Source organism: Bradyrhizobium sp. URHD0069 (genome assembly GCF_000701345.1).
Taxonomy (GTDB): domain Bacteria; phylum Pseudomonadota; class Alphaproteobacteria; order Rhizobiales; family Xanthobacteraceae; genus Bradyrhizobium.
Genome location: NZ_KL370777.1, coordinates 1 through 55317, shown reverse-complemented (window position 1 = coordinate 55317; position 55317 = coordinate 1). Strand labels below are relative to the sequence as shown.

The 55317-nt window shown below is 59.1% G+C and carries 60 protein-coding genes and 1 pseudogene (1 of these 61 only partly in view); 36 read left to right on the top strand and 25 right to left on the bottom strand.

Annotation, left to right across the window (positions count from 1 at the left end; genetic code table 11):
• Positions 1–895: the 5' portion of a hypothetical protein gene (locus N554_RS0134150; protein WP_029587550.1), read on the bottom strand. Its footprint begins 83 nt before the window's first position; the window shows 895 of its 978 coding nt (coding positions 1–895); the start codon lies at positions 893–895; the stop codon falls past the left edge of the window.
• A 298-nt stretch (positions 896–1193) separates the two neighbouring features.
• On the opposite strand from N554_RS0134150, the gene N554_RS0134145 reads away from it, so the two are divergent.
• Positions 1194–1604 carry a recombinase family protein gene (locus tag N554_RS0134145; protein WP_371259552.1) on the top strand — a complete coding sequence of 137 codons (411 nt, stop codon included), beginning with the start codon at positions 1194–1196 and terminating at the stop codon, positions 1602–1604.
• Positions 1601–2356 (top strand): tyrosine-type recombinase/integrase, encoded by a 756-nt coding sequence (locus tag N554_RS43290; protein ID WP_197033837.1) that lies wholly within the window; start codon positions 1601–1603, stop codon positions 2354–2356. The genes N554_RS0134145 and N554_RS43290 overlap by 4 nt, the downstream gene beginning before the upstream one ends.
• Positions 2357–2387: 31 nt before the next feature.
• On the opposite strand, the gene N554_RS0134140 is transcribed toward N554_RS43290, so the two are convergent.
• Entirely contained in the window at positions 2388–3554 is a 1167-nt protein-coding gene (locus N554_RS0134140; RefSeq protein ID WP_036055060.1) for an ERF family protein, read from the bottom strand.
• Positions 3538–4365: a YqaJ viral recombinase family protein gene (locus N554_RS0134135; RefSeq protein WP_029587547.1), complete on the bottom strand. Its 828-nt coding sequence runs from the start codon at positions 4363–4365 to the stop codon at positions 3538–3540. Before N554_RS0134135 ends, N554_RS0134140 begins: the two co-directional genes overlap by 17 nt.
• A gap of 59 nt (positions 4366–4424) precedes the next feature.
• Here N554_RS0134135 and N554_RS39375 point away from each other — a divergent pair, with 59 nt between their 5' ends.
• Positions 4425–4703 (top strand): helix-turn-helix domain-containing protein, encoded by a 279-nt coding sequence (locus tag N554_RS39375; protein ID WP_036055056.1) that lies wholly within the window; start codon positions 4425–4427, stop codon positions 4701–4703.
• Between the two features lie 237 nt (positions 4704–4940).
• Here the strand turns inward: N554_RS39375 and N554_RS0134130 are convergent, their stop codons facing one another.
• The 5 genes from N554_RS0134130 to N554_RS0134110 form a co-directional block, all read right to left on the bottom strand.
• Positions 4941–5354: a hypothetical protein gene (locus N554_RS0134130; protein WP_156042268.1), complete on the bottom strand. Its 414-nt coding sequence runs from the start codon at positions 5352–5354 to the stop codon at positions 4941–4943.
• A gap of 105 nt (positions 5355–5459) precedes the next feature.
• The gene (locus tag N554_RS0134125; protein ID WP_029587545.1) at positions 5460–5669 is read right to left on the bottom strand and encodes a hypothetical protein; all 210 of its coding nucleotides are present in this window, start codon (positions 5667–5669) and stop codon (positions 5460–5462) included.
• Positions 5670–5752: 83 nt separating this feature from the next.
• The gene (locus N554_RS43285; protein ID WP_036055053.1) at positions 5753–6019 is read right to left on the bottom strand and encodes an HNH endonuclease; all 267 of its coding nucleotides are present in this window, start codon (positions 6017–6019) and stop codon (positions 5753–5755) included.
• Positions 6020–6026: 7 nt separating this feature from the next.
• Positions 6027–6530 carry a hypothetical protein gene (locus tag N554_RS41420; RefSeq protein ID WP_029587544.1) on the bottom strand — a complete coding sequence of 168 codons (504 nt, stop codon included), beginning with the start codon at positions 6528–6530 and terminating at the stop codon, positions 6027–6029.
• 72 nt (positions 6531–6602) lie between these two features.
• On the bottom strand, positions 6603–6785 hold the full coding sequence (locus tag N554_RS0134110) for a hypothetical protein (protein ID WP_156042267.1): 183 nt from the start codon (positions 6783–6785) through the stop codon (positions 6603–6605).
• Positions 6786–6982: 197 nt separating this feature from the next.
• Here N554_RS0134110 and N554_RS0134105 point away from each other — a divergent pair, with 197 nt between their 5' ends.
• The 3 genes from N554_RS0134105 (at position 6983) to N554_RS0134095 (ending at position 8945) form a co-directional block, all read left to right on the top strand.
• Positions 6983–7273, top strand: a complete 291-nt coding sequence (locus tag N554_RS0134105; RefSeq protein ID WP_156042266.1) for a hypothetical protein — start codon at positions 6983–6985, stop codon at positions 7271–7273.
• Between the two features lie 592 nt (positions 7274–7865).
• Positions 7866–8201, top strand: a complete 336-nt coding sequence (locus N554_RS39365; protein ID WP_081851554.1) for an excalibur calcium-binding domain-containing protein — start codon at positions 7866–7868, stop codon at positions 8199–8201.
• 120 nt (positions 8202–8321) lie between these two features.
• On the top strand, positions 8322–8945 hold the full coding sequence (locus tag N554_RS0134095) for a hypothetical protein (protein WP_029587540.1): 624 nt from the start codon (positions 8322–8324) through the stop codon (positions 8943–8945).
• Positions 8946–9191: 246 nt separating this feature from the next.
• Here N554_RS0134095 and N554_RS0134090 read toward each other — a convergent pair whose 3' ends face one another.
• Together N554_RS0134090 and N554_RS0134085 are read right to left on the bottom strand one after the other, a co-directional pair.
• Complete coding sequence (locus tag N554_RS0134090; protein WP_029587539.1) at positions 9192–9827, bottom strand: hypothetical protein; 636 nt, start codon at positions 9825–9827, stop codon at positions 9192–9194.
• A gap of 162 nt (positions 9828–9989) precedes the next feature.
• Entirely contained in the window at positions 9990–10334 is a 345-nt protein-coding gene (locus N554_RS0134085; RefSeq protein WP_029587538.1) for a hypothetical protein, read from the bottom strand.
• Positions 10335–10596: 262 nt separating this feature from the next.
• Between N554_RS0134085 and N554_RS40720 the strand changes: the two genes are divergently transcribed.
• From N554_RS40720 to N554_RS42585, 3 genes and pseudogenes are all read left to right on the top strand, one after another.
• The gene (locus N554_RS40720; protein WP_156042265.1) at positions 10597–10995 is read left to right on the top strand and encodes a hypothetical protein; all 399 of its coding nucleotides are present in this window, start codon (positions 10597–10599) and stop codon (positions 10993–10995) included.
• A 1007-nt stretch (positions 10996–12002) separates the two neighbouring features.
• On the top strand, positions 12003–12218 hold the full coding sequence (locus tag N554_RS0134060; protein ID WP_029587535.1) for a hypothetical protein: 216 nt from the start codon (positions 12003–12005) through the stop codon (positions 12216–12218).
• 471 nt (positions 12219–12689) lie between these two features.
• Positions 12690–12918, top strand: a pseudogene (locus tag N554_RS42585) (PilZ domain-containing protein).
• Positions 12919–13657: 739 nt separating this feature from the next.
• Here the strand turns inward: N554_RS42585 and N554_RS0134055 are convergent.
• A complete protein-coding gene (locus N554_RS0134055) occupies positions 13658–14434 on the bottom strand; it encodes a hypothetical protein (protein ID WP_029587534.1) in 777 nt (258 codons plus the stop codon).
• Between the two features lie 197 nt (positions 14435–14631).
• Here N554_RS0134055 and N554_RS43280 point away from each other — a divergent pair, with 197 nt between their 5' ends.
• A complete protein-coding gene (locus tag N554_RS43280) occupies positions 14632–14793 on the top strand; it encodes a zinc finger domain-containing protein (RefSeq protein WP_371259551.1) in 162 nt (53 codons plus the stop codon).
• A 327-nt stretch (positions 14794–15120) separates the two neighbouring features.
• Positions 15121–15330: a hypothetical protein gene (locus tag N554_RS40715; protein WP_156042264.1), complete on the top strand. Its 210-nt coding sequence runs from the start codon at positions 15121–15123 to the stop codon at positions 15328–15330.
• On the opposite strand, the gene N554_RS0134040 is transcribed toward N554_RS40715, so the two are convergent.
• Positions 15313–16260, bottom strand: a complete 948-nt coding sequence (locus tag N554_RS0134040; protein WP_156042263.1) for a 3'-5' exonuclease — start codon at positions 16258–16260, stop codon at positions 15313–15315. The two genes, N554_RS40715 and N554_RS0134040, sit on opposite strands and share 18 nt — an antisense overlap.
• A gap of 91 nt (positions 16261–16351) precedes the next feature.
• Positions 16352–16777 (bottom strand): hypothetical protein, encoded by a 426-nt coding sequence (locus N554_RS0134035; protein WP_029587531.1) that lies wholly within the window; start codon positions 16775–16777, stop codon positions 16352–16354.
• 88 nt (positions 16778–16865) lie between these two features.
• Here N554_RS0134035 and N554_RS0134030 point away from each other — a divergent pair, with 88 nt between their 5' ends.
• On the top strand, positions 16866–17528 hold the full coding sequence (locus N554_RS0134030) for an SOS response-associated peptidase (RefSeq protein WP_029587530.1): 663 nt from the start codon (positions 16866–16868) through the stop codon (positions 17526–17528).
• The gene (locus N554_RS0134025; protein ID WP_029587529.1) at positions 17525–17788 is read left to right on the top strand and encodes a hypothetical protein; all 264 of its coding nucleotides are present in this window, start codon (positions 17525–17527) and stop codon (positions 17786–17788) included. Before N554_RS0134030 ends, N554_RS0134025 begins: the two co-directional genes overlap by 4 nt.
• Before the next feature lie 417 nt (positions 17789–18205).
• Here the strand turns inward: N554_RS0134025 and N554_RS0134020 are convergent, their stop codons facing one another.
• Entirely contained in the window at positions 18206–18442 is a 237-nt protein-coding gene (locus N554_RS0134020) for a hypothetical protein (RefSeq protein WP_029587528.1), read from the bottom strand.
• A gap of 1667 nt (positions 18443–20109) precedes the next feature.
• Between N554_RS0134020 and N554_RS36995 the strand changes: the two genes are divergently transcribed.
• Together N554_RS36995 and N554_RS0134000 are read left to right on the top strand one after the other, a co-directional pair.
• Positions 20110–20376: a hypothetical protein gene (locus N554_RS36995; protein WP_051677884.1), complete on the top strand. Its 267-nt coding sequence runs from the start codon at positions 20110–20112 to the stop codon at positions 20374–20376.
• 266 nt (positions 20377–20642) lie between these two features.
• Positions 20643–21059: a helix-turn-helix domain-containing protein gene (locus N554_RS0134000; RefSeq protein ID WP_051677862.1), complete on the top strand. Its 417-nt coding sequence runs from the start codon at positions 20643–20645 to the stop codon at positions 21057–21059.
• Positions 21060–21631: 572 nt separating this feature from the next.
• Here the strand turns inward: N554_RS0134000 and N554_RS0133990 are convergent.
• Positions 21632–22060, bottom strand: coding sequence for a DUF695 domain-containing protein (locus N554_RS0133990; protein ID WP_029587525.1), 429 nt, complete (start codon positions 22058–22060; stop codon positions 21632–21634).
• Positions 22061–22720: 660 nt separating this feature from the next.
• Positions 22721–23152: a hypothetical protein gene (locus N554_RS40710; RefSeq protein WP_029587524.1), complete on the bottom strand. Its 432-nt coding sequence runs from the start codon at positions 23150–23152 to the stop codon at positions 22721–22723.
• A gap of 436 nt (positions 23153–23588) precedes the next feature.
• On the opposite strand from N554_RS40710, the gene N554_RS0133970 reads away from it, so the two are divergent.
• The 5 genes from N554_RS0133970 (at position 23589) to N554_RS0133950 (ending at position 27822) form a co-directional block, all read left to right on the top strand.
• On the top strand, positions 23589–24059 hold the full coding sequence (locus N554_RS0133970; RefSeq protein ID WP_029587523.1) for a hypothetical protein: 471 nt from the start codon (positions 23589–23591) through the stop codon (positions 24057–24059).
• Positions 24060–24484: 425 nt separating this feature from the next.
• On the top strand, positions 24485–24832 hold the full coding sequence (locus N554_RS0133965; protein WP_029587522.1) for a hypothetical protein: 348 nt from the start codon (positions 24485–24487) through the stop codon (positions 24830–24832).
• A 1093-nt stretch (positions 24833–25925) separates the two neighbouring features.
• Positions 25926–26651 carry a hypothetical protein gene (locus N554_RS0133960; protein ID WP_029587521.1) on the top strand — a complete coding sequence of 242 codons (726 nt, stop codon included), beginning with the start codon at positions 25926–25928 and terminating at the stop codon, positions 26649–26651.
• Positions 26652–26762: 111 nt separating this feature from the next.
• Positions 26763–27398, top strand: coding sequence for a hypothetical protein (locus N554_RS0133955; protein WP_029587520.1), 636 nt, complete (start codon positions 26763–26765; stop codon positions 27396–27398).
• A 127-nt stretch (positions 27399–27525) separates the two neighbouring features.
• On the top strand, positions 27526–27822 hold the full coding sequence (locus tag N554_RS0133950) for a hypothetical protein (RefSeq protein ID WP_156042261.1): 297 nt from the start codon (positions 27526–27528) through the stop codon (positions 27820–27822).
• 232 nt (positions 27823–28054) lie between these two features.
• Here N554_RS0133950 and N554_RS0133945 read toward each other — a convergent pair whose 3' ends face one another.
• Positions 28055–29662, bottom strand: a complete 1608-nt coding sequence (locus N554_RS0133945; RefSeq protein ID WP_029587518.1) for an ABC transporter substrate-binding protein — start codon at positions 29660–29662, stop codon at positions 28055–28057.
• Positions 29663–29862: 200 nt separating this feature from the next.
• Between N554_RS0133945 and N554_RS0133940 the strand changes: the two genes are divergently transcribed.
• From N554_RS0133940 to N554_RS0133910, 7 genes are all read left to right on the top strand, one after another.
• A complete protein-coding gene (locus N554_RS0133940) occupies positions 29863–31527 on the top strand; it encodes an ABC transporter substrate-binding protein (RefSeq protein WP_029587517.1) in 1665 nt (554 codons plus the stop codon).
• Positions 31528–31716: 189 nt separating this feature from the next.
• Positions 31717–32670, top strand: coding sequence for an ABC transporter permease (locus N554_RS0133935; protein WP_029587516.1), 954 nt, complete (start codon positions 31717–31719; stop codon positions 32668–32670).
• Between the two features lie 4 nt (positions 32671–32674).
• Positions 32675–33577, top strand: coding sequence for an ABC transporter permease (locus tag N554_RS0133930; RefSeq protein ID WP_029587515.1), 903 nt, complete (start codon positions 32675–32677; stop codon positions 33575–33577).
• A 4-nt stretch (positions 33578–33581) separates the two neighbouring features.
• Complete coding sequence (locus N554_RS0133925; protein ID WP_029587514.1) at positions 33582–34649, top strand: ABC transporter ATP-binding protein; 1068 nt, start codon at positions 33582–33584, stop codon at positions 34647–34649.
• A complete protein-coding gene (locus N554_RS0133920; RefSeq protein ID WP_029587513.1) occupies positions 34646–34855 on the top strand; it encodes a hypothetical protein in 210 nt (69 codons plus the stop codon). Before N554_RS0133925 ends, N554_RS0133920 begins: the two co-directional genes overlap by 4 nt.
• Positions 34852–36267 carry an Asp-tRNA(Asn)/Glu-tRNA(Gln) amidotransferase GatCAB subunit A gene (locus N554_RS0133915; RefSeq protein WP_029587512.1) on the top strand — a complete coding sequence of 472 codons (1416 nt, stop codon included), beginning with the start codon at positions 34852–34854 and terminating at the stop codon, positions 36265–36267. The genes N554_RS0133920 and N554_RS0133915 overlap by 4 nt, the downstream gene beginning before the upstream one ends.
• Positions 36264–37244 (top strand): ABC transporter ATP-binding protein, encoded by a 981-nt coding sequence (locus N554_RS0133910; RefSeq protein ID WP_029587511.1) that lies wholly within the window; start codon positions 36264–36266, stop codon positions 37242–37244. Before N554_RS0133915 ends, N554_RS0133910 begins: the two co-directional genes overlap by 4 nt.
• A 21-nt stretch (positions 37245–37265) precedes the next feature.
• On the opposite strand, the gene N554_RS36975 is transcribed toward N554_RS0133910, so the two are convergent.
• Both N554_RS36975 and N554_RS41415 read right to left on the bottom strand, forming a co-directional pair.
• A complete protein-coding gene (locus tag N554_RS36975; protein ID WP_156042260.1) occupies positions 37266–37556 on the bottom strand; it encodes a hypothetical protein in 291 nt (96 codons plus the stop codon).
• Positions 37557–37627: 71 nt separating this feature from the next.
• On the bottom strand, positions 37628–37954 hold the full coding sequence (locus N554_RS41415) for a LysR family transcriptional regulator (protein ID WP_210165392.1): 327 nt from the start codon (positions 37952–37954) through the stop codon (positions 37628–37630).
• Between the two features lie 678 nt (positions 37955–38632).
• Between N554_RS41415 and N554_RS0133890 the strand changes: the two genes are divergently transcribed.
• Complete coding sequence (locus N554_RS0133890) at positions 38633–40378, top strand: type I secretion system permease/ATPase (RefSeq protein WP_029587510.1); 1746 nt, start codon at positions 38633–38635, stop codon at positions 40376–40378.
• Positions 40375–41685 carry an HlyD family type I secretion periplasmic adaptor subunit gene (locus N554_RS0133885; RefSeq protein ID WP_029587509.1) on the top strand — a complete coding sequence of 437 codons (1311 nt, stop codon included), beginning with the start codon at positions 40375–40377 and terminating at the stop codon, positions 41683–41685. The genes N554_RS0133890 and N554_RS0133885 overlap by 4 nt, the downstream gene beginning before the upstream one ends.
• 171 nt (positions 41686–41856) lie before the next feature.
• Here N554_RS0133885 and N554_RS0133880 read toward each other — a convergent pair whose 3' ends face one another.
• Positions 41857–42339 (bottom strand): CinA family protein, encoded by a 483-nt coding sequence (locus N554_RS0133880; RefSeq protein ID WP_029587508.1) that lies wholly within the window; start codon positions 42337–42339, stop codon positions 41857–41859.
• A gap of 302 nt (positions 42340–42641) precedes the next feature.
• On the opposite strand from N554_RS0133880, the gene N554_RS0133875 reads away from it, so the two are divergent.
• The 5 genes from N554_RS0133875 (at position 42642) to N554_RS36965 (ending at position 46853) form a co-directional block, all read left to right on the top strand.
• Complete coding sequence (locus N554_RS0133875; RefSeq protein ID WP_029587507.1) at positions 42642–43727, top strand: amidohydrolase family protein; 1086 nt, start codon at positions 42642–42644, stop codon at positions 43725–43727.
• Positions 43724–44833 carry an amidohydrolase family protein gene (locus N554_RS0133870; protein ID WP_029587506.1) on the top strand — a complete coding sequence of 370 codons (1110 nt, stop codon included), beginning with the start codon at positions 43724–43726 and terminating at the stop codon, positions 44831–44833. Before N554_RS0133875 ends, N554_RS0133870 begins: the two co-directional genes overlap by 4 nt.
• The gene (locus N554_RS0133865) at positions 44833–45246 is read left to right on the top strand and encodes a Rieske (2Fe-2S) protein (RefSeq protein ID WP_029587505.1); all 414 of its coding nucleotides are present in this window, start codon (positions 44833–44835) and stop codon (positions 45244–45246) included. Before N554_RS0133870 ends, N554_RS0133865 begins: the two co-directional genes overlap by 1 nt.
• A gap of 287 nt (positions 45247–45533) precedes the next feature.
• Entirely contained in the window at positions 45534–46358 is an 825-nt protein-coding gene (locus N554_RS0133860) for a hypothetical protein (protein ID WP_029587504.1), read from the top strand.
• Between the two features lie 84 nt (positions 46359–46442).
• Positions 46443–46853 (top strand): hypothetical protein, encoded by a 411-nt coding sequence (locus N554_RS36965; RefSeq protein WP_036055024.1) that lies wholly within the window; start codon positions 46443–46445, stop codon positions 46851–46853.
• A 263-nt stretch (positions 46854–47116) separates the two neighbouring features.
• Here N554_RS36965 and N554_RS0133850 read toward each other — a convergent pair whose 3' ends face one another.
• Together N554_RS0133850 and N554_RS0133845 are read right to left on the bottom strand one after the other, a co-directional pair.
• Complete coding sequence (locus N554_RS0133850) at positions 47117–48100, bottom strand: N-acetylmuramoyl-L-alanine amidase family protein (RefSeq protein ID WP_245283807.1); 984 nt, start codon at positions 48098–48100, stop codon at positions 47117–47119.
• Positions 48101–48175: 75 nt separating this feature from the next.
• Entirely contained in the window at positions 48176–49192 is a 1017-nt protein-coding gene (locus N554_RS0133845) for a hypothetical protein (RefSeq protein ID WP_245283819.1), read from the bottom strand.
• A 543-nt stretch (positions 49193–49735) separates the two neighbouring features.
• On the opposite strand from N554_RS0133845, the gene N554_RS0133840 reads away from it, so the two are divergent.
• A complete protein-coding gene (locus N554_RS0133840) occupies positions 49736–50800 on the top strand; it encodes a ketopantoate reductase family protein (protein ID WP_029587501.1) in 1065 nt (354 codons plus the stop codon).
• Between the two features lie 309 nt (positions 50801–51109).
• Complete coding sequence (locus tag N554_RS0133835; protein ID WP_029587500.1) at positions 51110–51886, top strand: COG4705 family protein; 777 nt, start codon at positions 51110–51112, stop codon at positions 51884–51886.
• A gap of 380 nt (positions 51887–52266) precedes the next feature.
• Here the strand turns inward: N554_RS0133835 and N554_RS0133830 are convergent, their stop codons facing one another.
• The 3 genes from N554_RS0133830 to N554_RS0133820 form a co-directional block, all read right to left on the bottom strand.
• Positions 52267–53298, bottom strand: a complete 1032-nt coding sequence (locus tag N554_RS0133830; RefSeq protein ID WP_029587499.1) for an IS110 family RNA-guided transposase — start codon at positions 53296–53298, stop codon at positions 52267–52269.
• A gap of 611 nt (positions 53299–53909) precedes the next feature.
• Entirely contained in the window at positions 53910–54068 is a 159-nt protein-coding gene (locus N554_RS40695; RefSeq protein ID WP_156042258.1) for a hypothetical protein, read from the bottom strand.
• 153 nt (positions 54069–54221) lie between these two features.
• On the bottom strand, positions 54222–55016 hold the full coding sequence (locus N554_RS0133820) for a dienelactone hydrolase family protein (protein WP_245283806.1): 795 nt from the start codon (positions 55014–55016) through the stop codon (positions 54222–54224).
• Between the last annotated feature and the right edge of the window lie 301 nt (positions 55017–55317).

The window sequence follows — 55317 nt, the reverse complement described above, 5'->3', positions numbered from 1 at the left end:
GAGCGATCTCCTTGCCGATCGCGCCCAACCCCTCGACCATCCAGCGGAAATGGTCGTCCAACAGCTTCCAGTTCTTGTTCCACGTTTCGTTAGCTGGAGTGCCTTTGCGGCGCATATACGGGACGAGTCGGTGGATCATCCAGTTCGTCTCCGTTGCTCGATTCACAAACATGGGGTCACTGACTTTATTGGGACCGGACGCCAAGCTCACATCCAACTTGTGCTCGACGAGCAGCTTATGAGACTCGCCGAACAGCGTAAAAAGGCCTCTGTGAGCCTCCGTATTGAACATTCCGTCCACTTTGATGAGGAGCTTGATTGTCTCGGGCTTTAGACCGGATTTTGAGCCGATAATCTTTTCACGGATCTGGTTCTCAATAGTGCGCCGGTTCTTTATGGCCTTTTGATTGTCGTCCTCGGTCCACGGTTTGTCTTCCGGCAAACCTTTCCATCCAAAAAGGGTTCCAAAATCCGCCATGTTGTTCGCCGCCGCACAGAGGATAAATGTCTGGTCCTTGATGCTCCGTTGAATGATATACCCCTGCATCGGGTAGGCATTGCTCGCGGCCACATCCGATGCGCGGACGCTCCGGAAGATGGTCAAGTACATCAGTACGCAGGTCGCGTAATTGGCTTCCACTTGCGGCCAACCCTTCGCGTTGTTGAGCTCGATTTGCTCCAACAGTGTCTGCCCAAAGAAATCAAGAAAGCAGTCCGTCAGGATGCGGGAGCCGTGGTAGGTCTCATTGAAAACGGCCCCCATCTTTTGCTCGGCGTCAACGACCGATGCGAAATACTTGCCGCCATACATCCCGTCATGGCCAAATGCCTCGAACAGGAGGGTCTGCCGCCGCTTAATTTCGGCGGTTTTATCTTCGGCTTTTTCCTCTGCCATTTCCTATCCCATCCCCTTTATTTCACCTTCAGGTGGCATGTTACAGTATCCCTATGGTTCAAAGTAAGGATAAGGCGCAGAGCGTTTCGACTTTCGGCGCTTTCCGCGCCTTACTGGCAACCATCGCTTAATCCCGCCCTTACCGGCGGGGTTTTGCGTGTCCGGCTACGCGAGGAGCCGAGCCTCGAAACCGCACCACAATAACAAAAACTGCAATTCAAAATTAGATTTGCAGGAACGTCTGGTAGGTGGCTGAATATCGTTCTATCCAACGAACATTGCTCACAAAGTTACGGCGATGAATATTCCGAACGGAAGGTATATTTCCTACTATCGGGTTAGCACCGCCAAGCAGGGCCGCAGTGGTCTCGGGCTTGATGCACAGCGGCAAGCCGTCACGGCCCATTTAAGGGGTATTCAGCCGATCAGCGAACACGTCGAGATCGAAAGCGGCCGCCGGGCAGACCGCCCGAAGCTTGCCGAGGCGCTCGCCGCTTGCCGGGTCCACAGGGCTGTGCTGGTGATCGCAAAACTTGATCGATTAGCCCGGAATGTTGCTTTCGTGTCGAAATTGATGGAAGCGGGCGTCGAATTTGAAGCCGTCGATTTTCCGCAAGCCAACCGATTGACCATTCATATTCTGGCGGCGGTGGCAGAGCGCCACAAACTCAAGCGCCTTGGTGCATTGCCGCAGCCGCCAAGCCCTTGATCGATTATTGGGAAGGTCGCACGGTTGCTGAAATCACGCGAGAAACTTGCCAACGGTATGTTCTAACGCGAAAACGATCCGCTGGGACGACCCGCAGAGAACTTGGAGTCCTCAGGGCCGCAATAAATCACGCTCATCGAGAAGGCAGACTAACAAGAACCGTCAGCATTGCGCTCCCCCAAAGACCAGAGTCGCGCGACAGGTGGCTCACAAGAAGCGAGGCTGCAAGGCTTCTTAGGGCGGCGCTGCGCGAACCGCGGGTGCGTTTGCATCTGCCGCTTTTCATTTTGTTGGGCCTATACACTGGTCATCGCAAGGAGGCTATTTTGGCCTTGCGGTGGTCTCAGGTCGATCTCGATGCCAGCAGGTTGAATTTCAATTCCGGAGGCGATCGGCGTTCCAACAAAAGGAAGGCTCTTATTCCGATTCCTCGAAAGCTCCATAACCACTTGAAGCGGGCGAGGCAACGGGGATCAGAGCTTGGATTCGTAGGCCACGAAAACGGGCATCGGCTAAAAGATATAAAGGGGGGATTTGCTTCAGCCTGCATGCGGGCTAGTCTCCGCGACGTTACCCCGCACGTGCTACGTCATACATGTGCAACATGGCTGATGATGAAGGGCGTTCCGGTCTGGGAAGCCGCTGGTTGGCTCGGCATGTCGCGCGAAACCCTCGAACGAGTTTACGGTCACCACCATCCGAACTATCTTCTCAGCGCCGAGCAAGCATGCCCGCCAACTCTAGTTCGCTAGCCCGTCCTGCGCCACCCAGCAGTTCTAATAATCACCTATTTTCTCCGAGTTGACCCGCCGCGAGTGAAGAATCCCGGCGAAACGTGGCAGCCCATAGCTCTTTAGCGGTCTCCATTGGGGCGATGTTCAAATTGGCCCACCAGGCGGTCTCGTTGCCGTAGTGATGCAGTTGCAAATGATGGTCACGGCATAACGGTACGGTGAATTCATCGCTGACCTTGCGGCCGAGAGTTCGGGGCTGGGCGAATTTGAGATGATGAGCGTCGCTGGGCGCGCGTTGACAGACAAGACATGGCTGCGACGCGACAAAGGTCAGATGGGTCTTGTTGCGCTGTCGTACCGGTTTGCGCAGCGGCATGACCTTCTGTGCACTCACTTCCATAGAACGAGGGTCGTTCACTGTGGCCGATGATTGAACCGCCTTGGACGCCTCAGCGGCCGATGGAGTATTTGTTGCTGGTGTTGGTCCAGTAGGCTCATCCACAACGGCGGTCTCTGGGGCATCGAGTATGGCTTGATAGGCCGCCTCCACGATGCGCGCGTCCTCGACAGTGAGCCTGTTTTTGGCCGACAGACGCCGGTATGCCCAAAGAGCCAGATCCTCGCCGTCCTTTAGCCTCCCGATCTCTGCCAGCAGTTCGTCGCGCAGCTGTTTCGACGCTTCGTGGTCTAGCACCGGGGGTCGGTGCAGGGTCCCCTCGGAAGGCCTTCTCTGGCTTTGCGACGGAACAGTAGGGAGGTCCGGCAGTTTCGCCGGCGAAGGCTCGATGAGAGGGTCCGGTGCATCAAGATCGTCCTCACCGGCGATGCCGACCAGCGCAAACAGGGCATAGCGTCGGGCATAGGTGAGGGCCGCTCCCATACGATGGGGAGTAGCAGTCTCGCTGATGGCGCAGACCGGCCAGTCCGAGGATATCCATTCCCCGGAGGCATGCGCCAAGAGAGTGGTGAGCTGGATCTGGCCTGAGGCCTGGTCGATGGCGGTGGTCTGCACCGTTGCGATCTCATGCTGGCACAGGCTCTTGCGTACGATATCGAGGCCGCTCGCCAGCGAGGCGTAACGGAAAGTCCGATCGCCCTCGCGGGGAAAGGGCGAGCGGATGGTGGCAACCAGCGATTTCTCGGGGTTGGTGAGTTCGCCCTGCGCCTTGGCCAGCGCCGAGGCGATGGCGCCAATGGATTCACTGGATCGGTGCATGATTCGCCTCCAGATCCATCAAGTCGAAGCTGACTGCCCCGGATTTCGAGCGTTTGGCCCGGATCCCATGCCCGATCGCTTCCTTGGCATCCTCCGGCACCAGTTTTTTCAATTCTGCCTTTGCGACTTCATGCTTCAAAAACACCGGCCGGCTTTCTCGATAGGCGGATGCAAATTCAGCCCATGAACTGGAGGCGCTCATATCGACGATACGGACCGCCTCCAGCCGGGGCCGGGGAGGCTCGACCCCGAACAGGCGAGGAGTTTCCCCGCCCATCACGCAGCTCCAGAACTTCTTCTCCGCGGTCAGCAACAGATGCTGGTACAACGGATCGGCACAGATTGTGAGCTCCACCCATTTGCCGCCGCCGGTGATGATTGACAGTACCGCCGATTTCGAGTTTGCAACCCACATGTTGTGCTGCAGCTGCGCCATATGTTTTTCGGCAGCGGCCTCTTCCGAGAACGTCCAGGGCAGCATGAACTTGGCCTCGAATACCGCCCCTGTGCCCTCCACGAGACCGTCCAGGGTCGCCGCCATCCAGCCGATCACGGGATGCTGGACCCGCCGTTGCACGTCCTTGATGGCGTGGCCGGTGTTGCGCTCGTACCAGCGCCGGTTGAGGTCTTCCGTAACCGTCCCCAGCTGGACGATCAGGTTGCCGGATAGATCTTCCGGCTCGACCTCGCCGCGCTTCTCGCGCCAAAGTCGGACCAACATAGCCTCGTCACCTCCCATGATGATCCGGGCGTCGGAACCGCCGACAAACGAACGGCGATGCAAATGTGTAGACAAAGAGCTTTTAGGCACTACGACTTCTCCATATAGAGGAAGGTATCTTTTCAACTAGATACCAAAAGTATCAAAAAATGCTGAAGTCGTCAATACTAAAAGTATCAATACGGCAAGTTAAGGCGGCACGCGCTCTTTTGGGCTGGTCGCAAGAAGAGTTAGCAGTGGCCGCCGAAGTGTCCCTTCCTACGATAAAGCGTTTGGAAGCTGACGACGGTCCCCTCGGCGGTCGCAGTGAAACAGCTGACAAAATTCGAAAGGCCCTGCAAAGCGCGGGCGTCGAGTTCATCAATGAAAACGGAGGAGGCGCGGGCGTACGTCTAAGCAAGCCCACAAGAAAGAGGACTCGCGAATAGGCGAACTGCGGGTGGAGTGACGGATTTCTACTCCGTGGGTTGCAGGTTCGAATCCTGCTGGGATCGCCAATAAAAACCCTTGGTACTAAAGGGTTTCTTGCATTTTCGTTTTGTTCTTTTGGCAAAAAACCGTGCTGCTACACGCTCCAAGCAGATACTAGCAAAATCAATCTCTTACCAAGGGCTACCAATGGTTCCGAGCAGCACGGAAACAGCATGGCGCCTTCACGTTCCGTTCTAGTTCGAGGTTCCGCTATCTTCGTACAGCCCATCTGGAAACATTTCCTTCAAGGTGCGGCCCTCGCGCAATCCGACCAGCACCTGCGGCCAGCGATCCTCGCCACCGCGCGTGACCTCGAACATGCAGCAGTACATCGCCTTGCCCATCACATCGAACGCCACTTTCTCCGACAGGCCGCGCTGGGTGAGCGCGTACAAGGTGGCCATGGCCTCCCCGCCTTCCAGCAGCTGCGCCTTGAGCGTTGCGGACACGACCTTGATCGTTTGCTGGGCCAGCTGTTGCGGCGTTGGTGGCCGGGCGCCGAAGTCGGTGCCGTGCTTCTCATGGCGCTCGAGCGAGCGATTTATATCGTCCGACTTTTCCTGGTCGGTCATCTCGCTCCAAGGCTTTGTCTTAGGTGTGTCGCTCATCTTACTCTTGCCTCTCCGGGATCAAGACTAGCAGCAAAAACCCGCCGGCGTGAACGGGGCGGCCGGGAATGCCACTGATGCGCGTCCAAGGCGCGCCCCTGCCGTTCAGGACATCGGCGGAAGCTGAACCAGGCATCTCGTCATCTGAGCGGCGGGAGCGTCGCGCGCCATTCGTGCGAGCAATCGTTGGCATTCGGCACGGCTGCGGATCGAATAGGTGAGACCATCCGCCCATCCCTCAGGAATATCGAGCCCGTACCGCAGGCGAACGGTCGGCGCCGCCGCATGTGCGACCGTCGCTACGGTCAGTAGCATGATTAGAAATATACCTCTCACGATATTCCCCCAGTCGAATCGAATCCCGCCTGCACGCACTCTGCACACAGGCGGGGAATCTTTCACCGGCTTTCCGCGAAGCGCGCGACGTGCGCCGCTCGGGGATCGCCGCTTCGTCTCAACCGGAATAAAAAGGAAAGCAAACTGCGCGATCCTTTTGCCTTATTGCAGGGTTCGCACACGATCGCGCGATTCGCCGGGTCTGCCAGCGTGAACCCTTTGCTTCGAGGGCGGATATGGTCGCGGGTCGGGCTTCTCTTATCCGCCGTCATTGGCTCGCCGCAGTAGGGACATGGCGAGCCAACAGCGGCCCGTAGGATTGATCTCAACGCCCGATCAAGCCTGGATGGTCGCGCGCTGTAGCGCTTCCAATAGAATGCGATGAAGGTAGTAGAAAAAATCTCCGCTCTCGGCGTCGTCGCTGGCGTCTTGCAAGCTATCCGGCCAGAGATAGCCAGCCTCGGCATGTTCGATTGCATAGGCAAGCAGCGCGGCGGCCCCAGCCAAGGACAAATTGTCCACCGACACCAATTCGCCGGCGATCTCGTCCGTCTTCTGCGACAGCTCTACCCATTCCTTGGTGTAGGCGATCCACCGCGGATCGTCCGTTTTAACTATGTCCAACTCCCGACCGAAAGAACTGCTTTTACTTTTTGCGGCCGGAATATCCGCCAACTGCTCCTCACGCCTGCAATGCGCGTCAAGGTCTTTCGTCGCCTGTTTGTGCGCGTCGATCAGCGCGAAGATCGGTTCTGGTGCTTTAGCGGCCGCAGAAGGGCTGGACCTGAGGGCGGCAGCAGGAAGAGCTACGCCGGCGGCAGCAGTTGCGAACAAATTCATGGCGGTTCTCCTTGTTAGGATGGACCTGCCCCGAGAATCGCCCGTGAGGGATTCGTGAGTCGTTTTCATGGCTCACGCCTCCACCAGTTCGGGGGAGACAGCGGCGCCGCCGATCAGTCCGGTCTGCGGGATGACCGGGATGGCGAATTCGTCGCCCAGGTCGCGGCCGGCCTGCCAGAAAATGCGGCGAAGCTTCCAGCAGCGAACGAGCGAATATAGGGGAACGGTGGTAGGATATTCGGTAGCTCGTGACATGAACTGAACCTCATGTTTGCGGGTTAGGCCCGTTTCGGTGTGTCCAGCACCGTTGCGGGCCGCTTGCTTTTCAAGCCTGTATAACATATATGCCCTATATGCGGTTGTCAATACCGCATATGCGTTATAGCAGGAGCTTGAATTTGCCCCGTCCGGAGCTCTACCCCGTCAAAAAGGTCGTTGGTTTCGACCGGGACATGCTGGATGCCATCGAAAAGTGGCGCTCTAAGCAGAAACCTATTCCAAACGTGTCAGACGCCATCCGTCACCTGCTCGAGCTCGGCCTCAAGGTCAAGACGACAACGAGGCCCGTCAGTAAGCCCGGTCGGAGATTGCGCGCTCAGGAGCTCGCCACAAAGGCGATCGAAAAGATTATCGATCCCTCCGCGCCACCGGAGGAACGTACCCAGCGCAGACGTCGGCTCACCAAGGGGCCTCCGGAGTTTCGTGAGGCTCGCGTTGATCAGCCGAAGGCGAAGGGGAAATGATGGAACGACGGCGCGTTGACACTTGGACAGAAGCAGACGATGAAAGGCTGCGGTCATTAGCAGTCGCCGGGATGAATTCTCGAGAGATCGCAATGGAGCTAAACCGCTCCGTATTCGCCGTCCGAGCGAGGTCCGCAAACCTTGGGGTTTCGCTAAAGCAGGTGATGGTCAAGCGGCGCCCGTAGCCGAAGGCGAATGGGAAATGAGCGAACTGGAGCAAGGCGAGTCTTCGCAATGGCTTTGGTTTTGGGCGGCACTGCTCGCGATGACTGTCATTTCGTTGGTCGTTAGTTTCCCGCGATAGGGCCGATTCGGGCGGTCTTTTTGTTTGGGGTTGTGAGCTAGTTCACATTCCCGGCGCAAGCGCTGGGCTAAAAGCATCTGGCCGGACATTGCCCCACGCCCGGAATGCCCTGGCAGAGCCGTCAAGCGATCATATCCCGCTTGGCGGCTCTGTTCATTCAACCCAACGCTCCGCCCTTCCCCAACCGTCGATCCATGATCCAAGCCCTCACGGGCGGCTTTCGTGCGCTTTCGCCCTTGCGCGCGCGTCCTGGTTGCGGGAATCCTTCGGAGCAGGGGGCGTCGTTTGATGGCGGCGTGGAAGCCGAAATATCCGGATCCGCCAAGCTCAAGCAGCTTGTGGTCTCGCCTTAGGCGCATGAAATCGCGCATGGCCCGGGCCGTTACTCAACATGCCAAAGTGGCGATACCATCGGCGTTAATCGGTGCGGCGCTGTGTTGGACGCTTCTGAGCTTTATCCCATGGCATCCGCTGCAGGTTCTTAAGCATGTCGCAGCCTTTCCGAATTGCTCCGCCGCCCGCGCGGTAGGCGTTGCACCGTCATATCCAGGTCGACCGGGCTATTGGTCTAAGCACGATGCGGATAATGACGGCATCTCTTGCGAGATTTGGCCACGAGGCTGATGGGAGAACGCCAGCGGCCGCGGCACCTCACCAGTGAGCCCTCACGGGGCTTTCGCGCGCCTGGACTTGCGCGCTCGCTCAAGTTGCTGGATGATTTGCCCAATTTGGGGGCGGCAGGTCATGAAACATAACTTCACAGCCGTTTTGGCTGTCTGCATTTTCTGCGGCAGTTTTGCAGGCACTCTACTGTGGATCAGCAAAAGCGAGCCCGCTGATCCGACGGTGCAAGCCGCAATTACGCCGCTGTACTTTCCAATCCCCCCGGTTGCCACTCCTGCGGCGGCGAAGGAGAAAGCGACGGTGGCTCCGAGTGTTCAGCCAACTCCAAACCTTGAGGAAGATAACCAGCAGAGAAAAAGCCTTGTTCTCCGTGAAATTGCAATATCTCCGATCGGAGAGCGGATGTACTTGCCAGAAGCATCCATGGTCTCGCGGTTCCAAACATACGATCGACAAGAAACTAAGCCATACGTTGCACGAGCTGTGCAATTTGCGCCGCGAGGAAAGCAACAAGTATCAATCAACAATCGAAGCTTGTACGACATCCGAGACTTGGAAATTGAATGTTTCCTACTTTCCGAAACCGGAGTACCGCTCGTGAAGCGCACCGAAAAGCTCGCCTTCTTCTTTGTGAGCGGCAAACCAAAGACCGTAGACCTGAATGGAATTCCGGCTCGTGCTGACGTCGTCGCGCTTTCGTGTGTCGCTAAGAATTTCGAATTTGTTGCCACACCCCCAGGCTGATTTTTTTCAATCAATCTGCGTCCCTGCCGCGCGAATAGGGGCCGCTGGCTCTCGACGCCTCTTGCTGGCGGTCCCCGTCCTCGCGCGCCAAAAGTTCCAGACATTCCCAAGCCTCACTTGGTTTTGATCAGCGATCGACAAGGATCGATTCAATTACAAATGACTTGTTCAAACGTCGCGTAGGGTTGGTTGTGAGTCGCATCACCACCACAATTGGAATTGCGCGGCAGGGGCCGCCGGTTATTTTCACGCTTCGCTGGCGGTCCCACCATCGCGCGTCACGGCCCCGGTGTAGTCGGTCTTCGGCTTTCGCTTTCGGACATATGCCCTGCGCTCTTTCGGAGGAGGTGGCGGCGGCTCCATGGTCTTCAGAAGTTTATTGTTCAAAGCCATGAACAAGTAGTGCGAAAGCGACGTCTCCTTAAACAGGTCTAGCCCGCGCATGGTGTCGACGATCTCGAGCAACCGAAGAGAATCGAAAGCCTCGATCCAGGCGAGCCCCTTGTCAGTCCATTTCGGGTGAGCAGACATAACGGACGACACGGCGCTGATGATTGGCTCGATCAGCGCGCCCTGATTGCCTTCTGACTCCGTGATGGTTCGGATCAAGAGCGTGACGTGCCCTGCTCCTGATCTCTCCAGTAGTCTCTGCAACCTGGCGCGGGCCGGTTCATCGATAGGCGGCGCCTCGAGATCCAAAAGCAGTTGATTCAGCTTCTCGGCCGCCGCCCGCTCTCTTTCGACCCGATCGTGCGTGTGGACTATCGTGAATGCCAGCGGCTCAGGAAGGCCAGCTGGCGCGTCCGTGGCCGGCGTGGACTTTCGGGCACGCTTGGCCGGAAATGCCACCGCGGCTGCGTTGTGAGCAACGGCGGCCTGCATTATAATCCCTCCCTTGCCCCGCACGCGCCGCAACTCTGGCACCGTGCGCACGTTGGCTCCAGTCGCCTCAGTGGACTGCCTGCGCGTCTCGCTGGGCGTCCTACTTTGCGCGACAGGGGCCGCCGGCTTTGACTCTTTCGCCGGCGGTCCCACTGCCGCGCGTTACGTCGGCCCCGGCGTGTAGTCGGTTACTGTGCCGGTCTTGGTGAAGTCGCCGCCGGTGCCCTGGTTCACGATGAAGTCTTCGGCGCTGCCGCTGAACAAATAGGTCTGCGTTCCAAATTCCGCTGCGGCAACGGATGGCGCGACCGGCCTGCCGCCTGCGGTTATGAACTTGGCAATGTGAACGGTTGGATCGATGCATTGCCCAACCCATATTTGCACGTCACCCATTTTGATGCCGCCGGCATTCTTGCTGATCCTATTTCCAGTCCGTTCAATGCAATGTCCCATGCCTGTCTGGAAATCGTGATGGAGCTTGGACTCGGCGATCCGTTGTCGCCGCATAAATCATATCCGCCCAATGGCGGGTCGTTCGTAAATGGAGTGTTCCAGCCACCTCCGTTGCCGCCCATTACGAGGGGGAGCACGGCGCCCCTTGTGGGCACGGCGACCGTGGTATAGGGATTCCCACCATTAGCGTAAGGGATATCGATTGTGGTTGGCGTGATATCTACGCCATTGAGCCTCAGATAAAGTAGTTGAGTTGAATTAATTGTTGGGACATTCGTGAGAGTGTCTTCGCCTTCAACAAAAGAAGTCGTCACACTTGCTGTTGCTGACACGTCCGCGGCGACGAAAATATGCTGCCACGTATCAGCGAGGAAATTTCCGCCAAACTGAGATATTTTTTGCTCGGGAAAATCTGTTGTCGCGGTTGCTAACACGGATGAAGGCGCTGGATAACCCACCACGCGCCCGCGCTTGGGCCAATGGGGCTGCAAGCCTGTGCGATCGGGTGAAAGATTTTGGGTCCCTTGAACCCGACAAGAGCCGGTGGGTTGGCGCGACCGCTAGCTTCGAGCATATCCGGGATTTCAGGAAATTGAGTTTCGTTTCAAGTTTCGACTTCCTAAATATCGAAGGCCAAAGTGAAACTGAGGGGTCGACAATTCCAACGCCTATTGCGGAATTGACTGGCTATTCCTGCCGCAAAGGCGCTGTCTGATCCATACGGTGACAGCCCCTCTTAATTTCAAGTTTGTCGACCATCTTCGGCCTCCGTGCTCCAAATGCAGTAGGCCATTGATATTGACCCGCTTCGAACTTGAGGAGCCGGGTTTCGGTCTTCGCGTCTACTATTGTGCGGCCTGCGAAGCGAATGAGACCATCATCGCGCCTGTCTGAATTGGAAGAAAGCATCGAGCACAAGCCGGATTGGGAGAGCGAACCATGAGCGGAGGCTGGCGAGAGCTTATCGGGCACTACAAGTGCGGGTGCGGGGCCATCTATAGAAAGACTTTCACCACAACACCCTTTGACACAGACGACGCCGACTGTGAGGTTTGCGGCGAGCGGATGGATGGCTGGTACAATACGACTGGCTTCCGCTCCTTCGAACTGATTAGCAGGCCAGGCGCCCAAACGCTCTAGGGGGCGTGGTAGGCTTGGCGAAGATCCGGAGAGGCTAAGCCGGAGTAGGCCGCCTCAGTTGGCGGCCTGTTCGACCTGGCCGACGACATGCGCAAGACGATTGCGACTAAAAAGCGCGCCGGGCACAGTATGTCAGTCACTGGACAGACCATTCTTTGAAAGCTGAAATATGGTCACCCCATCCGTCGGGGGGTTTTCGGGTGGCAGAATAAATTTAGTCGCTATCTCGACATTCACGGCGCATGGTCCCCAAATCACCGCCCGCCATCGGCTTTCATCGGTGACAGAGAGTGTTGCGCTCCCGCCTGAAGCAAGGTGGAATGCAATGACAGATTACCCAGCCGCAATCCGACTGTCCGCAATTGAGCAACTTCGCTGCCCAAAATGCCGAGCGCGCATGAAGCTTGCGCGCGTCTCGTCGGGGCCTATCGGATTTGAACTTCGCACGTTCGACTGCTCCAAATGCGATCACGTCGAACAAATCGCCATCCCGTTGGATGATCGGATGAAATCCGACGCTGTTGGCTGGTTCACTGGTGAACTACGTCCGCCGAAGTAAGGCCACCTCAGTGGGCTAAGCTTATGGGCCGCGCGATGCAACAGGCGCACCTTGCTCAAGCCGAGCGACACATCGCTAGCGGTCGCCGCTATATTGAGAGGCAAGAGCAGATCATTGCTGACCTAGAGCGTGACGGGTGCGACATCACCATTGCATTGGACCTGCTTACGACCTTTCGCCACATGCAAGATCAAAACGTTGCGCAACGCGACCGCATTCTCAAAGAGCTAGAGCAGTAAGGCCGCCTCAGTTGGCGGCCTCTTTCATTTCAAGCCGGGTTATTTAGATCGGGTCGCTACCCCAACAATCAACTATCTTTCGCGCGCAAGTAGTAGCAACCTGCGACCAGCCGGGCCGAAGCGATCCGGCCAATTGGAGTAAACCAATGAAAAGCCTAACCGCCGTTTTGCTGCTCGCATTAGTTGCTTCGTCTACGCATACGCCAGCTTCTAGCCAAGTTTGGAACAATACGAGCGGCAAAACTAACGTCCACAATCCCAGCAAGTCGTGCAGCGCTTACGCAAATGCTTGCGTTAAGGCAAATGCCGGTGCAGCTGCCAAGTGCCAGTCGGCACGCGCAAGCTGCATGGAAACCGGCACGTTTGCAGGAGTGCAGGGCCAATCGTTTTCGGGTCTGGCGAAACAGTAGTGCCGTCGTCTTGTAAGACATTCTTCATGGATTACTTAGGAATTTGGCATATCTTGATTGAATGGTCGAAACTCGGATCGCACCTCGCTACCGCGTCTTGAAAGCCGCAAAGATTGAGTGCGGCGGTGCCACTATTGATTGCACGGTCCGCGACCTATCGACTACCGGAGGTGCCCAGCAAAATGGGGATCCCTGCAAAGTTCACATTAGTTGTGCCGGGCGATGGATTGCATCTGCCCTGCCATGTCGTTTGGCGTAAAGAATTTCGGATCGGCGTGGCTTTCGATTAGGCCGCCTCGGTTGGCGGCCTCGTTCGTTTCGGCGCGGAAGCGGAACGATGCCGATGGCCGCAGGCAATAGAATCCACGACCGGCGCGGGCCGCGCCCGCCCGTATTCGCCACGTGGCTTGCGATCAAATCTCGCGGCCCGCTCTGTGCGCGCTGGTGCAACTTTGCGACCTTCCTTGCCGACGTCGGCCCGCCACCGTCGTGGCGGCACCTGCTCATCCGCGACGATACCAGCGGCGAGTTTAGGCCGGGCAATGCCCGATGGCGAATTGCGGCGAGGTATCGACGGTCGCGATCACCATGACTTAGACTGCCGAGTAGGCTTTCTCTATGGCGCGTTCCCTTGCTGCCGGATCATGGTCCGACAGACGTGGTCCAAATGGGCGTGCGGTTTGGTTACCTCAGCCGCACGCCTTCAATTCATTTCGGAAGGGTCTCAGTTTGATTGATCTCGCCGGTGGCGATCTTAGCGATCAATGATCGCGTTGCCGATGGCGTCGGCTGGACGCTTCTCGCCTTTAGGGCCGCGTGGCATTTGCTTGTCCCTCCGGTACGATTACAAGGTAAGCGCTGGCTACGTTATTGCTATGCGGAAGCCTTGCACTATGAACCACCTTATGCACACGGAGGTGAAGGTCACCGTCCAAATCGGGAAGTCGAACGAGGTCTCCGACGCGGGGCTCAAATTCAAATGTCAGTTCTCGAATCTCTGGGTGACCTTGGACAATCACCCTGTAGGTCTCACTCATCATCGCTCCAGTGCTTTCCGCTAAGTTCAATAATCCGCTGTTTGAGAGTCTTGTTAGGGTCTTCCTCTGGTCGTGCTTCGTAATATAAAGCCCTTGCGAGTGCCTCAATGCTTTCCGGCTCGTGAACCAGAGGTGCAAGCGATTCGAGCGCCTTCAGCCCGGGCCGCAAAGTTTGGCGGAATCGACGGCCAACTAATTGCACGGCCTTAACTTCTATGAGTTTGGTTGAAGCACCATCGGTAAAGTTTTCGATCTCACGGCGCAACGCCGATAGTCGATAGTGAAATTCCATCAAAACCTGTGTCGCGCTTCCCAACAAAGCAAGTTGCTCTGCCGTCGCAAGATAGATCACTGGAACGGAAGGTGTGAACCTGCGCAGCCTCGCTACATCCATTTCATCAGGTCTAACGGGCCCCTGCCAAAAGGCCTTCCACGGTCTTTCGGAGTCGAAACAGCATCTCGCTACAAGGTGAGTCAATTCTGCGTATAGAATTCGCGCAAGATCAGTTTTCTGTAGTTCCCGCTTGTCTGCTTCAGCTTTTGTTTGCGCATCGATCTGTCGCTTAACGGCGAACCAAGCGAACGTCGCCGCGATCAGAGTCATGGCACCAGCAACAACGTTCCCCGCAAACCCTATCCAGTCGGACGACTTAATAGCGTCTCCAGTCGCAATCGACCCCGGAATCATCACAACGATTACGCAACCAAGTATCAAGCCGAGCGATATCAGCCACAACGGACTAAGGCCGGGGAGATTGTGCTTTTCCATTCGAGCAACCTGCCGTGTCCCCGGTCCTTTGTCGAGGAAGACCCCGCAGTTTTCTGCGCCCTTTTTGACATCGACCGTCTAACCGGAGTCTGGGGATAGCATTCCGCCGTCTATATCGCCAAGTTGCAGTTCCGGTATGATGCCCGCTTAACGCAGACATTTTCGGAACGGCGATTGAGGCCACCTGAGAGATTCAAATGAAAAAGCCAGCCGCGAATCCGACTGAGCAAAAATGTCCGGCATGCAACGGCACCGGGTTTGCCGTGGTAACGCAGCCAGCGCAGCCCAACCGCAAAATCTATCCTCCGCCGTGCAAGGAATGCGGTGGTAAGGGGCGGATAACAGAGGCGGCCAACTGAGGCCCTTAATTTAAGGAGCGGAACAGGCCGGATTGCGAGATCATTTTGGCTTACGTTCCAGTCGGATTATCAAGCGTGCTCCGCTCCGAAGCTCTATGTCGTGACCATCAACTAGCTGCTTTGCCCACTCGATTGCGTCGGGATCGTTATCGCAGGAGAACGCTCGGGAGTTGATGAAATGCCCGTCGTCGCCGATGGTGTACACACGGTAATCTGCCATTCCCACTTTCCACCCGACTCTTTTTGGTCCGTGGTGGTATTCCAATTCCTCTTCATGAAATCAATGCGGCGTCTGGTCCCGGACTCAGATTCAATTTAGGCCGCTCCATGCTGGCGAAACCGCCGAACAGAAACCGTGCGCTGGAATATCTCGCGGCATCGGGCGCGGTGCCGATCACCATCATTGAGCGCGATGGCGTTTGCTCAATCCGCGCTGGCGGCAAACCCGACAGGCTGTCGGATTTGGTGTCGACGGTATGGCTCTCGATCAGCGTTTTACCGGCCATCGTTTTAAACACGTCAATTGAGGGAATGTGACGCTGCCACAGACGTAGCTTTGCGTCGGCGACGCGGCAACGGTCCTAACGGAAGCGGCGGCGCGTCCTTGAAGTTCGATGGACCACTTGCAAATTCGATCGGCAGCATGCCAGCGAAATTGCGCTGGTTCAACCATAGATAAACACGCATGGCGAGCCAGGCATCCTCGAGGGCACCGTGCAGCTTGCCGTTTCGGGCAGCGCCGATTTTCTGACAAACGGCATCCAACGAACAGCTTCCTCCGAAGCCTCGCTGACGATAGGTACTCATCGTGCAAAGACCGGGAATGGCAATGGGCCGCCGCGCCGCCCGGTCCATCTCGCGGTTATAAAATCCTAGGTCAAACTCGGCATTGTGGGCGACCACCAGGTCGGCAGAGTTGAAAAAGCTCTCAATGGTCTCAGCGTAGGCGCCGAAGCCATCCTGATGTCGTAAAACCCAATCCGAATAGCCGTGCACCGCTTCTGCCCTGGGGTGGCTTTTCTTGCCCGGATCGAAGATCAGATGCAGATAGGCCAATGAGGCCGTGCCGGTCGCCAGAAGGTCTGTATCCAGCAGTTTCACGCCGGCCAATGTGACGACACGATCTTTCTCATTCAGGCCAGTTGTTTCGACGTCCAAAAATGCGATGCATTTCGGGATGCCGGTTGCAATGACCGGCGCTGGCAAAGTGCGCGGTCGTACTGTTTCGATCGGCTTCCATTCCGTCTGACTCGGCCGCCGCGGTTCGGGAGACGCGGGTTCGACTTGCGACGTAGCGGCTTCCGTCGGCCGCTCGACAATAGGCGGCGCCGACGAAGGCTCGGTTTCTTTCTCTAAGCGATCATGCGAGGTTTCGACTGATCTATCCGATCGAACGAAGCAAGTCCCGATCAGGAACGCGACACACGCTACCGCCGCGCCAAAAGCCATAGAGATGGCGAATTCCATGATGCCCCCACCAAGAGAGGCTATGACATCAATACCCGACTGGAAATGGAAAATGTTAAGAAAAAACCCGGCCGGCGTGAACCGGCAGACCTCACCTCTCCTCGTCCGGATGCACCCACTGATACGACGTGATTTCCTGCGTCGCAGTCAGCTTGATCATGTGCACTGGCGGCGCGTAGCGGCCCTTCCTGCAGGACCGGCATTTCAGCGCGGCCTCGAGCTTCCAGATTGGCGTGTCCCGCGGCCGGCGTATGGCATCGAGCGGCAGGCTGGCGCGGGTCTTACAGCGGTTGCATTCGACATCGAGCCAACCCAGGCCGCCGTTGAGGCATTGCCCGATTGTCGGCGATGGCTGTGCGGGCCCTCCATAACCTTCCATCCGTAGCGACCATGCGCGAGCCATCTGCCTCACGCGCAGCTTCGCAGCTTCTATGGCTCGTTGGCGAGCATGTTCGGCGTTCATCTTGGCCGCGCGTACTTGGCCACCCCAAATGCCCTCGCGAGACCTCGTGCCCATCGGCATATTACAGCGGGCCCTGCTCAGGCAGGCAATGCCACTAGGATTAGATACGCGGAACGGCCCCGCGACCCTACAGGTTCGGTCAATGTGCAATCTCTACTCGATAACCACGAACCAGGCCGCCATCGCCGCTCTGTTCCGCATGGTGAATCGGTACGTCGGCAACCTGCCGCCGATGCCCGGCGTGTTTCCCGATTATCCGGCGCCCGTCGTTCGCAATGTCGGCGCCGAGCGCGAGCCAACGATGATGCGCTGGGGGATGCCGCCACCGCCGAAGTTGGGTGGTGCGCCTGTGACCAACATCCGCAACACGACATCGCCGCACTGGAGCGGCTGGTTGAAGCCAGAAAGCCGCTGCTTAGTGCCGGCAAACAGCTTTTCCGAATATGCACCGGAGCCGAACCCAGAGACCGGCAAAAAGGATGTGGTGTGGTTTGCGCTGAACGATGACCGACCGCTGTTCGCATTTGCCGGGATTTGGGCGGAGTTCAGGGGCGACCGCGGCACCAAATCGAAACCCATCCCAGGACCGCACTTGGTCTACGGCTTCCTGACGACGGCACCGAACGCAATTGTTCAGCCGATCCACCCTAAGGCGATGCCGGTCATCCTGACTACAGAAGAAGAACGGGACGTGTGGATGCGCGCGCCGTGGGACGAAGCAAAGGCGTTGCAGCGGCCATTGGCTGACGATGCCATGAAGATCGTTGCGCGCGGTGCCGACAAGGAAGACAAGGCCGCAGCATGAAGTACGCCGCGCCCCGACCGCTTTCTGATCCTGAAAAGGCCGCCCGCAAGCTGCTGGAGATCGCCAACGCGACCGAGGCGGTGCAGGACGGCCGCATCTTCATAGAGACGATCAACGGCCAGTTCTTGTTCAAGGAAGGCGGCACGCCCGAGGAGTACAGCGCCGGCCTCGCCTGCGCGGTCGCCAAGGGCTGGCTGTGGAAGCATGAGTCCGGAACATACGTGAAGTTCGCGCCTGTCGGTGCCGAGATGTTCGCGTGAAAGCTGATGCCAACTTGAATTCACTGGTGACCCGATCCCGTCGCGCAGCCGCGAACCGAGAAAGAGAAACCCGCCGGTCAGGGCGGGTTTTAAGATTTTCAGGGCCGGTGCCTTAGAAACGCTGGGGCCTGATCGGAGGTGGCGCAATCCGTTTCGGCGTGAACGCCTCGATGGCGCACTCAAAGAATTGCAGAGACTCGCATGGCAACAGCTTGCTGATCGGTCAGCTACAACCCTCGAGTGCCAAGACTTACGAAACCAATTAAGGCATACCGGCAATGAGTTGCGGTATTATCTTGAGATGAAGTCACAACGAGCTCGATTCCGCCACCAGCCTGTCGACGATAATGGCATCGGTTTCGGGCAACCTGATTTTCGACTTCTCGCGTAAAACGAGGTTCGTAGATTGGGCGCCCTTCACTCGAACGGCAGCTTCTCCTGTCCTTCGTGCCACTCGATGACTTCGAACATCATTCCGCGCTTAAGCATTTCGGCCTCGAGATTGGCTGCGTGCTTCTTCCAGTCCGGCGTCTCGCGAACGCGAAATCTAGTTTCCTCACCTTGTCTTTTGAGCGCGTCATCGGCTGCCAAAGCCCCGCGTACGCCCTCGTACATCAAGGTGAGGCTGTCGTTGGTGAAGGCTTGATAATTCATCGAACCTCACCCTATCGGTTAGGCTGCGATGTCCGGCTTAGGTACTACCGTGACGGTCCACCGCGTCGGAATGCTGGACCTATCTTCCTTAACTGCACGGACCATCCCCGTGACCGGCAATCCATTTAACATCAATCGCGCCCTTTCGCCCCGATATTGGGCATAGCGGCAACGTCGGGCCTCTAACGGATCGGTAATTTCGATAGTTTGCATGCGTCACCGATGGTCGCGGTACGCGAAACAATTCCGCGGCGATCCGCAACATATCAGGGAAGCGTTAATCAAAAATTTCCCATGTGAGTCACGTGCGCGGCTGGTGCGGCCCGGATCACACTAATTGGGTGGCTGTACCTCTTTCGAGGCGACCCAATTATCCATTTTAGCATAGGACGCATATTGCCGCGCTTTTTCCATCAGAGCATCCCGCTCCCGGCTTGGCTGCATTGCATCGGCTTGCCGAGAGCACTCTTCCGCCATGCGCGCATAGTCCGCTGGATTCATTTCGTCCCCCTGAATCTTCTGATACGAATTCCTACAGTGGGATTCGGGGCGAAACTTTGCCGAAAATAGAGCGGTAGTAGGCGAACGCTTGGAATGCATTTAATCGTAAGGCGCGACCCCTCGCTCTTTCGTGAGCTTGATCATGCGAACCGGGGGCGAGTAGCGCGGCGTCCGGCATGATCGGCATTTCAGCATTCCAGCTTCTAGATCGGCCTATCGCTTCGAGCGGCGAATGGCGTCGAGCGGCAAACTGGCGCGTGTCTTACGGCGAGTCCCCGAGTTGAATGCAGCTACTGTAACGAGCTTAATTGAGCGGTAGCCAGACAATCCCGCACAGACTGTTACAGCCGTTGCAGTGGGCTGGTTGATCGAAGGTGCTAGCCAGTTGCCATTCCTGCGATTCATTACTCCACTGGGTTAAGGCATGAGAGATGATGTCGTCTGACTGGCAGTTAGAGCAGACGGGTGTTGACCGTGTCGCTCGCCGGTTGACGATCTGTGCCGGCTCTGTGTTTGAGTTGAACGGATTGAGAAGTAAGGCTTCTCTCATATTCTTCGCCCCTGGACCTGAACTACTCCTGCCTGAACATAACTCTGGAATGATGAGCGTGTCTTGCATGGGGCTTCTGGTTGTTGTGGATCGTGGCGCTCAATCCCCTCACTGTGGCTCACTGAGCACAGTCCGACCGTCATTGGAGCTTCACGGGTTTATCGCCGCGCGCGCCGCATCTCCCGCGTGAGTCGCCGGTCAACTTATCAACACCAGCGATCGGCAGTGGCTCCGGAGCGCTCGAAGCCCAGTGCGTAGGGCGATTTGCCTGCCGCTGCGGCGTGCGCTTCAATGGCTCATGGCCGAACTCACCGGCCGCCGATCGTTAGCACATCGCCACGAATGCGGCACATTTATTACGGCGGTATCCACGCCGGCACGATCGCGATCCGCATTGGCGTCCCCTATGATGAAGACCCATGGGGATGGCCATGCGGTTTCTATCCCGGAAGCCATCCGGCGGAGTGCACGGGCGGTTTTTAGCGCCGCGTTCCCGAGGAGCGGCATTTCAGGGCCGCCTCAACCCGTGCACTGCGGGTTTAAGAGCTTCGGAACATCGGCTGATTTAAGCCGTTCAAGGCATGGGCGCGGGTTTCACACTGCTAAGGAGCGTTTCATGAAGTACGTATGGGCAATAGTCGCAGCGGCGAGCATAGGCGCCGCAGTGCCTGCAATCGCGGAAGATGTCGGCGTCAGCGTCGGAGTTAGCCCGGGGGTCGGAGCCGGAGTGACAGTAGGCTCGGATAACCGAGACCGCGACCGAGATCGCGAACGAACAACCGTTATCAAGGAGCACGAGCCCCGCGACCGCGAGACAACAGTCATCAAGGAGCGCGAGAGAGAACCTGATCGTAAGGTGATCATCGAGCGCGATCGCAATTAAAAGCCGATCAGGTCCTTCATACCCCTGACATCAAGGACGAGCCCGCTCGACGATCCCCGCCGGGCGGGTTTCATTTGGCTGCTGACGGCGGCGATGCGTGCCACCATCAGGCGGCGACTGCCGGTCGATCGTCCAATACCGTTGCAGTTGAAATTGCGCCTCGTCTGAGATTTTGGCCGCGAGCCTTCGAGGACTTCTTTCTTGAGCGCCGCCGTGTATTGTTTAGGGCACTGGGGCCGCAAACCAAGCAACGCGGGGGACAATCTATGAGCAGCAAACGAGCCAAGCAAGTCATCCAGCGGGCCACGACGCGGAGCACGGGACCTATCGACAAGTATTTCGGCGACAGGCTGCGAGCGCGGCGCGTCATGCTGAACATGACCCAAGACGATCTAGGTAAATCGCTGGGCGTTTCGTTCCAGCAGGTGCAGAAATACGAAAAGGGCACCAACCGGATAAGCGCCGCCTTGATGGTGCCGTTGGCTAAAATCCTCGACGTCGACACTGGATATTTTTACGACGAGATACCAAAGATCAAGCGCGGCCGCGGGATCGAAACGCCAGCGCTGACCGAGCTTGCGCTCTCGTTACATGGTCGCCGGTTGATCGACGCGTTCCTCAACCTAAAAAATGACAGCTTGCGTTGCGCGGTTGCCGATCTCGCGCAGGTGCTCGCACGATAAATCCGAGCTGACCTCGCCCAGAGAACCCCGCCGGTAGCCGCTGTGTGATGGCGCGCAGCCGAACAAAGGCACGGCTGACGCCGCCGCAGCGGTAACGGTGCCTGTCTTCGGTGAATTCGCCCCGTCAATAAATCCCCTGCATCCGCGCACGCATCCGCAACTTCGGCAGGTTGCCTTCGTTGGCCCAGGTCGCGTCGGTAGGCCGCATGAAACCCCGTCTGGCGTCCTCTATTTGCACGACAGGGGCCGTCGGCTTTTAACCTCCGCCGGCGGTCCCACTTCCGCGCTTTCACTCGTCACGGACCCTAGCGGCCGTCGCACCAAGGGCGCCGTTGTGGACAGCTCGTCGTGCCGCACACATACGGATGGGCCAGACCCTCGCCAATCAAGATGCTGCCGACGTGCCGGCCGCCGATCGACAGCGACGCGCAGAGGCGGGCCTCGATCATGTACGGCGCGTTCTGGGCGATATCTTCGGGACCGCGCCCGCCAACGCCGCGGCTCAGGCGCCGCCGACCAACGGGAGGGAACAAAAGTGCGAAGCACTTTTGCGGTCCCTCTGCAGCCGCTTGTTAGCCATGTTGTACGGCTTCATTGAGCCAAGACTTGTAATGTGACCACTCTGGATCAGAACGACTCTCGAACTCAAGACGGTAGTCGGCATGAAGCGCCTGAAGGCTGGGCAAGACTTTCTGTAGCTCCGCATTGCCACCGAAGTACACGTAGTACTCTCGCAGTGCCGGTGTCTCAAGGCGACGGACATAAACCGCCCAGCCATTACCAAAGCCGCCGCAGAGCCGAATGAGATCGGCCTCGATGGCTTCCAGCTTTGGTTGCTCAGAGCGACGCCACCAACTGCCGCCGGGTGGTTGCTTACCGTAAACGCCAAACCAGGCGACATACGGAAGTTTGTCTGAGGGGACCGCCTCTGCAAACTGTGTATCCAGCAGCGCGCTTGCCGGCCTCCGCTGAGCTTCAAACTGATACTGGATCCACGGCATGGCTAACGTTTGACATGAGGGGCAAACAACGGCGGCATTGACGTAGCCCAGGCGAACAACTGCGCCCCGTCGTTGTTTGTCCGCTCGATGGAAGGGTTAAACGCGACCTTACTAGCCTTGCATTGCATCTTGTACGACTCTCCACTTGCGCCTTACGCCGGGCAGGCACCACAGGCCGACAACCATCAGCGGCGGCCGATACCAGGGCTTACCTATACGCTCCTTGATTTTTTGCTTGAGGGCTTCCTCGTCGAATAGCGGCCATGGACCGATTGCCCCTGGATAGAACATCCATTTCCCGCAGACTGGTGCGACTTCTTTACGAAGGATTAGCTTGACCTCACCCACAGAGAATCCGGTCTTCTTTAGCGCTTGTCCAATTGCGCGAAGATCTGGCTCGGTATGCTCAGTATCTACGAATAGATCGGATAGAAGAACCCACACTTCCTCGCGTGCGCTAGTGCCCATAGTCGCGTCTAACGCCGAAGTTGCTGTACCACGACTCGCCCCCTGATCCCACCACCCGTGAAGCTTGCACAAATGCGCGTTACGCTGCAAGTGGCCGGACGCGAACAAGGCAAGCAAGCAGATAGCTATGGCGCATCGAGCGGGGAACATCCGACCCGATCGAAACCTGGGAGCACTCGTTTGCCGAAGAAGCTATGCCGGAGTTCCTTTGAAGGAGTACGGCAAGACCTCCGGGCAAGCCTCATCCCTGATCACCTTGCCGATCTTGGGGTTCTCATCGCAAAACCTATTCAGACGTGACTTGTCGACAATGTAGCCGCCCACATATTTTCCGCCTTGATGGCCGGTGAGATTGGCAATCGTCTTTCCCTCTCGGAGTCCTGCCAATACTTGGCGAACGACGTCCTCCTTTAGGTTGCCTCGCCGTCGGTGGCGACGGAAACCCATCCGCGCGCACGTTCGGCACAAAACGTATCTTACGGTTGTCACGACAATGTTGTCGCCGATGATCGCGTGCCCATTTGGACAGAACCTGTTTTTTGGAAAATTATAGTTCGGCTGAGGACCGAATGATTTAGCTGGATCGCGCTTTCGGCCGGAACCGCTCTCATCTTTTTCGTCCATCTTGTTTCTCCCTTTTTTGAGAGAGGGGACGCTGAACTGAGCTGGCCGGCTACGCTCTTGTGAGACCTGGTACCGCTCTCCCCGCTAGTCACCGCTGAGCGCAGGGCAACGACAACACAAATTCAGGTTGAACGGGCTTGCGCGCGCGCTCAGGTTGAGAAACAGTCCACCGCTCAAAACACGGGAGGCTGAATTGGCAAAGAAAGCACGGAATCGCGGCCCAGTAGCAAAACGCGGAACGTCCATCACGATATTGGGTAGGAAAGCCCGTCGCGCCGAGCGAATGACAGACGGCCGCTACCGCCTCGTTGCGGTCAAGGGTGCGCGAGTTTTTGTCGGCACACTGATCGATACAATCAATCGCGGAAAGGTGCGCCTTGCGATCTTTAGTGTTCCAAAAGGCTAACCGTTGCCAGCTTAAGGGGGCAAACCAACCATGAAAATTGAATTTTTCGGCTCTGCAAAACGCCTGGATGATATTCCCCTCGGGGAGTTTGTCATGTTCGACTTTGATCGCGGTGGGGAATTTGGCTTTTGTGTCTCGATCGCTGACGCCAAAAAAGCTGTGATCGTGCTACCGAAAAACACCATGGACTCTGTGAGCTTACAGGTGGGTGGACTGACCGGTGACACGTTCATCTACTTTGACAACTCTGTACTTCGGCCAGATTTCTCCAGTGTCATGGGTGCTCAGACCGGCTCCCCTCGCGGGGCACTAATGTGTGCCGATGGCAATTATTACATGAAGGCGCAGGAAGGCGCTTATTATCGCACCTTCAACATTCAAACAGGCTTAGCCGAGGACCCTAAAGAAACGGCCAATGCGTTCCACTTTGCGCGTTGGAAAGTTGGTGTAACGATCGATCGGAAGTTCGAACCTATTTTTTGTTTTCCTGCCGCCGCTTAGGTTAATGACCCACGCCGATCCGTTTTACAGCCCGAAGCAAACGCTGGCGCGCGCCAAGCATCATCTAGCCGAATTCCAATCTAAGGAAGGCGAGCTATCGAAAGGCGAACATTGGACTTATGTCATCGAGAGAGACCCGACGGGTCGCAACAACAAGCACACGGTTAAATTCGAAAGAGATTTTTTCGAGCAGCTTTGTGGCATCGCCTTCGACATTGCCAATAACCTTCGATCCACATTAGACGCAAACAGCGTATGCGACTGCGATTGCGGCAGGAAAGACCAGGCCGAAGCGCGCCTACTTTCCTATAGCTGGCTCCGCGCAGGACTTAGACAATGCGGTTCGCCAAAGATGCGCCGACCTTCGCCCAGAGATAGTTGCCGTATTCAAGATCTTCCATCCATACGCGGGAGGCAACATTTGGTTGGCTGCTCTCAACACTCTATGCAACACGCAGAAGCACGCCACACTCATCCCCTTCAAAACAGATGATCAAGTTGCTTATGTGACGCCCGGGGTGATGTTCGGGCTGAGGCATCGGTGGAACCAGCAAACCTACGAACTTGAGATTCTCGACAACGGTGGAGCCGACTTCAGCAAGGGAGGCGGTCACTTTGCCTTCAGCGTTTCGTTTGCCCATGATGAGCCGGTTATCGGCGGGAGCGAGCCACATGGACTGCTTACCGGCGCGGCGATCCAGGTTGAGCGAGTACTAAAGGCGACGGAAATAGAATGTCGGCGCCTCGGTCTTGTAGCACCTGCTTCACCTTAGACCGGGAAAGACGACGGGACGCTAGTGGCGCTCTGGAAATCTATTGCCACTGATCAAACTGAGAATGTAATTTAAATCGCTGCTGTGTTGTATGCGGTAGCCGAAGGCTGTTGGAGTTGGTATGTCGAAGAAGTCGATGTAACTACTTCTCGATGTCCCCCACGTATCGTCTGAATCTCGGCGCCATCGGCGTCGAAGATACGAATGTAACTGGTCCATTGATAGCCCTACGTGCCATGTACGTCTAAATTGTCGATCCGCGTGGCGTCGGAGATGTCCTGAATTAACACGAAGTGATCACCGCGGCCGTAGCCAACCCGACGTCCAGACCACCTAAGCGCCTCAAACTCTCGAACACATCATCCCAACAGCGGACCCGAGACAGAATAAACGCCAAGTTCATTGGATTCTTCAGCAGACTGTTAGTGCTGGCAGCCAATCGACGACTCGAGCAAGATCGGCGCCATCGACAGCCAGCTGAATTTCATCTAGTTCGCTTTCCGCGGATCTCGGTGGCGGTTCAAGGCGCGTAAAACCGTAAAGGCAGGTAACTTTGCGCTTTTTTGTGCCTGAACGAATCCACCATGCCGGGCTTGCATCCGGTTCTGTTGCGGAATTGCGTCGTGTCCTGGTCCCTGCGTTTTGCCGAGCCGATCATGCTCGCCGTTGGTGGCAAGCTGGCGACTCTGCGCGATACTATCGCCCCTCTCGGCAAGGTCATTCCCAAATTCGACCATGACATGCCGGCGGTCCTGACGGCTGCTGAGATAGCCGCATCTTGCGGCGGCCGACCTTGTCGAAGCGGCCGAGCTTCTTGCGCTCTTAGCGACGCACCTGTTCGTCCGGTTCCAGATCACGCATCCGGTTCAATCCCAGAAAATCGAGGTGGTTTAGTGAAAGACGACAGAACGGCTGGAAACGAATTCCCGAAGGAGTTCTGGTAGCCGTACCACTGATGGATTCGACTGTAGGTCGAAATAACCAAGTGGATAAGTTGAAACCACTGTTTCCCGCCTCAAATTCAAAACTATGACCGCTTTAAGTCAGACTTCCGCAATGGAGGCAGCTCGTGCCAACCCTTGGAAAACCACAATTGGTCGAGACCGAATCGGCTTGGGGCGCCCCCTCGAAGAGGATCTTCGAAGAGTTGTGCCAAGAGCGGATTGCTATTTTGTCCGCGCTTGGGTTTTACGAGCAGCGCGGGCTACCTATTCCGGACCCAGATTCGGACGTCACGCGGGAAGAACACGAGGAGCTGAATCCGATAGCCGGCGCTCTGATCTGCGCGGCCGAGGCTGCCCGGACAATGCCGGACGCTGTCCTTATAGCTTCACTCGATAAGGTCCAAGCAGAACCCACTTCGTTTTGCGCACGCAAATTGCCGGCAGAAGTTGAATGGGCTATGGCATGCCACTACCGACGTGCTGACGAGAATCTGGCAACCCATTGGCGCGACGTCTGGGGCGATCAGCTCGGTGATATCGAGAAGCCCGCAGAATCGAATATCCAAAAAGCAGCATTGGCGGCAATCGAGAGTATTCAGGCTGACCGCAAACGCGGCAGGCGGCCCAATCCTGCGAATCAGATACTAGCGGACCGTCTAGGAAATATTTTTCGCGGGAGCGGCCAGCGCATCGTCCGCAATCACCTGCCCACCATGCGCTATGGCGAGTTAACCTCTGTCGAAGTTGGTCCTTTCTACGACTTTCTCAATCTGGTTTTGAAGCCACTGCAACGGTATCTCAGCGAAAACCGACTACCTCCGGTGACGCTCGCCTCCATAGTCCGATACGCGACCGAAGGGTCTCCCGCGACCTAATTGCTCGTACCCAATTTCTCCCACGTTGCTGTCCTCGCAAATCAGGAAGGCTTGGGCGACAGTTCCCGCTGTCGCGCACATCGGTGCGCGCAAGGAAAGGAGTGCTATGTCATGACGGATACCAGCAACCCACCAGACAACGATAGCAACAAGCCGACCGAGGAGGTTTCTCCTGAAGAGTCCGCCGACGAAGAGCAATATGACGATATCGACTACACAACGGCCTCTTACATGGACTTTGTCAAAAACCCCCCTTTACTGCCGAACGAGGACAAAGGTGCGTTCGGACAACTCACGGATGATATAGAGTTAAGATCCTCCTTGGAATTGAAAACACCTATGGAGTATTTCCTCGTGGTGCAGGTCTGCACGAAGATGCAAAACCTGTCGCGGTACGAGGCAATGGCGCTCGAGCTGATGCAAAGCCAGAGGCGTCCGGCGCTTGAGGACCTGTTCATGAAAACCGAAGAATCGACGGGCTTGGATCCTTCCGCTTTGAAAGGTATGGCTTTCAACAATGCTAATTTGTGGTTTGCTAATCCGGAGTATCGAGCATCTGCTGACAAGAGCTTCGAAGCGGCGGGCTACAGGCCAAATGCCATTGAAGTAGAAGCCTTCCGGCGATCCCTGCCTTCGCTGGCATTGCTCGAACGCCTGATCGCTTCGGCTCAAAAGAGCATCCTGACCCTTATGAAGGAGCTTGAAAAGCGTTGCCGAGACCGCGAGGCTAAAGAGCGTGACGACTGAGCAGCTATTGAAGGGTTCTAACTAGTCGAGATTGCCGATGGCATCACAACGACAGATCGCAGCGAACAAGCGCAATGCCGGGAAAAGCTCCGGCCCGCGCACACAACAAGGCAAGGCGCGTTCGCGAATGAACGCGCTTCGCCACGGTTTCTCCTCAGCGTTGATCGAGGCCAGTATTGCGCTGCCCAAAATGGCCAATTCGACAAACGATCTGAACGCGACTCCGGACGCTCACCTAATAGCTGCTCACCAACGGCTTCGTCAGATCGAAATCGAGCGCGTGAAAATTATCACCGAAGCCCGCGATCTCGCCACCTCTTCGGCCGACGCGTTGTGTATGGCGGTCAAAAGAATCGCGGCACTCGAGCGCTATTCGCGGCAGAGCTATTCAAAGCTCAAAAAACAGATTGCGGCGCCGGATTGAAGAAGTCCGCGATCGTCAGCCTGCAACTATCATCAGGGGAGTAAATCTCTTTAGTGCATGTTTTTAATAGCAAATTTTGATTGGGTTCGTTTTGTCAGAATCTTGATTGGCGATCGAGCCCCAACGTTGGAGGCTATGTGTGTATCGTGAGGCTCACCTCGACGAGAGACCCGCGCGCAGGATTCACGAGCTTGACCGGGGACGAAGCCCCGGCCATGACGAATCTCGCCGATCACTCCAGTCCGATTTGCGTCAGGTCCTGAAACCAGTGCTGCGCCTGGACGAATTTCTTTATTCGGGGCGATAGCGCGTGCGGATTGGTGTCATGCACCACCCACACCAGCGCCGCGTCGTCGACAATCAAAGAATGCGCCTGCGCCAGCAATTCGTCCTGCTTGGTTGGATCGAACGTCTGCTTGGCCTCGTCGATCAACGCATCGACTTTCGGGTTCTTGTAGCCGCCCCAGTTGACGCCGACCGGCGCGATCTGGCCCGAGTGGAAGAAGCGTACGATGGCATACAGCGGGTCCGAGGTCACGTAGGCGATGTTGTTGGCGGTAATGCCGGCATTCATTTCATCCGCCGCGCCCTTGCGCCAGTGCGTGTAAAGCGTCTCCAGCTCAACGACCTTGAAGTCGATATCGATGCCGATTTCCTTGAAACTCTGCTGCAGGAATTCGTTCATCGGCAGCGACAGCATTTGCCCCGTTCCGCCTTGCGCGATGATGAACGTCGTCTTCAGCGGCTTTTCCTTGGAGTAGCCGGCTTCCTGGACCAGCTTCTTCGCCGCCGCCAGATCGTATTTGAGTTCGAAGCCGGGCTTGCCGAACCACGGGCTCGACGGGTCGACCTGGCCCTTGGCGGGTTTGGCCAAACCGTTCATCAACCCGACCACCGCGTCGCGACCGATCGCAAGATTGAGTGCCTTGCGCAGCCGAATGTCGGTCCAGGGCGAGCCCGGCAGCACGCTGAGATGATAATTCCACACATGCGGGGTGATGTTGTCGACGATGCGCATGCCGGCCGATTTGAGCTGCGGCACCGCGTCCGGCGCCGGCGTTTCGATCAAATCGACTTGCCCCGCCAACAGCGCGTTGGTTCGCGTCAGCGCTTCCGGCATCGGGATCAGGATCATCTTGTCGACTTTCGCAATCCGCTTCTTGTTCCAGTAATCCTCGTTCTTCGACAATTCAGCCAGTTCGCGCGGCACCAGTTTTGTCAATTTGAACGGCCCGGTGCCCGAGGGCTGGCTGGCGAACTTGTCCCAGTCCTTGCCGAGTTTTTCGTATTGCGCAGGGCTGGAGACCAGGAACCAGAGCATCTGATAGGGAAAGAAGGAGTCGACGGTCTTTGTGGTGATTTCCACCGTGGAATCGTCGATCTTGGCGTAGCCCGCAACCGAGGGCAGCCGGGTTTTCACCTGAGCGCTCTGGCGCTTGTCGAATTGCGGTGCCTTGTCGTTGAGCACCTTGTCGAGATTCCAGATCACCGCGTCGGCATTGAAATCGCTGCCGTCATGGAATTTCACGCCCTGCCGCAACTTGAAGCGCCATTTGGTTTTGTCCTTGTCATCGACCTTCCATTCTGTGGCAAGCGCCGGCACCAGTTTGCCGGGCCGATCCGACACATCCATTTCCCAGGCGACCAGCGGATCGTAGATCGTGTAGCCGGTGAACTGGTAGGCACCGGCGCCACGATCTGGCTGGCCCGTCGTCAGCGGAATATCGGCCATTGAAATGCCGTATCGCACCACGGTTTCAGCCCGCGCGGGAAGGGCGGGCAGGGCGGCTCCTATGACGCAGGCCACAGCTGCAAGAAGTATCGAATTTCGGGTGCGCATGAATTAGGCTCCATTGAGGGTACTGGGAGCCGAACTTGCAAACTTGATGCCAGATTAGGCACTTGGGCCCTCATGCATGCGCGCTCACAAGGAGTTGTGCCGCCAATGGCAATCAGACGAAGGATTACTTCGCTTGGCACAGGCGTTGCATGAGGTTGCATAACAAATAATCACCTGAAGTAGAGGAAGGGATTGCTACCATGCGTAACGAGAAATCTGGAAAAAACCGGGCAACGGTGCGAGCCTTGATGCTGGCGACGGGACTGGCGGTGTTACCGCAGATCGCCGCCGCCCAAACCACCTTGCGCATCGGCATGACCGCGGCCGATATTCCGCGCACGCTGGGCCAGCCCGATCAGGGTTTTGAGGGCAATCGCTTCACCGGGCTCACCATGTATGACGGGCTGACGATGTGGGATCTCTCGTCCGCCGACAAGCCGAGCGTCATGATTCCCGGGCTTGCGACGGAATGGAAAGTCGATGATGCCGACAAGAAGAAGTGGACGTTCAAGCTGCGTCCAGGGGTCACCTTCCACGACGGCTCGCCGTTCAATGCCGACGCCGTAGTCTGGAATGTCGAAAAAGTGCTCAAGCAAGATGCGCCGCAGTTCGACGCGAGCCAGGTGGGCGTGACCGCGTCGCGGATGCCGACGCTGGCGTCAGCCCGCAAGATCGACGATATGACGGTGGAATTGACCACCAAGGAGCCGGATAGCTTCCTGCCGATCAACCTCACCAACCTGTTCATGGCGAGCCCGGCGAAGTGGCAGAAGCTGTTCGATGCGGCAGAAGGCGCCGATGCCAAGGCGAAATCGCAAGCCGCCTGGGCCACGTTCGCGCGCGACGCTTCGGGCACGGGCCCTTGGAAGATGTCGAAGTTCACGCCGCGTGAGCGGCTGGAGCTCGCAAAGAACGAGAATTATTGGGACAAGGCGCGCGTGCCCAAGGTCGACAAGATGCTGCTGCTGCCGATGCCCGAGGCGAATGCCCGCACCGCCGCGCTGCTCTCCGGCCAGGTCGACTGGATCGAAGCGCCCGCACCGGATGCGATTGCGGAAATCAAGCAGCGCGGGTTCGTTATCAACAGCAACGAGGAGCCGCATGTCTGGCCGTGGCAGTTCTCACGCATCGAAGGCTCGCCATGGAACGACATTCGCGTCCGCAAGGCGGCTAATCTCTGCGTCGATCGCGAGGGCCTGAGGGACGGCTTGCTTGCCGGGTTGATGGTGCCGGCGACCGGCACCTTCGAGCCGGGTCATCCCTGGCGGGGAAAACCGACCTTCGAGATCAAGTACGACAAGCCCGCGGCGCAGAAGCTGATGCAGGAGGCGGGCTATGGTCCGAACAAGAAATTGTCAGTCAAGACCCAGACCTCGGCATCGGGATCCGGCCAGATGCTGCCATTGCCGATGAACGAGTATCTGCAGCAGGCGCTGGCTGAATGCTATTTCGACGTCCAGCTCGACGTCATCGAATGGAATACGCTGTTCACCAACTGGCGGCGGGGCGCCAAGGATCCGACCGCCAACGGCGCCAATGCCACCAATGTGACCTACGCGGCGATGGATCCGTTCTTCGCGCTGGTGCGCTTTCTGCAATCGTCGATGGCGCCGCCGGTCTCGAATAATTGGGGCTATATCAATAATCCCAAGTTCGACGAGCTGGTCACCAAGGCGCGCCAGACCTTCGATCCGACCGCGCGCGACGCAGCGCTGGCTGAGCTGCATGCGGCTTCCGTCGACGACGCGGCGTTCCTTTATGTCGCCCACGACGTCGCGCCGCGCGCCATAAGCCCGAAGATCAAGGGTTTTGTGCAGCCGAAGAGCTGGTTCGTGGACTTCTCGCCAGTGTCCATGACGCCTTAACGGGCGCTTCGGCGCAACGGTGAGACTCCTCTTCACCTCTCCCCTTGTGGGAGAGGTCGCCTCCGATGCGAAGCATCGGAGGCGGGTGAGGGGTTTCCATCGATAGACCGTAACCCCTCACCCGTCACGGACTTCGTCCGTGCCACCCTCTCCCACAAGGGGAGAGGGAAAAAAGACCGAAGGTCATACGTGCTCGCCTATATCGCCCGGCGTATCGTCTATGTAATCCCCATTGTCATCAGCGTGGCGCTGGTGTGCTTTCTGCTGGTGCACATCACGCCCGGCGATCCGCTGGTAGCGGTCCTGCCGGCGGATGCGTCGCAGGAACTGGCGGCGCAATTGCGCGTCGCCTACGGCTTCGATCGGCCGCTGCCGGTGCAGTTCGGGCTCTGGCTATGGAAGGCGGTGAACGGCGATCTCGGTCATTCCATTGCGACCGGACGCCCAGTGCTGACGGAAGTCATGCGCGCGGTCGGCAACACCGTCACCTTGGCGATCGCCGCCGCAATGATCGGATTTAGCCTTGGTTTGTTTTTTGGCCTGATCGCCGGCTATTTCCGCGATACCTGGATCGACAAAGTCGCGACCTCGGTCGCGATCGCCGGTGTATCCGTTCCACACTACTGGCTCGGCATGGTGCTCGTGATCATCTTCTCGGTGCAGCTCAATTGGCTGCCCGCCGTCGGCGCCGGCCCCGGAGGCTCCGGCTCATGGGGATGGGACTGGGAGCACATCCGCTATTTGATCCTGCCCGCGATCACCACCTCGGTGATTCCGATGGGGATCGTCACGCGCACCGTGCGCGCGCTGACCGGCGATATCCTGAGCCAGGATTTTGTCGAGGCGTTGCGCGCCAAGGGCTTGCGCGAAACCCATGTTTTCCGCCACGTCATCAAGAACGCCGCGCCGACGGCGATGGCGGTGATGGGACTGCAATTGGGGTACATGCTCGGCGGTTCGATCCTGATCGAAACCGTGTTCTCGTGGCCGGGCTCGGGGCTATTGCTCAATTCAGCCATTTTCCAGCGAGACCTGCCGCTGCTGCAGGGCACGATCCTGGTGCTGGCACTGTTCTTCGTATTCCTCAATCTGATGGTCGATATCGCGCAGGCTGCGATCGATCCGCGCATCAAGCGGAGCTGAGCAGATGAACATCAGCCCCACGAGCGTGATATCGGACGCGGCCCTGCAGGCGGGGCCGGCCGCCAAGGCGCGCGGTTATTGGGCGACGGTCGGGCGGCGCATCGTGCGCGACAAGGTCAGCATGGTCTGTGCCTGCATTCTGCTCGCGATTTTTCTTTCCGCGTTGTGTGCGCCCTGGCTCGGACTCGCCGACCCGTATCAGGGCTCGATGATTCGCCGGCTGCGCCATATTGGCACGCCAAACTATCCGCTCGGCAGCGACGAACTCGGCCGCGATATGCTGGCGCGCCTGATCTATGGCGGGCGTCTGTCGCTGGTGATCGGTATTCTCCCGGTGATCTTTGCCTTTATCGTCGGGACGTCGCTCGGTCTCGTCGCAGGCTATGTCGGCGGCAAGATCAACACCGCGATCATGCGCACCGTCGACGTGTTCTACGCATTTCCTTCGGTGCTGCTGGCGATCGCGATTTCGGGCGCGCTCGGCGCGGGCATCGTCAATTCCATCGTTTCCTTGACCATCGTATTCGTGCCGCAGATCACCCGTGTTGCCGAGAGCGTTACGACGGGGGTGCGGAACATGGATTTCGTCGAGGCGGCGCGCGCCTCCGGCGCCGGTGCCTTCACCATCATGCGCGTGCATATGCTCGGCAACGTGCTGGGTCCGATTTTCGTCTACGCCACCGGCCTGATCTCGGTGTCGATGATCCTGGCGGCGGGCCTGTCGTTCCTGGGCCTCGGCACCAAGCCGCCGGAGCCGGAATGGGGCTTGATGCTCAACACGCTGCGCACTGCGATCTATATCAATCCCTGGGTGGCGGCATTGCCCGGCGTCATGATCTTCGCAGTGTCGATCTGTTTCAACCTGCTAAGCGACGGCCTGCGCAGCGCCATGGATATCCGGAACTGACGATATGAACGAGCCAGCTGCCTCGATCGATATGCTTGAGCCCGTCGAGGATCGCGGCGGCGCGGCGCAGCCGTTGCTGCAGGTCAATGGGTTGACAAAACATTTCCCGGTGCGCGGCGACCTGTTCAGCGCACGCAAGACCGTACGCGCGGTCGATGACGTGTCGTTCTCGATCTCCAAGGGCGAAACGGTCGGAATCGTCGGGGAGTCCGGCTGCGGCAAGTCGACTACCGCGCGCCTCTTGATGCACCTGATGAAGCGCGATGCCGGCGACATCATTTACGACGGCATGCAGGTCGGGCGCGCGCTGTCGCTCCGTGAGCTTCGCCGCTGCATGCAGATGGTGTTTCAGGACAGCTATGCCTCGCTCAATCCGCGCCTGACCATCGAAGAATCGATTGCCTTCGGCCCCAAAGTCCATGGCATGGCCGATGTCGCCGCGCGTGCGCTGGCGCGCGAGCTGCTCGGCAAAGTGGGGTTGCGGCCGGAAATTTTCGCCAACCGTTATCCGCACGAGATTTCCGGCGGGCAGCGTCAGCGCGTCAATATCGCCCGCGCGCTGGCTCTGTCGCCGCGGCTGGTAATCCTCGACGAGGCGGTGTCGGCGCTCGACAAGTCGGTCGAAGCGCAGGTGCTCAATCTTCTCGTCGATCTCAAGCGCGAATTCGGGCTGACCTATCTCTTCATCAGCCACGATCTCAACGTGGTGCGCTACATCTCCGACCGCGTTCTGGTGATGTATCTCGGCGAAGTGGTCGAGCTCGGTCCGGTGGACCAGGTGTGGGACGCGCCGGCGCATCCCTATACGCGGGCGTTGCTGGCGGCGATGCCGTCCTCCGATCCCGATAACCGGACGGAGACGCCGCCGATCTCGGGCGATCCGCCCAATCCGATCGATCCGCCCTCGGGTTGCCGGTTTCACACCCGTTGTCCATTCGCGGAGCCGCTCTGCGCAAATGCCACACCAAAACTCACCGCGCTCGATAGAATGGGTCATCAGGCCGCGTGCTACATGGCCATACCAGGATCCGGCCACAGCCTCGCGCCATCAAAAAGGATAGACGCCGCATGATAAGACCCACAGCAAAAGAGATCAGCGCGATGGCCAATGTCGCAGGACTGCCCGTCAGCGCGGATGTCGCGGCGCGCATCGCCAATTCCATCGGCCCGGCATTCGAAGGCTTTGCGCCGGTGGCCGGTACGCTGCCGTTCGACCTGGAGCCTGCGAGTTTTCTGCTCGTGCAAGCGGACAAAGATAATAAAAAGGCTACAAAATGAGCGCGACCGAACCCGCCTTGATGTCACTGACTTCGGTCGCCGAGGCGATTGCTGATAAGCGCGTCTCCTCGCGCGAGGTCGCTAAATCCTGTCTCGACCGGGTGGAGCAGTGGCAGCCCCGGCTCAACGCCTTCATGGCGATTGAATCAGAGGAAGCGCTCGCCGCCGCCGATGCCGCCGACGCGGCGCTCGCGAAAGGCAAAAGCAGTGGGGTACTGCACGGCGTGCCGCTGGCGCACAAGGACATGTACTACGAGGCCGGCAAGGTGGTCACCTGCGGCTCGAAAATCCGCCGCGATTTCGTCGCCACGACGACGTCGACCGCGCTGCAGCGGCTGAAGGATGCCGGCACGATTCGGCTGGGCTCGCTGCAGATGTCGGAATTCGCCTATGGGCCGACCGGCCACAACGCGCATTATGGCGCGGTGCATAACCCCTGGGCGGTCGATCACATCACCGGCGGCTCGTCGTCGGGCTCGGGCTCGGCGGTCGCGGCGCGGCTGACGTTTGCCGCGCTGGGCTCCGACACCGGCGGCTCGATCCGGATGCCCGCGCATTTCTGCGGCGTCACCGGATTGAAGACCACCGTCGGCCGGATCAGCCGCGCCGGCGCGATGCCGCTGTCGCAATCGCTCGACACCGTCGGGCCACTGGCGCGCACGGCAGAGGATTGCGCGCTGCTGCTGGGCCTGATGGCGGGTGCAGACCCGCAAGACCCTACGGCGATTACCGGACCTTTGCCGGATTACATGGCCGCGACGCGGGAGCCGATCAAAGGCCTGACCATCGGCGTGCCCACCGCGTTCTATGTCGACGATCTCGATTCCGAGGTTGCGCGCATTCTCGATGAAACGGTTGCGCTCTTGAAGCGCGAGGGCGCGAATGTCGTTCAGGTCGAACTGCCGGACCAGCGCCAGCTCACGGCGGCCTGTCAGCTGGTTCTCGCCGTTGAGGCGGCGGCGTTTCACAAGCGATGGCTGATCGAGCGCCCGCAGGATTATGGCCCGCAGGTTTTGATGCGTTTGCAGAACGGGCTCGCGATACCCGGCGTGTCCTATCTCGAAGCAATGCGCTGGCGCGGCCCTGCCCTGTCAGCGTATCTTGCGGCGGTGGCTGGCGTCGATGCCGTGGTCGCGCCGGTGGCGCCGGTCGCGGCTCCGACCATTGCCGAGAGCGACGTCGGCAACAGTCCCGACGCCGAAGCCGTGATCCAGCGGCTGACGCGGTTTACCCGTCCGATCAACTATCTCGGGTTGCCGTCGCTTTCGATACCCGCAGGCTTCACGCGCGGTGGCCTCCCGGTCGGGATGCAGTTGGTCGGCCGCCCGTTCGATGAAGCGATGTTGCTGCGAATTGGCGCGGCGTTCCAGCGCGCGAGCGATTTCCACGAAAGGGCGCCGAAATTCGCATGACGCAGCTCGTCGAGATACGTAACCTCAATATTCGCTTCACCGGCGAGCGCACCGTCTATGCCGTGAACGATCTGTCGCTTTCGCTCGGCGACGGCGAAGTGCTTGGCCTGCTCGGCGAGTCCGGATCCGGCAAGAGCGTCACGTTGCGCGCGCTGATGCGGCTATTGCCGAAGAAGCGGACGCAGATCTCCGGAACCGTGAGGGTTTTGGGACGCGACGTGCTGGCGCTCGATGACGAAGAGCTGTCGGCGTTTCGTGGCCAGACCGTCTCAATGATCTTCCAGGAACCCGCGCTCGCGCTCGATCCGGTTTACACCATCGGCCAGCAGATTGCGGAAACCGTGATGCGTCACGAAGGCAAGAGCGAGACCGAGGCGAGGGGGCGCGCGCTGGAAATGCTGGAAGTGGTGCGCATTCCCTCCGCCAAACGCCGGCTCGATGCCTACCCGCACGAGATGTCCGGCGGCATGCGGCAGCGTGCGATGATTGCGCTGGCGCTGGCGTGCAAGCCGAAAATTCTTCTCGCGGACGAGCCGACCACGGCGCTCGATGCCACCGTGCAAATTCAGATACTGCTCCTGCTGCGCGAGCTGCAGCGCGAGTTCGGCATGTCCGTTATCTTCGTGACCCACGATATCGGCGTCGCGATCGAAATCTGCGACCGGGTCGCCGTGATGTATGCCGGCCAGATCGTCGAGCAGGGCAGCTTGAGCCAGATCGTGCGCTCGCCGATCCATCCTTACGCGCGCGGATTGCTCGCCTCCACCGTGCACGGCGCCAAGCGCGGCCAGCGGCTGGAAACGATTCCGGGAACGCCGCCGTCGCTGGATAAAGCGCCAACCGACTGTTCTTTCGCGCCGCGCTGTGGTTTCGCGGAAGCCCGCTGCGTCGAGCAGCTTCCGCCCAACGTACAGGTCGGGTCGGACAGGATCGCAAGGTGCATCCTGGCTGAACGGACTGAGGTCGTCGCCACGTAACCTGCGCTGCAGGCAGACGCTTCAGCCGCCGAGGCCCGGATCGGCCCAGCGTTCTATTTCGGAAGCGCCGACGATTCGCTTGGGCTCATCAGGGCCGAGCGTGCCAGCGCTCGCCGTCCAGCCTTTCGCCAGTATCTGCATGGCAAATAGCTTGGCATCGACTTCCGATTTGAACGTGCGCGTTGTTCGGACCGCGCCTTTGGCGCTGTCGTCCGCTTTCACGGGTTTGTCCGGCCTGAAGGCCACATACCAGATGTCGGCTTGCGTCATCCCGGCATAACGCCGATCGGCAATGATAGTTTCGTTGGTCATCGGAAACGCTTCGGCGGCTGTTCCGGGAAGCAGCAAGCCGCCGATTGTAGTGCGCTGAATCTCGAAGCGTCCTACCGCGCGCGGTCGACGGCATCCACGATCCATCGCCGGAGTGCGCCAATCCGGCGGTCGCGCGCCTGCTTGGTGCGCGACACCAGATAAATCGTCTCAGTGGGACTGGTCTCGATATCGAAGGGGGCCATCAGCTTCCTGCCGAATCCTGGTCGCGCGCTGATCAGCGGCGCCATGGCGAGCGTGACGCCAGGCCATGCTCTGTTCCTGCGGCCGGCGCCGATGGCGAAGTTGCGAACCCAGCTGGCCGTTCTGAGCGACGGCGGCCGCGTCAGCGTCGTCCACAACACGCCGTGGTCGGACGGCGAAGAGCATCCTTGCGCCACGGTTCGGGTGACGCTATCGCGCCAACGCGCGGTCGAGGGTGCCGGGATTCGTTGATGGAGAGGATGACACCGTCGACCCGGTTCCCGGTGCGCAACCTGGGGGCTGCCCACGACCGGCCATGGTTCATGGACGGCATGGGGCGCGGGTGGGCGATGACGCCGCCTGGTTTCGTCTCAACCACCAGGTCATCGAGGGTGCCGGCCCGCTGTCCTGCGTGCTCGGACCTGCGGAATGGACCCATGGCATTTCGCGGCCCTTCCACAACGTGGTCGCGGATCCCAATCCAAACTTGACGGTCCAGCTCTTCAGGCAGCCGTTGGGGAAGCGCGCAGACCCGGTGGCGACCTGGCACTGGCTTCGGAATCGGAAGCGGTACATTGCTCGACACGCGCGGCGAGATTGGCCGGGTCTCAATGTCCGTCGTTCTGGTGCCATTTCCGAAGCCTGCATCGGCGGCAAGCTAGCCGCTTCCGGCAGCTCCTCCCGGCTGCCCACACGCTTCAACGCCACGCGTGATCCCGTCCTTGGTTCCGCTCGTCCGCCCGGAGGCGAGGCCGCCGACGGCGTTTAGGTTAATGTGACTTCAATAGACGCTAACCAGAAAAATCAGTAAGATCAGGCCTCGCGTACCTCAATTGATCAGGGGGCGCACACCCCTCGCAAAGAGATCAGAATTGATGGCAGCCGCTCCCGGTGTCCGGCGTTCCGAACTCGGTGATGCGTTGCGCGCCTGCCGCAGTGCGTTCATTGGCGTCGGGGCCATGAGCTGCATGATCAATTTGCTGTATCTGACCGGCTCGGTTTTCATGCTGGAGATCTACGACCGGGTGCTTCCAAGCCGGAGCGTCCCGACCCTTGTCGCTCTGGTTATCCTCGCCGGCGGGTTGTACATCGCCCAAGGGGTTCTCGACCTGATCCGCGGACGGATCCTGGGACGTATCGGAACCTCGCTCGACGAAGCCCTCAACAGCCGGGTGTTCGAAACCGTCGTGCGCCTGCCGCTGACGGTCGGCGGGCGCAACGAGGGCCTGCAGCCGCTGCGAGATCTGGACAACGTTCGTTCATTCCTCGGCAGCATGGGGCCGGGCGCCTTCTTCGACTTGCCGTGGCTGCCGTTCTATCTGGCGATCTGTTTCGCGTTCCACGTCCTGATCGGTGTGACGGCGCTGGTCGGCGCGGTCATTCTGGTCACCCTCACCATCGTCACCGAGTTCATGTCGCGTGCCCCGGCGCGCGATGCCATGAGCCTCGCGGCGCGCCGCAACGATCTGGCCGCGACAAGTCGCAGAAACGCGGAAGTGCTGGTCGCGATGGGAATGTCCGGGCGCCTGACCAGGCGTTGGAGCGAAGCCAACGAGCATTATCTTGCGGGCAACCAGCGCGCCAGCGATGTCGCCGGTGGGCTTGGCGCGATCGCCAAAGTCATGCGCATGACCCTGCAGTCGGCGGTGCTCGCGGTCGGCGCCTATCTGGTCATTCTTCAGGAGGCGACCGCAGGCATTATCATCGCCGGCTCGATCCTGAGCGCGCGGGCGCTGGCGCCGGTCGATCTCGCCATCGCCCATTGGAAAGGCTTCGTTGCCGCGCGCCAGAGCTGGCAGCGCCTCAACCGGCTGCTGGAATCGATGCCCGCGCAAGCCGCGCCGACCTTGCTGCAGAGCCCATCAAGCCGGCTTTCGGTCGAGGGCGTCAGCATTGTGCCGCCGGGCGATCAAAAGGTCATCGTTCAGGACGTGACGTTCGCGCTTCAGGCGGGAAGCGGGTTGGGTGTGATCGGGCCAAGCGGATCGGGTAAATCTTCGCTGGTACGCGCGCTGGTCGGGGTATGGCAACCGTTTCGCGGCAAGGTGCGGCTCGATGGCGCCGCACTCGATCAGTGGTCATCCGACGTGCTCGGCCGTCACATCGGATACCTGCCGCAGGACGTCGAACTGTTCGCCGGCACCGTCGCCGAGAATATCTGCCGCTTCGATCCGGATGCCGCCGCCGACAGCATCATTGCGGCCGCCAAGGATGCGGGCGTCCACGAGATGATCATCAAGATGCGCGACGGCTACGATACCCAGATCGGCGAGCAGGGTACCGCGCTGTCGGCCGGTCAGGCGCAGCGCCTGGCGCTGGCGAGGGCGCTCTACGGCAATCCGTTTCTCATCGTGCTCGACGAGCCGAACTCCAATCTTGATAGCGAGGGCGATGAGGCGCTGACACGGGCCGTTCGAGCGGCGCGCGAACGGGGCGCCATCGTGGTGGTGGTTGCGCACCGGCCGATCGGAATCGAAGCGGTCGACCAGCTTCTTGTCCTGAAGGACGGCCGGATGCAGGCGTTCGGGCCGAAGGATACCGTTCTCGGGCAGGTGCTGCAGCGGGTTGCGCCGCCCACTCCCATCAAGATCGTGTCCGATGGCGGAGTTGCCAAATCATGAGCGGCGGCGAGATGCAGAAATCGCGACGCTCGATCCGGCTGCACCTGATCGTGGGGCTCGCGGTCGTCGTTGTTCTTGCCGGCGGGCTTGGCGGCTGGGCGTCGACGGCGCAGATTTCGGGGGCGTTGATCGCGCCGGGATCGGTGGTCGTCGATTCGAACGTGAAGAAAGTGCAGCATCCGACCGGCGGCGTCGTCGGCGAAGTGCGCGCGCGCGACGGTGACCTCGTCAAGGCCGGCGACGTGGTCGTGCGGCTCGATGACACCGTTACCAAGGCCAGCCTCGCGATCGTCGTGAAAACCCTCGACGGATTGTGGGCGCGGGCCGCGCGGCTGCAAGCCGAACAGCAGGGTCTCGATGATATCGAGTTTCCGCCGATGCTGCTCACGCGTGCCCATGACGCCGACGTCAAGAACATCATGGCGAGCGAGGCCAAACTGTTCGAGGTTCGCACGCACGGCAGAACCGGGCAAAAGGCGCAATTGCGCGAGCGGGTCACCCAGCTGAACGAGGAAATCGCCGGGTTGATGGCGCAGGAAAAGGCGAAGGACAAGGAAACCGCGCTGGTCGAAAAGGAGCTGGTTGGAGTCCGCTCGCTCTACGAGCAGCACCTGGTGCAGCTCTCGCGCCTCACCGTGCTCGAGCGCGACGCGGCGCGGCTCGCGGGCGATCGGGCGCAATACATCGCAGCGAGAGCGCAGGCCAAGGGCAAGATTACCGAAACCGAATTACAGATCATTCAGATCGACAAAGATGTGGTCAGCGAAGTCTCCAAGGATCTGCGCGAGACCAATGACAAGATCGGCGAATTTGTCGAGCGCAAGGTCACCGCCGAAGACCAGTTGCGGCGGATCGAGATCCGCGCCCCGCAGGCCGGCATGGTGCTGCAGTCCACCGTCCATACCGTAGGCGGCGTGATCACGGCCGGCGATGCCGTCATGATGATCGTTCCGCAGGCCGATGATCTTTCGGTCGAGGCCAAGGTCAATCCGCAGGATATCGACAAATTGCAGATCGGCCAAAAGACCCTGCTGCGGCTCTCGGCATTCAACCAGCGCACCACGCCGGAATTGAACGGCGTCGTCACCCGCGTATCGCCTGATGTCACGACCGACCAGCGCACCGGGCAAAGCTATTACACGATCCGCGTTTCGATGGCCGCCGAGGAGATCGCGCGCCTGGGCGAGGTCAAACTAATACCGGGCATGCCGGTCGAAGCTTTTGTGCAGACCGGGGACCGCACCCTGCTGTCTTACCTGATCAAGCCGTTGAGCGACCAGCTGATGCGCTCGTTCCGGGAGAGGTGAGTTTTCCCCGCTGTCGTCCCTGCGAAAGCAGGGACCCATAACCCCAGGCGGTTATGGTCACGCCGCGCTGGTTCAACAAAGTCCTCTCGCACCATCCGCAACCTCGACGGCACGGCGTATGGGTCCCTGCGTTCGCAGGGACGACGATGGTGGGAGTTCGTTGCCAGCCAATCACCGCGATAAATTCTGCAACAGCAAATTCAGCGCCGTGCCGGCAAATGTTTGCATGTTGGCAAGGCGGTCGGCGCTTCCGGTCTCAAGCGTCATCGCAGACGGCACCAGGCCTGCGACCGCCATGCAGCTGTGGCCCGCGGCGTCGCCATAACGGTTGCCGGTCGGCCCGGTCGCGCCGGTCTCCGACAAGCCCCAATCGGTGGAAAAGCGTTGCCGGATCTGGCTCGCCAGCAACTTCGCATAGGGTTCCGAGGCCGAACGGATTCCTTTCATCGCCTCATCCGGGATGTCCATGAGAATTCGGCGCGCGTCGCGCGTATAGACCACCGCGGAGCCCAGGAAATAGGCGGACGCGCCGGGCACCGCGAGCAGGGCTGCTGAGATCAGGCCGCCGGTTGAGGATTCGGCGACCGCGATGGTCTGGCGCCGCTCGATCAGTCTGGCGGCAATCTTTTCGGCGATCGCAACGAGCTCTTGCATCTGTCCTCTCAACTCTTGCGGAAGATTCGTTTTAACAGCGGGCGCTGGGTATCGCTATTGCCCGCGAGCAAGTGGTAAACCACGCGAATAAAGTTATTGCTTGCCAACTGGGTAGGCGCCCATCCGGAGGTGAGGCGGCCTGAGGCGGCTGTTGGTTTTCAGATAGCACATGATTGCATTGCTGCCGACTCGGGATCGGTGGGCCCGCCGATGGACGGCGGCGCTCGTGCGCCATATGCTGTCTCGATCAAGCGGTGCAGCACTGTACTCGACGGACGCCGCAAGCAAGGGGAAACGAGGTCATGACGTCTCCGATCGCGGGCGGCGTGGACTGCGATCTGCATCCTGCTGTTCCTCACCTGACGAGCCTGCTGCCCTACCTCAACGACTACTGGCGCGATCAGGTCACGACCCGCGGAATGACCGATCTGGTGTCGCAGTCCTATCCGACACATTCGCCGATCAGCGCGCGGCCGGACTGGCGGCCCGCAAAGGGCAAGCCGGCCTCAAGTCTTGCAGACATGCAGGTGCAGGCGCTCGACCCGTTCGGTGTCCGCTACGGCATCTGCAATCCGCTTTACGGCGTGCAGATGGTGTTCAGCGAGGATATGGCGGACGCGTTTTGCCGCGCGCTGAACGATTGGCTGGTCAAGGAATGGCTCGACAAGGAGCCGCGGCTGCGCGGCTCGATCGTTATACCGGTTCAGAGCATCGAGAAATCGGTTGCGGAGATCGAACGATGCGCCAAGGACACACGCTTCGTTCAGGTCTTGATGCTGGTGATGGGCGACATGCCCCTGGGCAAGCGTGCCTACTGGCCGATCTACGCAGCCGCCGAGCGGCTGGGCTTGCCGATCGGCATCCACGCCGGCAGCAACTATCATAACCCGCCGACGTCGGTGGGTTGGGGGTCCTATCACATCGAGGACTACGTCGCGCAGTCGCAGGCCTTTCAGACCCAGTTGACCAGCCTGATCGTCGAGGGCGTTTTCGCGCGGCATCCGAAGCTGAAGATGGTGATGCTGGAGTCCGGCTTCACCTGGCTGCCGTCCTATCTGTGGCGGCTGCATAAGTTCTGGCGCGGGATCCGCATGGAAACACCATGGGTGGATCGCGCGCCGCTGGAAATTGTGCGCGGCAACATCCGCTTTTCGCTGCAACCGATCGACGCGCCGCCGGATCCGGCGACACTAAATCGCCTGTTTGACCATATGCAGTCGGATGAATTGCTCTTATTCTCAACGGATTATCCGCACTGGCAATTTGACGGCGATCAGGTGCTGCCGGAGGGAATGTCGGCCGATCTCGTGCGCAAGATCATGATTGATAACCCGCACGCGACCTACAGCCGCCTGAAGCAATCGGCGCTAGAGGAGACAACGCCATGAACATGCAGTTCCGCGATCGCGCCGATCCGGGTTCGTCTGCTGGCGTGAAAACCGCAATTGCCGATTGCGACATCCATCCCGCGCGGGCGACGGCGACGGAGCTCTACCCGTTCCTGGCCAAGCGCTGGCACGCGCACATCGAAACCTACGGCAAGCATTCCTATAAGGGAATGATGGAAGGCCCGCCCTATCCGAAGGCGCAGCCGAACGCGTCGCGCCGCGACGCCTGGCCGCCGGAAGGCGGCCCGCAGGGTTCGTCGCTGTCGTTCATGCAGCAGCAGCTTCTCGATCCCTACAATGTTGCGCTCGGCGTGCTCAATCCGCTCAACACCGGGCAGGGCATCCGCAACCACGATCTTTCCGCCGCACTGGCGACGGCCATCAACGACTGGCAAGTTGCAAAATGGACTAGCCAGGACAGCCGCCTCAAAGGGTCCGTCGTGGTCGCCAACGAGGACGGTCCGACGGCGGCGGCTGAAATCCGCAAGCGCGCCGGCGACAAGAACTTTGTCCAGGTCCTGCTGTTGAGCCGCAATGTCGAGCCGCTGGGGCAGCGCCGCTACTGGCCGATCTATGAGGCGGCCGAGGAGGCCGGCTTGCCGGTCGGCGTGCACGCCTTCGGCTTCGGCGGCAATCCGATCACCGCATCGGGCTGGCCGAGCTATTACATCGAGGAGATGGTCGGCCATTCGCAATGCCAGCAGACCGCACTCGCCAGCATCGTGCTGGAGGGTGTGTTCGAGCGGCACCCGAAACTCAAGATGATCATGATCGAGGCCGGCTTCGGCTGGGCGCCATCGTTGTCGTGGCGGCTGGACAAGAACTGGCAGCGGCTGCGCAGCGAGGTGCCACATCTCAAGCGCCGGCCGTCGGAATATATCCGCGACCATATCTGGTGGACCACGCAGCCGATGGAAGATCCGGAGCGGCGCGATCATCTGTTCGAGGTGATCGAGTGGATCGGCTGGGACAAGCTGTTGTTCGCCACTGACTATCCGCATTGGGATTTCGACGAGCCGTCGCGGGTGCTGCCGGCCGGCGTCAGCGAGGCCAATCGCGAAGCGTTTTATCTCAGCAATGCGCGGAAGGTTTACGGGCTCGCTTGATGGCCAGACATGTGATCGCTCCGGTGGATGAGCTGCCGCCGGGCACGCGCAAATTCCTCACCATCGACGAGCGGCCGATCGCGATCTTCAACATCAAGGGCGAGTTCTTCGGCCTGCTGAACCGCTGCCCGCATCAGGGCGCGGCCTTGTGCGAAGGACCGCTGATCGGCCTTGCGCAATCATCCAATCCCGGCGAGATCGAATATACGAGATTGGGCGAAATCATCCGCTGCCCCTGGCACGGCTGGGAATTCGATATCCGCACCGGCCAGTCCTACTGCGATCCCAAAAAATTCCGCACACGAGCCTATGCCGTCAACGTCGAGCCCGGCACGAATGTCGTGAAGGGGCCGTACGTGGCGGAGACGTTGGTGGTGTCGGTGGAAAGCGACTACGTGGTGGTGGATTTGTGAGGCCTCGGTAGCCCACACGGCAAAACCGGCTCGACTGTTGCCTCGCGCTACCCTTAGGTTTTGAGCACCGCGGGGACCAAATGGAACCGAAGTGGAGAGCGCCGCACCGTTCCGCTGCATCGCCGGTAGTGGCCTGCCGGATACCAGGACGCTCGCCATGTGACCCCATATCCTTCTATTATGCGGCCATTTTTTGGACAGGACTGCACGGAGTGCTGGCGGCAGTTCGACCCGACGGATAGTCGACCGCCATCTTCGGATGACATTGGACGGAAAAGGAATCGCCAATGAACTCCACACCCACTTCGAAAGCAATTGAACCACAAGATGACCCGATCGCGCGCGCCGATGAACAACTCGCGCACGCCTATGAACAGATCGCGCGCGCGGATGAAGAGCTCACGCGTGTGAGCGAACAGGTGGCAAAAATGGAGCGCGAGGCCGCGCACCCACGTTCGGCCGAACCTGCTCCGCAACCAGCCCCTTCGGCCGGACCTGCCCAGCAATCACCGCCCCGAAGGCCGGCGCTCCGCGCCCTCATCGGCTTGACGCTGGCGGCGGGCATCGTTGTCGCTGCCCTGGTTTTGCAGTCGTCCTATGGCGGCGGGGCAAAGCTGTTTGTCGCCCGTTGGGCTCCGCAGCTCGTTTCAACTCCATCATTGCCGCCGGAAAATCCACCTCTTCCCGCGCAGCCCGCTCCATCTATCGTTGAAGTGGCCGCGGCGGAGGCAGCGCCACCGCCACCGCAGGCAACGCCCCCGGCGCAGGCTGCACCGCAAGACACCGCGCCGATGGCTACCGCAGCGCTCCCCGATCAGACACAGTTGCTGCAAGCGATGGCGCGAGGTCTCGCGAATCTGGAGCGAAACATCGAACAGCTCAAGGCGAACCAGCAACAAATGGCCAGCGACAATTCGAAAGCCATTGAGGCGCTCAAGGCAAGCCAGGAAGAGATGAAACGCGTGCTCGCGAGGGTTTCCGAGCAGAATCCGCCCAAGACGTCATCACCTCCGACGCGGCCCACGCCGGCCTTGCGCAAGCCCGAGCGGACGCCGCAGGTGAGAGCGCGGCCCCGAATTCCAAGGGAGTGGATCTACGATGATGATTGGTAGCCGTCGCTCGATGCGATACGCACCTTACTTGCGGGAACGCACGCCCTGGATGATCGTTGAAGGTACAGCCCTGGAGACACCCGGATGTCCCGTAATTCTGCGCTTGTTCTGGTCCTGGCGCTCGGCAGCCTGATCGTGCCCGCGCAAGCCTTTGCCCAGCTGACCCCGCCCGCGGGATCGGCCGGCGCCGGCAATTCGGCGATCAGCGGCGTCCCGTTCGGTCCCGCCAATCCCAGAGTGCTCTCCGACCCCAGCGGTATCGGAAATGCCGCACTTGTCCCGCCGCTCCGCGCCAACCCCCCGGTGCCAACGACGTCATACGGATCGGTCAATCCGTTACCGCAGTCGCGCACACGCGTCGTCGCGCCGCCTTACGCGGGCGCATCACAGCGGATCACCAGCGCGCATAGCGTTGAGTCAAAAAGTAAGGCACCGCCCCGCCGGCGAGGTCGTCCACATGTCGGCACGTTCACGGGGATTTGCCGGGGGTGTTAGAGCGCGTCTAACATTCGGTTTCCCATGCGTTGCACGTCCCTATATCGGCTAATGGCACGTTTCGGACGTCAGCGATCACGCTGACGATGCCCGACGAGCGGCCGATCGCGATCTTCAACATCAAGGGCGAGTTCTTCGGCCTGCGAAAGCGATTACGTGGTGGTGGATTGTAGTGTTAGTTATGGCCGGCACTCGGCTGGCGGGATCCGCGCGGGCTGCGGCCATACGGCCGAGTTGCCGTCTGTGGTGCCTTCACCGCGCCATCAGAGCGGACCGAGGATGCCCCATCGAGGATCACAGAATTCCTTCACAGCCGCCGTGACACCGCTGCTGATGATGTCCCGGCGTTCAGGCGAATCCATCTTGAGCTCTTCGTCCCGATTGATGATCGAGCCCGCCTCCAGCAGGACGGCAGGCATCTTGGTCTTTCTCAGCACGACGAGCTCATCGTAGCTATAGACGCCGGTTTCCTTGTTCAGCAGCGGGCGCTGGTACCGGCCCATGATGGCTTGCGAATATTGCTGGGCATATTGCAGGCCCTGGGCCTTCATTTCCTTGCCGAGCAGTTCGGCGAACGAGAGGCTCGTCTTGAAGTCCGGGTTGTTGCGGGAGACGAAGACGGAATAACCGCTGAAGCGGTCGCTGAAGTGGCTTTTCTTGCCCTCGAACTCCCACTCCTCGAGGAACGATTTGGGCACGGAGTCATGATGGATCGACAGCAAGAGATGCGCCGGCAGATTGTTTACCGCGGCGACACGCCTGAAGAGGCTGGACCTCCCCCTGCCTTCGGTCAGGAGCAACTTTGTCGCGGCGAAACCTTCAGCCTTCAATTTCTCCTCGATCTGCTGCGTAAGGCGCAGATTGAAGACGAACTCGGCGACGTTGCGGGCGCTGATCGCGCCCTCCGATTTGGCGGTATGTCCTACATCCAGAACGATCCGGAATTTCGCGGGATCGCAGACTACTGCGACCGGTTTCGAGGCGAAACGCTTCAAGGCCACCGGCTTCGGGACGGCACGCTTTGCAGTGCGGGACTTTGGCGAGGCGGAAGGCTTCGCCAAGGTGGCTGGCTTTGGCGAGGCGACACGCTTTGGCGATCTGTCCTGCTTTGACGAGACATCCGACAGCCGGCCGGCATCGCTGACCTCGATCGGCAGAAGCACCAATGCGACCATCGCGGCGATGATGGTGCGGCGCCGAGGCCAACCGCCAAAGCCAGACTCGGCGAATTTTCTCCCTGTCGACATCAATCCTACTTCCCTGGACCGGTTTTGTTTGGCAGCAGTTACGTTGTGGGATCAGGAAGAAAAGCGGTCCGATTCTCAATCCTTTTTCCGCGCCTTGATCTCGTCGAACCTGGCAAGCGCTTGTTCAAATTTGGGATTGAATAGCCACATCGCATCAAGAATTTCGCGGAAGGTTGCAGATGTTCTTGCCCTGTCAGCCTGTCCAAAGGTGAAAATGCTGTTGTTTCGCAGATATCCCATGATCGTCGGGTCGGAGATTCTATAATTCACCAAACTGCCTGACCTGAGTGCGGATTTGGTCGGAGCGGGAATAATCTGGATGAGTTCGAACAGCTTCATTTGATCGATCGGATTGGGCAGTTTTTTCACGATCGCCGGCACCTGCGGGAAAATATCTGCGTGTGCGTTCATCAGGGCATCCCGCACAGAGGTCCAATGATTGAACCGGTGATCCAGATAACCAGCCCGCGCCTCTTCCCTGTCGTCGCGCAGGCTCAGCGCAGAGTCATGGGCTGCGATCGACGCCTTTATCGCTGCCCACTTCTTCCGGCCGTTTTGATCTTCCGATGGCCCGGTTTGAAAACTTCCCTTGTATTTATTCGAGCGCGCATTCCCGATGTTTTGATTGCCATTTGTCTCGGCAAAGAACAGCCCCAGGCTGATACGGCCTGCCGCTTCAGCATTCGCCGCATCAAGGCCCTTGGCTCGCGCAATCGCAGTCCCCAAATCGACGACGTCCTCGAATGGGGTATCTGATTTTTGCGCGCTGACGGGCGGCGCTTGCATCAGATCGAAAAGGTTCCTGTACTCAGCGAGCAGCGGCTCGGTACTGGCGTTAAAATACGCCGGAGGGATTTCGTATTTATTGGGCCCACCGATTTTGGACGGAAGCGCGTCCGTGAGGTCTTTGTAGGCGCTCAACATATTGTTGCGTGCGAGGTAGAGTGCCTGTCCCGGCAAATTCGGCAGCCGTTGATTCGAATTGATCTGCGCGCGCCGCTGGCCCAGGATCGACTCGAAGTTTTTTACGGCATCGTTATATGTACTGAGTGCATCCGATTGCTTCTTCGTGAGTGTGCCCGGCTGCCCCATTGCAGGGGAAATGAAGCTGAGATTGCCGATGGCGCGCGAGATGGGTGAATCGGCCGGGCTGATGGCATCGATAGCGATGAAAACCGGCGGCGCGACGAAAAGTACGAGAGCAAGAGCTGCCGTGGGCGCAACCGCATAACTTATCGTCCCCATGGCTGTCTCCCGATACTTCCGTGTTTTACCAGGCTCAGTGGATGCTCGGAAGGCGGCTCCAGCGCCACGCGAACAGCGATTCTCTTGCAGCGATTTGGGTCGTTGAGTCCTGCTTGATATTCCGCTTTTGCTGTCGGGCAAATCAGTTCTGCCTGTGCTTGAGAGATACCTTGTTCGGCAATGAGAGGATGAACGTGAAAACCGCTAGTGATTGTAACACCGATCAAACTGCGATAAGCACGACGCTCCTTGCCAGAAGGGGTTGCTCCCATCTGATGTAAGGCCTGGCCTACTACGTTTCTGTGCCCGCGCGGACCCCTGGCGGAAATTTCAGGCTGGCTTGGATCGGGCCTTAGAGAAAATTCTAGCATAATCGGTGGAAGAGAGAGTATGGCGCGCAACATTCTGATCCTTGGAGCCTCGTATGGCTCATTGCTGGGGACAAAGCTGCTGATGGCGGGTCACAACGTGACTCTGGTTTGTCGCAACAAGACCGCAGAACTCATCAATCGCGACGGTACTGAAGTTCGCATCAAGCTGCGTGACGAGGCGGTGCACCGGGCGATCTTCTCGCGCGGCCTGCCTGGGACTCTGGACGCGATCACGCCCGCAGATGTCGACCTATCCCGCTATGACCTGGTTGGGCTTGCGATGCAGGAGCCGCAATACACCAACCATACGATCCGGGTTCTGATGATCAAAATCGCCGAGGCGAAGCTGCCTTGTCTTTCGATCATGAACATGCCGCCCTTGCCCTATCTTAAGCGGATCCCGGCACTGGCGGACATGGATCTGGAAGAGGCCTACACCAATGCGCAGGTATGGGAGCGGTTCAAGCCGGGACTGGTGTCGCTCTGCTCACCTGATCCGCAGGCCTTCCGCCCGCCGGAAGAGGCGGCGAATGTCCTTCATGTCGGCCTGCCGACAAACTTCAAGGCCGCGGCATTCGCAGATGAGAAACATAACCTGCTGCTTCGGAAGCTGGAAAAGGACATCGACGCGGTGAAGCTGGACGGCCATGACGTTCCGGTGAAGCTCAAGGTGTTCGATTCGCTGTTCGTCCCGCTGGCCAAATGGTCGATGCTGTTGACCGGGAATTACCGCTGCATCACGCCGAACGAGCCGCAGTCGATCCGCGATGCCGTGCACAGTGATCTGAAGCTCTCACAGGCGATCTATGACCATGTCGACGCCGTCGCCCGGCGTCTCGGCGCTGACCCGCAGGATCAGGTGCCTTTCGAGAAATATGCCAAGGCGGCACAAAGCCTTCTCAAACCCTCATCGGCGGCCCGTGCGGTATCCGCGGGAGCGCCTTTCATCGAACGCGTCGACCTGCTGGTGAAGTTGATTTCGCATCAGCTTGGAGTGCCCAATGCCGAGATCGACCGCACGGTCCAGACCGTCGATCAAAAACTGAACGAGAAGATCGTGGCGGGCGGATCCGGTTCGGCGTGACGCGCTCGCAATCGCAGTTCGAGAATGGCGCACTGCGGTCGGCGAAGATGAGCAATATTGCTTCGCCGTGGCGGATGTCCGCTTTAATGCGCACTACGGACTCAAGTCGGACGTCGCGCCATGTCCGAAAAAGTGCCATGAACGGACATGGCGGATAGGACATGGCGGATACAAGAGATCGCCCCTTTTCGCGGGCTGAACTCAGCTCGGACAAATCTCAATTTTTGTTGAACGTGCTATCGAAACTATGCCTGCTTTCGGCAGTAGCGTTCAAAAAACTCCCGCCTCCAAGTAGAGTGACCTTTGCGCATGAATCAAACTGCCGAATATACCTTGAGCAAAGTTCCCGAAGTCACGCTCGTTTTCTGGATCATAAAAATTGCCGCGACCACGTTGGGCGAGACCGGCGGTGATACCGTGACCATGACGCTCAATTGGGGGTATTTGGCTGGAACGCTTCTATTTTTTGTGGCGCTCGTCGCACTCGTTGCCACTCAGATTGTAGCGAAGAAGTTTCATCCCTCTCTGTACTGGGCCACGATCATAGCATCCACGACGTTTGGCACCACGATGGCCGATTTTGCGGATCGGTCTTTGGGAATTGGTTATACCGGCGGTTCGTCGATCTTGTTATTCTGCCTTTTGGCGACACTCGGCCTTTGGTACTGGTCGCTTGGCTCAATATCGGTCGACAGTGTTAACACGCCAAAAGTGGAAGTTTTTTATTGGGCCGCAATCACGTTCTCGCAGACCTTGGGCACGGCTCTTGGTGACTGGATGGCCGATTCAACGGGCCTCGGATACGAAGGCGGAGCGATCGTATTCGGTGCCGCACTGGCAGTGGTCGCGGCCGCCTATTACTGGACGAAGGTATCGCGGGTGACGCTATTTTGGGCTGGCTTCATTCTTACCCGGCCACTGGGAGCCACCGTTGGCGATTTTCTCGACAAGCCCCTAAACCATGGTGGTCTCGCATTGAACCGTCCGATTGCATCGGCGGTCATTGCGGCTTTCATAATCGGGTGTCTGCTTATTTTGCCGCAACGGGCTGGCTCGCATCCGAAGGCATCTGAAACGGTGGCGTGATAAAAATCGAGCCGCCCTTCTGGTCATTTGCGTCATCCTGGCTGTGTGACAATCACGTCCGGTCTACCCCCGAGAAGCAGACCTTTTCGGATCCGGTCGCCACTTCGCATTTGTGCCATGTGTGGACGGCTCCGGGGTTGGCAAGAGAAATCTTCACGTCGCAGGCTTGGTCGGTGCAGCCATGTGTTCGGCCTGTAGGTGCGGTTCACATGACCGCTGGCCATAATGCCCTCCGCGGATCAGGTCCCGGTCAAAACCCCGCATTCGATCATGCGCTGGCACTAGTGGGTTGTCCCGATCGCCGGATCGACCGGCTCTGCATTACGTGCTGTTCGCCCTCCCAACCTTCACATCACGCCGGCTGTCCGGCGCGATCTCGTTTACGCCGCCAGCGCGACGGGTTGCTTGTAACGCTCGCCCTTGGCCATCATGGCCCAGGCCATTCGCGCAATCTTGTTGGCCAGTGCGATCGCGGCGACCTTGGTCGGGCGCCGTGCCAACAACGTCGTGAGCCAGGGCCTGTGCCCGGTTCCGTGGATCTTGGCGTAGCGGATGACGGCGAGTGCCCCGGCGACGAACAGGCTGCGTAGATAGCGGTCGCCCTGTTTGCTGATGCTGCCGAGCCTGTCCTTGCCCCCACTCGAGTGTTGCTTCGGTACGAGCCCAATCCAGGCCGAGAAGTTACGCCCTGATCGGAAGGTCCTGGGGTCAACAACACTTGCGACCAGAGCGGTCGCCAGCATCGGACCGACCCCGGGAATGTAATGAAGGCGCTTGCTCGTCTGGTTGGACCGGTGCCAGGCCATGATCATCCGATCGAACTCCAAAATCTGCTCCTTGAGGCTGAGCAGTTGAGCGCCGAGCGCGGCAAGGCACGCACGGGTAACCTCAGGCACCCGTTTGTCGCTCGGGTCGGCCACAACATGCAGCAGTTCCGTGACTCCTTTGCGCCCGACCGGCGCGACAATGCCAAACTCGGCGAGGTGAGCTCGGATCGAATTAATCACAGCCGTCTGCTGGCGGATGAACAGATGGCGGGTTCGATGAAGCATCAGGCAGCTCTGCTGCTCAGGCGTCTTTGTTGGCACGAACCGCATGGTTGCCCTGGTGACGGCCTCGCAGATCGCCTCAGCGTCAGCAGTATCGTTCTTCTGCCGCTTGACGTAGGGCTTTACATAGGCTGGTGGCATCAATCGGACGGTATGGCCGAGTGCCTGAAGTTCGCGCGACCAATAGTGAGACGATGCGCAAGCTTCGATGCCGACCAAGCATGGTGGCAGCGACTGAAAGAACGCCAGGACGTAGCGACGCTTCAACTGGCGGCGGATGACTACCTCGCCAGCGGCATCAACTCCGTGGACCTGGAAGACCGACTTGGCGATGTCGAACCCGATTGTTGTGATCGTCTGCATGGTTAGCTCCTCTGAATCGTGGGAGCCTTAACAGCCCCCACATCCATGGCACTCGCGTGCCGGTGGAGGAGCCGTCCACAGCATCACTTCCGGACGATGCACTGCAGCAATTGGCAGTTTATTCGATCACCTCGTCGTAGCCGACACGGCGGCAACTGCGCGCTTGAGGCGCGCTTCCATACGCTTGGTTTGGAGGGCCGGCACCACCCGGCGCGTGCTCACTCCAGCGGAATCTGGGACAGCGCGTCGCAACACGACGGCGCCCATTTACCGGTCTGGCGCAAATCCTGATCCGCCCGTGATCATCTAATTGCCTTCTTTGAGGACCTAAGAGGAGAGGTGTGATTTTCCCGTAACGGGCTGGTGGCCACCGCAGGGGGCTGCAATGACGGATCAATCCCACGAGATCCCGCAGGACCTCCGTAATCTCGTCCGCGTTATCTCAGCTTGCACATTAGGCCTCTGGGCATTTGCAGCAGGTTTGCTGATCGGCACCTTTCTGTTTTTGTGATCGAAGGCCCCGCACGCACGCATACGCGGCCGCGATAACTTTTTTCCGCGCCGGCCGCCGCGTGAGGCACGATGCCGGGGGGTCGCAGCGGTGCCGTCGGCTAGCGGATCAACAATGCCACGAAGGCGCAGGCGAAACCCATCAACAAGATGCCCGAAGCTACTACGACGACCAGATCGATTGACCAGGGATGCCCGCGTCCACCGATCAGGTCGAGATGTCTGGAGCGGCTCTCGTCCCGGTATGTGTGAAGGTGCATGGCAGCAGCCTCCTCGTAAGCGTTGGGGGACCCTCATTCAATCGGCAATTGCCAAAACAGTTCCCTGGCCGGCTTCCGATCGCGCTTCGCCTATAAGGCCACGAGCGCGGGGCGGCCTAAAGCAAAGGCCACCATGTGGGTGGCCTTCTTTGTTTATTTTTGAAGGTTGGCGGCAAAGAACTTGTCCGCCTCGGCCTTCGCTTCCTGATCCACTTTGGCGTCGTATCTGAGCGGTAGGTTGAACTTCTTGCCGAGCTCGGTGGCTTCGGGGTTCGTGAACGCGTGCACCGCGCCGGGATACTCGATGACCCCATAATCGGCCTTCGCTGCGTCGAAATCCTTCTTGAGCGCATCGTACTGCTCACGCTTTACGAAGGGATCGTCCGCGCCGTTCAGGACGAGGATCTTGGCTTTGACGGTTCCCGGCGCCGGCGCTGGGGTATTGAGACCAAGCGATGCGTGAAAGCCCGCAACGGCGGCGAGGTCAGCGCCGGCACGCGCCATGTTCAGCACGACCGCGCCGCCGAAGCAGTAACCAACGGCGCCGATCCGCTGGGGATTGACCGAGGCTTGCTTCGCGAGTTGGTCCCGCGCTGCGTTGAAGCGCGACTCCATCACCGTGGGGTTCTTCATCACCGAATTCGAGAGCGCGCCGGCGTCCTTCGGGTTGTCGGCGGTCTTGGCGTCGCCGTACATGTCGGCAATGAAGGCTGTGTAGCCCTGCTGCGCGAACTTCCGCGCCTCGTTATGGATGTGCTTGGTGATGCCCCACCATTCATGCACCATGACGATCCCGGGTCGCTTGGCTTCGATGGCGTCGTCGTATACGACGAAGCCCTTCATGGTGGCCTCGCCGTCCGTATAGGTGACCGGCTCTTCCTTGATCGCAGCGTTTGCGTTCGCGACCATTGCGATGGCGCAAAGTGCTCCCACCATAACCGTTCGCATGCTGACCTCCTGCGGATTTGGCACAACTACATTGGCATACCAGCGATTCCGACGCCATGCTGTGAAACCGGTAACGGCGCCGTCGCAACCTGCGCGTAATCCATCAGGTGCTCGGACGTCAAGCTTGAAGCGGAGCGCGCCGACATTGCGCTCGGCCACTGTGTGGGCGACGATACTGGCACATCGCCGCTGACGTCGGCCCTGGGTCAAACAGAGAAGAACTCGCTGCGAGCAAATGTCTTCCGGGTTACCCCTGAAAGGTGACATTGCTCAATGCAGTCGGCATGTCTCAAAGGTGCCA

Bases quoted from the DNA above. Each gene is read 5' to 3' on its own strand.
- N554_RS41420 (WP_029587544.1), bottom strand. From the start codon at position 6,530: ATGAATTTGTTCGCAACTGCTGCCGCCGGCGTAGCTCTTCCTGCTGCC.
- N554_RS0134145 (WP_371259552.1), top strand. From the start codon at position 1,194: ATGAATATTCCGAACGGAAGGTATATTTCCTACTATCGGGTTAGCACC.
- N554_RS0134040 (WP_156042263.1), bottom strand. From the start codon at position 16,260: ATGGAATTCGCCATCTCTATGGCTTTTGGCGCGGCGGTAGCGTGTGTC.
- N554_RS0133930 (WP_029587515.1), top strand. From the start codon at position 32,675: ATGAACATCAGCCCCACGAGCGTGATATCGGACGCGGCCCTGCAGGCG.
- N554_RS0134105 (WP_156042266.1), top strand. From the start codon at position 6,983: ATGCTGGATGCCATCGAAAAGTGGCGCTCTAAGCAGAAACCTATTCCA.
- N554_RS0133880 (WP_029587508.1), bottom strand. From the start codon at position 42,339: ATGCAAGAGCTCGTTGCGATCGCCGAAAAGATTGCCGCCAGACTGATC.
- N554_RS0133990 (WP_029587525.1), bottom strand. From the start codon at position 22,060: ATGCCGTGGATCCAGTATCAGTTTGAAGCTCAGCGGAGGCCGGCAAGC.
- N554_RS0133910 (WP_029587511.1), top strand. From the start codon at position 36,264: ATGACGCAGCTCGTCGAGATACGTAACCTCAATATTCGCTTCACCGGC.
- N554_RS0134110 (WP_156042267.1), bottom strand. From the start codon at position 6,785: ATGTCACGAGCTACCGAATATCCTACCACCGTTCCCCTATATTCGCTC.
- N554_RS0134000 (WP_051677862.1), top strand. From the start codon at position 20,643: ATGAGCAGCAAACGAGCCAAGCAAGTCATCCAGCGGGCCACGACGCGG.
- N554_RS36975 (WP_156042260.1), bottom strand. From the start codon at position 37,556: ATGACCAACGAAACTATCATTGCCGATCGGCGTTATGCCGGGATGACG.
- N554_RS43280 (WP_371259551.1), top strand. From the start codon at position 14,632: ATGAAAAAGCCAGCCGCGAATCCGACTGAGCAAAAATGTCCGGCATGC.
- N554_RS0134090 (WP_029587539.1), bottom strand. From the start codon at position 9,827: ATGCAGGCCGCCGTTGCTCACAACGCAGCCGCGGTGGCATTTCCGGCC.
- N554_RS0133945 (WP_029587518.1), bottom strand. From the start codon at position 29,662: ATGCGCACCCGAAATTCGATACTTCTTGCAGCTGTGGCCTGCGTCATA.
- N554_RS0133835 (WP_029587500.1), top strand. From the start codon at position 51,110: ATGAATCAAACTGCCGAATATACCTTGAGCAAAGTTCCCGAAGTCACG.
- N554_RS40710 (WP_029587524.1), bottom strand. From the start codon at position 23,152: ATGGACGAAAAAGATGAGAGCGGTTCCGGCCGAAAGCGCGATCCAGCT.
- N554_RS0133890 (WP_029587510.1), top strand. From the start codon at position 38,633: ATGGCAGCCGCTCCCGGTGTCCGGCGTTCCGAACTCGGTGATGCGTTG.
- N554_RS0133950 (WP_156042261.1), top strand. From the start codon at position 27,526: ATGAACGCGCTTCGCCACGGTTTCTCCTCAGCGTTGATCGAGGCCAGT.
- N554_RS0134140 (WP_036055060.1), bottom strand. From the start codon at position 3,554: ATGCACCGATCCAGTGAATCCATTGGCGCCATCGCCTCGGCGCTGGCC.
- N554_RS0133970 (WP_029587523.1), top strand. From the start codon at position 23,589: ATGAAAATTGAATTTTTCGGCTCTGCAAAACGCCTGGATGATATTCCC.
- N554_RS0133875 (WP_029587507.1), top strand. From the start codon at position 42,642: ATGACGTCTCCGATCGCGGGCGGCGTGGACTGCGATCTGCATCCTGCT.
- N554_RS39375 (WP_036055056.1), top strand. From the start codon at position 4,425: ATGCTGAAGTCGTCAATACTAAAAGTATCAATACGGCAAGTTAAGGCG.
- N554_RS0134020 (WP_029587528.1), bottom strand. From the start codon at position 18,442: ATGAATTATCAAGCCTTCACCAACGACAGCCTCACCTTGATGTACGAG.
- N554_RS0133820 (WP_245283806.1), bottom strand. From the start codon at position 55,016: ATGCGAACGGTTATGGTGGGAGCACTTTGCGCCATCGCAATGGTCGCG.
- N554_RS0134085 (WP_029587538.1), bottom strand. From the start codon at position 10,334: ATGCGGCGACAACGGATCGCCGAGTCCAAGCTCCATCACGATTTCCAG.
- N554_RS0134030 (WP_029587530.1), top strand. From the start codon at position 16,866: ATGTGCAATCTCTACTCGATAACCACGAACCAGGCCGCCATCGCCGCT.
- N554_RS0133955 (WP_029587520.1), top strand. From the start codon at position 26,763: ATGACGGATACCAGCAACCCACCAGACAACGATAGCAACAAGCCGACC.
- N554_RS36965 (WP_036055024.1), top strand. From the start codon at position 46,443: ATGTCCCGTAATTCTGCGCTTGTTCTGGTCCTGGCGCTCGGCAGCCTG.
- N554_RS0133885 (WP_029587509.1), top strand. From the start codon at position 40,375: ATGAGCGGCGGCGAGATGCAGAAATCGCGACGCTCGATCCGGCTGCAC.
- N554_RS0133865 (WP_029587505.1), top strand. From the start codon at position 44,833: ATGGCCAGACATGTGATCGCTCCGGTGGATGAGCTGCCGCCGGGCACG.
- N554_RS0133850 (WP_245283807.1), bottom strand. From the start codon at position 48,100: ATGTCGACAGGGAGAAAATTCGCCGAGTCTGGCTTTGGCGGTTGGCCT.
- N554_RS0133840 (WP_029587501.1), top strand. From the start codon at position 49,736: ATGGCGCGCAACATTCTGATCCTTGGAGCCTCGTATGGCTCATTGCTG.
- N554_RS0134125 (WP_029587545.1), bottom strand. From the start codon at position 5,669: ATGCTACTGACCGTAGCGACGGTCGCACATGCGGCGGCGCCGACCGTT.
- N554_RS0133925 (WP_029587514.1), top strand. From the start codon at position 33,582: ATGAACGAGCCAGCTGCCTCGATCGATATGCTTGAGCCCGTCGAGGAT.
- N554_RS0133845 (WP_245283819.1), bottom strand. From the start codon at position 49,192: ATGGGGCAGCCGGGCACACTCACGAAGAAGCAATCGGATGCACTCAGT.
- N554_RS0133920 (WP_029587513.1), top strand. From the start codon at position 34,646: ATGATAAGACCCACAGCAAAAGAGATCAGCGCGATGGCCAATGTCGCA.
- N554_RS0134095 (WP_029587540.1), top strand. From the start codon at position 8,322: ATGAAACATAACTTCACAGCCGTTTTGGCTGTCTGCATTTTCTGCGGC.
- N554_RS0133830 (WP_029587499.1), bottom strand. From the start codon at position 53,298: ATGCAGACGATCACAACAATCGGGTTCGACATCGCCAAGTCGGTCTTC.
- N554_RS40715 (WP_156042264.1), top strand. From the start codon at position 15,121: ATGCTGGCGAAACCGCCGAACAGAAACCGTGCGCTGGAATATCTCGCG.
- N554_RS36995 (WP_051677884.1), top strand. From the start codon at position 20,110: ATGAAGTACGTATGGGCAATAGTCGCAGCGGCGAGCATAGGCGCCGCA.
- N554_RS0134055 (WP_029587534.1), bottom strand. From the start codon at position 14,434: ATGGAAAAGCACAATCTCCCCGGCCTTAGTCCGTTGTGGCTGATATCG.
- N554_RS0133860 (WP_029587504.1), top strand. From the start codon at position 45,534: ATGAACTCCACACCCACTTCGAAAGCAATTGAACCACAAGATGACCCG.
- N554_RS0134130 (WP_156042268.1), bottom strand. From the start codon at position 5,354: ATGAGCGACACACCTAAGACAAAGCCTTGGAGCGAGATGACCGACCAG.
- N554_RS0134035 (WP_029587531.1), bottom strand. From the start codon at position 16,777: ATGGGCACGAGGTCTCGCGAGGGCATTTGGGGTGGCCAAGTACGCGCG.
- N554_RS0133870 (WP_029587506.1), top strand. From the start codon at position 43,724: ATGAACATGCAGTTCCGCGATCGCGCCGATCCGGGTTCGTCTGCTGGC.
- N554_RS0133940 (WP_029587517.1), top strand. From the start codon at position 29,863: ATGCGTAACGAGAAATCTGGAAAAAACCGGGCAACGGTGCGAGCCTTG.
- N554_RS0133915 (WP_029587512.1), top strand. From the start codon at position 34,852: ATGAGCGCGACCGAACCCGCCTTGATGTCACTGACTTCGGTCGCCGAG.
- N554_RS40695 (WP_156042258.1), bottom strand. From the start codon at position 54,068: ATGCACCTTCACACATACCGGGACGAGAGCCGCTCCAGACATCTCGAC.
- N554_RS0134025 (WP_029587529.1), top strand. From the start codon at position 17,525: ATGAAGTACGCCGCGCCCCGACCGCTTTCTGATCCTGAAAAGGCCGCC.
- N554_RS0134060 (WP_029587535.1), top strand. From the start codon at position 12,003: ATGGGCCGCGCGATGCAACAGGCGCACCTTGCTCAAGCCGAGCGACAC.
- N554_RS39365 (WP_081851554.1), top strand. From the start codon at position 7,866: ATGGCGGCGTGGAAGCCGAAATATCCGGATCCGCCAAGCTCAAGCAGC.